Source organism: Natrononativus sp. DTA114 (genome assembly GCF_059736515.1).
In genome coordinates, this window is record NZ_JCASSN010000003.1 from 540,706 (window position 1) to 593,549 (window position 52,844).

Here is a 52,844-nt window from a genome sequence, read left to right on the forward strand (position 1 = left end):
TCGTGTCGAAGCCGACGTTCGCGCCGTGGACCGCCTGACCCCACCCCTCGCTCGCGCCGGCCTCCGCGGCCTCGAGTTCGTCGGGCCGGACGAGGTCGTCGCGGATGTGCCAGAGCAGGCTCGACTCCATGGCGTCGGCGTGGCCGCCGGCCTCCTCGAACAGCTCCGCCGAGAGGTCGGTGACGCTGTCCCACCAGTTCCACGGCGGCGCGAACGCGGTCTCCTCGTCGCGGAGGGTTCGGGCCGCCCGATTCAGCGCCGCCGAGTTGCCACCGTGGCCGTTGACGACGACGGCCTTGCGGACGCCGTGGGCGGCCAGACTCGAGAGCGTCTCCGCGACGTAGGCCTCGAAGGTCTCCTCGCTGACGTACAGCGTGCCGTCGAACTGGCGGTGGTGAACGCTGACGCCGACCGGCACCGTTGGCAGGACGACCGCGTCGTCGCGCTCGGTGGCGGTTTCGGCGAACGCGTGGGCTGCCATATGGTCCATTCCGAGCGGAAGCGCCGGTCCGTGCTGTTCGGTGCTACCTGTCGGGAGAACGGCGACCTCGGCGGCCTCGAGCGCGTCGGCGGCCGCCGTGGTCGTCTGCTCGGCAAGCGGTGTCATGGGTGGCCCTGGGTGGGCCGACTACTTACCAATGGGTGGTTCGTCGTGGCCCGGATACCACGAGGGGCCAGACCCGAACTATTCGAGGAACGATTCGAGGCCGCGGGCGGGATAGCCGACGACCGTGGTCGCGCCGGCCTCCCGCAACGCATCGGCCTGCGTCCGAACCGCGTCGACGGTCCCGACCAGGGCGTAGTCGCCTGCGGCGGCGAGCAACACCTCGCGAGCGCGACCGGCCGCGCTCGAGTCCGTGGCGGCTCCGTCGGGAAGCGCGTTTGCCACGGGCCGTCGCCGGGCGACGTACGCGCCGACGGCCTCGAGGATGGCGTCCTCGTCGGCCGACAGCACCGTCGGCGCGTAGACGGCGATCTCGCCGTCGAAACCGGCGGCACGGATCGCCCGCAGCTCGCGGACGGTCGTCCGCGAGAGCAGGTCGTACTGGGTCGCGCCGGTCGCCATCGCGACCCGTTCGACGCTCTCGGTGCCGACCCAGGCGTCCGGCGCGGACTCGAGGGCCGCCCCCAGTCGGGGTGCGACGGCCCGCGTTCGCTCCTGCTCGGTGAGATAGGCGGGGTGGCCCGCGACGAGCACGCGGCCGACTTCGTCCGGAAGTTCGGCGAGCAGCGAGTCGTCGCCCAGCGGGTCGAAGCCGTCGGCGCGAACCGGCGTCGTCAGCCGCAGGTCGGCGTTCGTCGCGAGCGCGCGCAGCGCGTCGGCGTCGGGGAGGTGGTCGCGTCCCTCGTAGTCGATCGCGATCGTGTCTGTGAGGGTCGTTGGTACGTTCGAGAGGTCACTTTCGGTGGGTTTGAGCGCGAGGGCGTCCAGGCCGGCTCGAGAGACGGCGCTTTCGCTCGCGCGTGAATCGGTTAACATAGCCCACCTCGAGCGACGGAACGGTCGTTAGAATCGGCGCGGAACTCGATCCATCGTCTGCGAGACCATGTGGTGTTCTGTGGGCCGCACACGGGTAAAAAGGTGGCGCTCAGTGCAACCCTCGCGGCGAGTCAGGCCCCGGCGGTTACCCGCTCGCCGTATCCAGCGTCCGGAACGTGCCCACCGTGGTGACGGCCAGCTCGTAGCTACTGACGCTGCGCCCCTCCTCGAAGGAGTCGGTCGCCGACCGCAGGAGCGTGAACCTGACGTCAGATCGCTCCCCCGGCGAGACCGACAGCGCCCGCGATTCCGCGTGGCCGAACGAGTTCCCCTCCCCGTCGGTAGCCGTCGCTTCGACCCAGATCCGCGTCGACTCGAAATCGCTCCGGTTTTCGAGGACGACCGCCGCCTCGACCGTATCGTCCGCGTCGTCTCGACGAGTGATAGACACGTCGTGGTCGACGATCCGGATCTCCTCGTACCGTCGCTGGAGTTCGATGCCGATGGTCGTCTCCTCCTCGACCGAGACCGTTTGCGTCACGGTCTCGAACCCCTCGGCCGTCGCCTCCAGCGTGTGCGTGCCGCTCTCGAGGTCGAAGGAGGCGACCGCCTCGCCGGTCTCGATGCGCTCGCCGGCGACCTCGAGGGTTACCGCCGACGGCCGGTTGTACCCCGGCTCGACCCCGATTTCGACGTCGAGCGTGTGCGTCTCCGGCTCAGGTTCGCCGCCGTCGGTACCCTCGTCGCTGTCGTCGCTGTCATCGGTATCTTCGCCGTTCTCGTCGCTGCCGTCGCTGCCGTCGTCGCCACCATCGCTTTCGTCGCCGGAGTCCTCGTCGCTCTCGTCTGCGCCATCGGACGACTCCGCTCCGCTCTCGTCGTCGGCTTCGTCCGATCCGTCGTCGTCCGCGCTGCTTTCGTCTTCGTCGTCCGATTCGTCGTCGTCTGCCACCGGGGAATCGCCGTTCTCCGCTCCGTTCTCATCGTCGGACGACGAGGAGTCGTCCGCGACTCCGTTGTCGCCGTTTTCGGAATCGCTGGACTCCGAATCGTCACCGCTCGAGAGCGACCCGTTCCCTCCACCGGAGTCCGGATCGTTGTCCTCGCCGAGACAGCCTGCGACCGCCGCGGACGTCGTTGCACCAGCACCAACCAGGAACCGTCGCCGATTCATTGCTGGTTTCTTTCGGTAACACCCACGTAATCATTATTTGCGAACTGAAATAACATACGGGCAGAACGTCGGGGTGAGCGAACGCTCCAGCCCTCATCGCTACCACAATCGTTTCATTTGGTGGTACCACTCGGTACTATATGGTCGATCGAGTCACCCTCTATCGAGCGCCGACGACGGAGGCGGACGCCGACGAGATCGGCGGCTGGCTCCGAGCGCGAATCGCTGCCGACGTCGAGGTCCGCGGTCGATTCCTCGAGGAGCACGCCGCCGAGGAACTGCCCAGACGGTTCGCCGAGGCCCGGGTACGGTCGCCGTACGACCGCGAGACGGGCAACACCATGCTGGGGACGATCCGCTACGAGGAGCGCGTCCTCGAGAACCCCGAGCGCGGCGGGGGCGTGCTCTACGACGGGGCGGCGATCCGGCGGGCGCTGAACGCCGCGATGCCGACAGCGCCGGGGCTCGAGCACCTGCACGTCCTCCTGCTCGACCGGGTGCTCGGAACCTGGGGCGATCACGACGGTCGCTGGCACAAACGCGTGACCGTCCTCGGGCAACCTGCGCTGGTGTCGGTACCTGGACTGTACGAGGCGCCGGCGAAGCCGGAGGCCTACTACAGGGAGAAGCAGCGCCACGCCCTGCTCTAGGGCGATACGCCACCGCGGGAGGTCCTCGAGAACCAGGTCGACGGCGAGTTTCTGATCGAGAACGACCCCCGAACCACCGACGCGCTGAAGGGGTACGTTCTCCAGGCGGTCCACTACTTCGAGACCGGCGAGGCCTTCTGCCCGCAGGAGGGCTGTCGGCTCTACAACGCCCACCGTCACGGTCCGCTCATCGAGAGTCAGCTTCGCTCCCCCGAGTTCTGTGCCGAGCACGCGCCGCTGTATGCACCGGACCGGTAGCCTGAGTCCAGGTCGTTCGCCGCGTGGATCGGAGGGCACTTCTCTCCGGCCCCGCTCCCTCGAGACGATGACCGACGCGCTCACCGTCGACGTTTCCGTTCGCTACCGCGATCTCGACACCCTGAACCACGTCAACAACGGCGTCTACGCCAGCTATCTCGAGGAAGCTCGGTTTGCGTATCTCGAGGAGGTGCTCGATGGCACGCTCGAGGAGTACCCGTTCGTCGTCGCCCACATCGAACTCTCCTTCGAGCGGCCGGTCACCTTTTCGGACGACCTCACGGTCGGCATCCGGACGGCGAACCTGGGCGAGACGAGCTGGACCCAGGCGTACGAGCTCCGCGTCGACGGCGAGACGGTCGCCACCGGCGAGACGACGATGGTGTCGATCGACCCCGCGGAGAAACGGCCGTCCCCGATCCCAGACGACGTCCGCGATCGCGTCGTCGAGTTCGAGGGACTCGAGGGTGATTTCTGAGGATCGTCGTCGGTCGCTAAGGTGCATCGCTTCCATCGTCTGCGGGCACAGTACGGTTTCTTTCAACTGAGGCTCAATGGGTAGTTACGGTCAGTACAGGCGGTGCAGGTAACGCTGCGGAAGAGCACCAAGCGCTGCACCCGCGAGCGACCAGCGGGAGCGAGCGGCCTTTTTAGCGTAGATTTTTGCAAGCGGTTCGAGCGACCGTAGGGAGCGAGGACCCGCAGTAAAAAGGTACGTTTGCAGCGTGTACTTTGCACATCGGTCAGTAACCTCGAGGTTGGCGGATGGCGCCCCGTCACCGTCTTCGGTCACCCGCAGCACCAGCGAGTGAACCCCGGGGTCGTCGGCTTCGAATCCCGCCGCCACCGCGTCCCGGTCGGACCATCTCTGCCCACAAAACGGTCCCTTCCTCCGGACTCCGCTCCTCGAGGCCCTCCGAAGCTGGGTCGTCAGTCCCCACCTACGGAGACCTCGAGGTCCGTTCCCGCTCCCGTCACCGACAGATCGTCCCGAAACGCCTCCGGGCCGACGGTGACGACGACGGTTTCCGCGCCCCGCCGGTCGACCGTCGTCTCCGCGGCGGATTCGTCGGTTCGCTGCTCGAGGCTCGCCGTGAACGCGGTCTCGAACTCGTCGGCGTCGGCCGCGCTGTCCCAGTGGAGCACCCAGACGAACCCGCGGTCGCCCTCGTCGCTCTCGAAGGCGAGCAGGTCGTCGTTCCCCCATCCCGCGGCCGCCTCGGCCGCATCGTCAGACTCGAGTTCGCTCTCGAGGGCCACTCGGACGAACAGCTCCCCGAGGCGGTCGTCGCGGTCGAGACGCCACGGATCGGTTGCCGTGGAATCGACCTCGAGGTCGGTCGCCGGCTCCTCCTCGGAGTCGTAGCCGTGGAGGAGCTGTTCGGTCGTCTCGGGCGGGTTCTCGTAGATCTCCCCGAGTTCGTGGGGGTCGTCGATCCGCTCGTCGACGTAGCCGGTGCCGTAGTGGTAGGGCGCTCGGAAGAAGCGGTCGCCGTCGGGGGCGGTCTCGTACTCTTCGGCGAGCCGTTCGGACTGCAGACGGACGTCCTCGTCCTGGTAGCGCTCGCTGTAGCGGTCGGTGACCCAGACCGCCCCGCCCTCGATCAGCGCGAGTTCGACCTGGCCGTAGTCGGTCGCGGTCTGGGTCTCGAGGTCGATCCCCGAAGAGTTGGGGTACCAGCCCTCCTCGGCCTGAATCGCGTGGAAGTACTCGTGGACCAGCACCTGCTCGACGTCGGCGTCGCTCCCGTCGTTCGGGTCGACGACGACGTGGCTGCCGTAGGAGACGCCGCGGGCGTTCGTCGTATCGATCTCCGTCTCGGTCATGTTCAGCGCCGCCTGAAACTCGTCCTGGCGGGAGTCGTAGACGTCCGCGAGCAGCCCGTCCATGTTCCAGACCTCGACGCGTGGCTTCTCCGCGTCGCTCTCGACCAGTCCCTGGACTCGGTCGTAGGTGCGGTAGACGTCGACCGGAAGCACCTCGTCGGCTTCGGCGGTGGTTTCGGCCCGAGGCGTCTCGGTGCCGTCACCATCGCCACTCGAGTCGGTTTCACCGGGGCCACCGACGTGCGCCCCGCCATCGTCGACGACCGGCCCCTCCGGCTCTCCACCATCGTCGAGAACGCCGGCACAGCCGGCGCAGACGACGAGGAGACAGACGACGAGCACCCACGCCCGATCCCGGTCGATCATCGTCGTTCACTCGAGCAGTGCGAACTAATACCACGGGGGCGGTACCGGCGGTAAATCTCTGATTTCCCCGTCGGACGCTTCTCGTTCGAAGCGGGTCGTGACCCTCGACGGTTGTTCACATCGCTTACCTGATCTCGCCGCCGGTCAATCGCACGAGCCCGAGTGCGTGGTCCTCGTGCGCGATCGCCCTGGAGCGCTCGCGGAGACGGCCGTGGCCCGCGGCGACCCGTTCGTCGAGCCGCCGGTGCGGTTCGGTGTCGTAGCGGAGTTGCAGCGTCGGCGGCGTCGAGAGCACGGTGACGGCCCGGAACAGGGCGTTGACCGGCGGCGCGTACCACCGCTCGCTGCGGGCGGCGTTGACGAGGACGACGTGGCCGCCGGGACCGACCAGATCGCACCAGTCGTCGACCGCTCCGGCGGGGTCGGCGAGCATCCCGACGACGAACGTCGCGAGCATCGCATCCGCGTCCGCGACCGGTGACCGGGTCGCGTCGCCGCGAACCACGTGGACGTTGTCGTACGCCGCGGTCAACTCGCGAGCGCGCTCGAGCACCGGCCCGGTGAAGTCGATCCCGATCACGGTCCCCTCCGGGCCGACCTGATCGCGCAGATAGGGAAGGTTCGCCCCGGTACCACAGCCCATCTCGACGACCGTATCGCCGGCCTCGAGTCGACACGCGGCCGCCGCCCGCGCTCGCAGGGTCGAGATTCCTGGCGTTCGGCGTGCCAGCAGGTCGTAGAGGCGCGCCCAGCGGCCGTAGAAGTCCTGGGCGCTCTCGGAGCCCGTGGTTCCCGTCATTTTCACACGAGCGACCGGATCGTGTCGGCGACCGACTCCGCGTCGGGGCCGAGGACGTAGCTGATCGGCTCGATCCCCTGGCCGCCCGTCTGGTAGAGCACGGTCGCTTCGGGGGAGTCTTCGATCGCCGCGCCGACGCTCGAGGCGACGTCGCCGGTTTCGTCGAATTCGGCGGTCGCGTACCCGCGCTCTTCCAGGGTCGCCAGCAGGTCCGGATCGTAGCGGATGTTCCCCGCCGCGGCGGCCTCGGAGCCGTGGCGACGCGCGGCCAGTAGCACCGTGGCGACGTGCTCGGAGACCCCGAACTCGGGGCTCGCCGGAACCGTCGCCCGCCCCTTGACGTCGAAGATTCGGCCGGGGACGCCGGCGACGTCGTCGACGTCGTCCGCATCAGGCGTACAGGCCACCAGGTTCGATCCCACGGCGGGGATGAGCCCCGCGAAGCCGCTCGTGTTCTCGAGGATTCGAAGCCCGCCGCGCAGCGACGAGAGGACCCGTTCGCTCGTCCGGAGCGTGTTGTCTGGGTCGTGGATTCGGAAGCTCTCGCTGTGGTCTGCGAGTTCCGGAACGGCTTCCTCGTGCAGCCCCGCCAGCAGGTCGCCGCCGTTCTCGAGTTCGCGGATCAGCACCTCCAGTTCGATCAACGCCTGGACGGAGGTCACGTCGCCGGCGGCGAGCCCCTCACTGAGACGCGAGACGAGCGAGGTGACCCGCTCGTCGGCGACGATCCGGTCGTTCGTGGCCACTTCGCCGTGGGCGTACTTCGAGACGGCGCTCTGACTGATGCCGAGCATTTCGGCGACGTCGCTCTGCGTGAGTCCCCGCTCGCGGAGTTCGCCGGCCAGCAGCGACCGAACTGTCGGGAGGAACTCATCGACGACGATCTCTTCGACGAATTTCATTCGTTAGTGTCCGGTAGGAAGGCCCGCGAGATAACTCTGGGGTTGCGCGCCGCGTCGGAGCCGACCGGAACGATCGCCGGGGTCAAAATCCGTGGCCGCCGCTGCCGAGTCGGTCCCCTGGGCGCACTCGAGACACCAGTGTTCCGTGACTCGTGTTCGGCTGATCGGCGGCCACGATATCCCGACATCCCATCGAACGATATCCTGGTTTGTCAGGGCACTCGCGGTTACGCCGCAGCTGTCACAGTTCATTGCACTGAACTACTTCGCTCGGCGACAAAAGCGTTCGGGACGAACACGGGTCGGAGGCCCCCTCGCTACCGCCCGACGCCGACGTGCTCCTCGAGGAAGGCGGCGATGCGCTCGAACGTCTCGAGGCGGTTCTCGAGTTTCGTGATGTGGTGGCCCTCGTCGTCGAAGATCAGCGACTCGACGGGAACGCCCCGCGCGTCGACTTCCTCGACGATCTGGCGGGCCTCGCCGACCGGTACTCGGGGGTCGTTCTCGCCGTGCTGGACGAACAGCGGACAGGCGATCCCGTCGACGGCGTGGATGGGGGAGATTTCCTCGAGGAACTCCCGATCCGCCGCCAGCGAGCCGTACTCGGCCTCGCGGTGGCTGCGCCGCCAGTCGCCGGTGTTCTCGAGGAAGGTGATCCAGTTGGCGATGCCGACGAAGTCGACGGCGGCGGCCCACAGCTCGGGGTACTCGGTGATCGCCGAGAGCACCATGAAGCCGCCGTAGGAGCGCCCGTAGACGACGATCCGGTCGGGGTCGACCGCGGGCTGGTCGTGCAGCCAGTCGACGCCCGCAACGATGTCGCGGACCGAGTCCATCCGCTTTTCGACGTCGTCTGCGGCGGCGTACTCGGCGCCGTAGCCCGACGACCCGCGCACGTTCGGCTCGAAGATGGCGTACCCTGCATCGAGGAAGTACTGGCGGACGGGGCGGAACCACGGACGGCGCTGGTGGTGGGGGCCGCCGTGGATGTCGACGATGACCGGGACCGACGCCTCCTCGTCCGGATCGACGCTCTCAGGGAACGTGACGTAGGCGGGGGTCTCGCGTCCATCGAACGTCTCGTAGCGGATCGTTGCTGGGGACTGGTAGTTCTCCAGCGGAACGCCGCCCGGCGACGGATCGGTCCAGCGCTCGAGTTCGCCCGTCTCGTCGACGACGAACACGGACCGGTTGAGATCCGGCGCGGAGACGCCGACGGCGACCCGCCCGCCGGAGCCGATCGAGAGGTCGCGGACGACGGCGTTCTCGGGCAGGTCGACCGCCGCGGTGTCGATCTCCGTGGGTGCGACGAGTTCGCCGACCTCGAGTTCGGAGTAGCCGTCGACGTTCCAGGAAAGCGCGAGCCGGCCGGACTCTCGATCGAGGACGAAGTGATCGACGCTCCACTCGCCGCCGGCGACCGTCTTTACCTTTCCTTCGAGGTCGATCCTGACAAGCTCGAGGGTATCCGCGTTGGCGTCGCTGAGGCAGTAGACGGCCTCGCCGTCGGGGCCGAACGTCGGGTGGTGGTAGCGGACGGTCCCCTCGTGGGGTGTGACGTGGGTCCGCGCACCCGACTCGACGTCGACGACCGAGAGATCGATGTCCGAACTCGCGTGTGCGGCCCGGACCAGCAGTCGGTCGCCGCTGGGGCTCCAGCCCTCGACGCTGAGGCGACCGCCGCCGTCGCCGGTGTTCTCGGTATCGCCCTCACAGACGAGTCGCGATTCGCCGCTCGTGACGTCCATCACGTGGACGTCGAACGTCGAGGCGTCCCGGCGGTTCGCCCCGAACGCGATCCGCTCGCCGTCGGGGCCCCAGCCGCCCCAGGCGTGGATCGAATCGGGGCGACCGGTCAGCGCCTCGATCTCGCCGCTGTCCGGCTCGAGCCGGAACAGCTGGTCGTGTTCGTCCGCGCCGGCATCCTTGCCGAACGCCAGCGCCTCGCCGGTCGGCGACCAGGAGACGAACGAGACTCGCTCGTCGTAGAAGGTTCGCTGGGTTGGCCACTCCCCGGATTCCTCGAGCGTCCAGACCTGGGTCGTTCCGGTGAGATCCGCGAGAAACGCCAGCCGACCGCCCGGAGAGACGGTGGGCGCACTGGTCGTGCGTGCGCTCAGATAGGGTCGTACGTCGCGTGCCATGGCGGGCGGTCACACCCGACGCGGTTGAATCTGTGGGTCGCGGAAAGCGGTCTGTGTTAGTCGCGGGAGCCGTCGCGCTCGAGCTGGTCGCCGCCGAACTCGTCGTCGCTCTGGATGCGCGAGGCCTGCGGGCCGTCCTGGTCCTGGTACTTCGAGCCGCGGCCGCTCCCGTAAGGCCGCTCGGCGGGGTTCTTCAGCTCCGTGAAGGTGAGCTGGGAGATCCGCATTCCGGGGGTGAGCGCGACGGGTGCAGTACCGAGATTCGAGAGCTCGAGGGTGATCTGACCCCGGTAGCCGGGATCGCAGAGGCCGGCGGTGGCGTGGACGACCACGGCGAGTCGCCCCAGCGAGGACCGGCCCTCGACGTGGGCGATCAGATCTGCCGGAATCTCGACGCGCTCGTAGGTCGTCCCCAGCACGAAGTCGCCGGGGTGGAGGATGAAGTCCTCGCCGTCCGCGACGACCGTCTCGGTGACGTACTCGTCGACCTCCTGTTCGCTGTTCGGGTGAATGCAGGGGATGTTCGTCCGCTGGAACTCGAGGAACTCCGCGCCGAGTCGGAGGTCGACGCTCGCCGGCTGGATCTGCAGTTCGGGGTCGTCGATCGGCTCGATGGCGAGGTCGCCCGCCTCGAGCCGCCGCAGGATGTCCGCGTCCGAGAGGATCATGGTGGATGATTCGAGCGGGGGAGGGTGTAAAGTTCCCGATGCCAGCCAGCGGTATCGTCTCGTCCGACCGGTCGCCGCCCTACCGGAACCCGAGCGTGAGTACGAACACGGTAACGACGACCGCGAGCGCGACCGCGGCCGCACAGCCGACGGCCCGGCCGAACGATAGCCCGTATCGATTCTCGAGGCCGTACGCCCAGAGGACGATCGTCCAGGTGGCGAGGACGGCCAGAACGGCGTCGACCGCGCCGGTGTGGATCAGTTCCCCCACCCCCTGGACGGCGGCAGCGCCGCTCTCGTCGGGCTGGTCGACGCCCGTCTGTCCCAGCGAAATCGCGATGGGGACGACCACCGGGGCGAGGAGCTGTGGCGGTGCGAACGCCCAGCCGCCGATCGACAGCGCCTCGAAGAATCGTCCCTGTCCCCCCATCCAGCACGCGAGAAAGTGCAACGCGACACCGAGGCAGAGCCAGAGGGCGGTGACGCCGTAGACCGCGACGATGATCGACTGGGTGAGGTACATCGAGGCGGCGGACGTCTCGAGGGAGCCGGTCGCGGGCTCGAGCGATTGAACGAACGCCGTCAGCGCGACCACCGAAATCACCCAGAAGCAGACGACGACTGCACCGGCACGAGCCACCGACAGCTGCTCGCGCTCGGCGAAGTACCGCTTCGGATCGAGCAGCGGCGTTCGCACCATACTCGATACGGTCACTCGTCTGATATGAGGCTGTCGACTCGCCCTAAGCGCGGCGGATCAGCGCCACTTTTGCCCCGGAGGTCGATAACCGAGTATGAAACAGGCCATCGTCGCCCGCACGGACATCGGCATGGGGAAGGGAAAGCTCGCCGCGCAGGTCGCACACGCGTCGCTCTCTGCCTACGAGAAAGCGGGCCGTCGAGCCCGGAAGCGCTGGAAAAAGGGCGGCCAGAAGAAGGTCGTCCTGAAGGCGAGCGACGAGCGGACGCTGTACGAACTCTCCGAGATCGCAGACAGGGAGGGCCTGCCGAATGCGGTGATCCGCGACGCCGGTCACACGCAACTCGAGCCGGGAACCGTCACCGCGCTCGCGGTCGGGCCGGCCGACGAGGAGTCAGTCGATCGGGTGACGGGAGAACTCTCGCTGCTCTGAACCGGGAAGAAGCGGTCGTCCCGCTCGCCGGACGAGTTCCGGTTCCGGCCCGGATCGCCGCCGCACGAACCTCTTTTCGGCTGTAGAACGTTTCCTCGAGCATGCCCGACGACCCCCACGGCGATCAGCCGGTCGAAACCGCCGGTGCCGACCTTTCGGACGCCTCGGCCGCGATGATCCTCGTCCACGGGCGGGGCGCACGCGCCCGCGGGATGCTCGACCTCGCCAGCGAAGTTGGCCGCGACGACGTCGCCTTCCTCGCGCCGCAGGCCCAGCGGGGCACCTGGTACCCGCAGTCGTTTCTCGCCCCGACCGAGGCCAACCAGCCCCACCTCGATTCCGCCCTGTCGCTGCTCGAGGACCTGATCGAGCGCGTCGAGAGCGCGGGTGTCCCCCTCGAGCGGACGATCCTGCTGGGATTCTCCCAGGGCGGCTGTCTCTCGACGGAGTTTGCGGCCCGAAACGCCCGCCGCTACGGTGGTGTCGTCGCCCTGAGCGGCGGGCTCATCGGCCCCGAGGGAACCGACTTCGAGTACGAGAGTTCGATGGACGGTACCCCTGTTTTCTTCGGCTGCAGCGACCGAGACCCGCACATTCCCCTCGAACGGGTCCACGAGTCGGCCGACGTCTTCGAGGGGCTCGAGGCCGACGTCACCGAGCGGATCTACGAGGGGATGGGCCACACGGTCAACGAGGACGAACTCGCGTACGTGCGCGACCTGGTGGCGTCAGTCGCTGAGCACAAGTAAACCGGTCTCCGTCAGGCGTGCAGCCAGAGCGCCAGCGCGACCAGGACTGCGGAGAGCGCGATTCCGGCAGTCATCGCGGGTCGTCGCTCGAGCGCCCGCATCTCACTCGTCACCAGCAGCAACACCAGTCCGCCGCCGGCGACCGACGCGAGGAGTCGGCTGAGGGAGAACTGCCCCTCGAGAAGCGCGTCGAAGGCGACGAACAAACCGACCGAGACAGCGATGCCGACGGCCAGATCGATGCGTGACGGGGACGTCATCGGCGTCTACTGCGCTCGAGCCGCGGCATCCGGTTCACTGTTCCGATTCGACCTCGTCTTTCGCCTCCTCGAGCCAGGCCGGTTCCTCGAGGTCGACGGGCGTGACTTCGACGTCCACGCTATGTTCGAAGTGCCACTCCTCCTCGCCGCTGCCCGACCGCACGCCGTCGGCGCGGTAGGATTCGACGACGCCCTCGCGGGTGAGGGTCACGTTGACCAGAGGGTTTCGTAGGGGTCAATTTCCTCGGAGGTGCCCTCGAGGCGGTAGCGGTCGCCCTAGCGCTCGACGGTGTCGACGGCGTCGTAGACGTCGACGAGCGGGACCGGCATCGTCGGCGCTGTGGCGCTGGTCTCTTCTTCCCCGTACGTGACGTTACCGGAACCGTGGACGAGACGGACGTAGGACCGCTCGCCGTCGAACCACCGTTCGTTCGCGGCAAGGTCGAGCGACTCCCCTATCTGTCCGTTGACCTCCGCTTCGACGAGCGCCGGCGCGCCACCCTCCTCGACCGTTTTCGTTACCGACCAGTCCTCGAGCAGATCGCCGGAGCCGTTGGTCGCCGTCGTTCGCTCCGTCTGCCGGTAAGGCTCGTTCTCGAGCGTCTCGACGTGTTCGGCCTGCAGCGCGTAACTGCTGGTCACCTCGTCGTCAGTCAGCCCCGACAGAGCCTCGGGTTCGACCTCCTCGTCGACGCCGAAGGGCTCTCGGTCCTCGGTCGACTCGAGTGCGCCACAGCCTGCCGTCGTGACGAGCAGACAGACGGCCAGAAGCGAGAGCAGGATCCGCATCGTCTCTGTACGTCCGCGACCAAGGTGTTAATACTTTGTAATTTCGTCACCTCGAGACGAAACCGCCCCGGTAGTATTAACCCCCCGACAGTACGAATGAGTGCCATGAACTGGCCCGCCATCCTGATCGGTGCCGCTACCGGTTCGGTTCTCGGCGGGCTCGCGTTCGGGGTCACCGGCTCCGTCGAGTTCGCCGCAGCCGGGCTCTCGCTTTCCGGGCTCGTGATGGCGCTGGTCGGGCGTCACCGGCGGGACCAACTTCTCGAGGGGGCGACCGCCGGTGCGCTCGCCCTGTGTTTCGCCCTCTGTGGCCTGCTCGTCGTCTCGGTCGGCGGTGGCGACGGCGTTCTCGGCGACCACACCCTGCTCGCCGTCGTCGTCGCGTTCGGCTACGCCCTCACGCTGGCTCCGCTGGTCGCCATCGCGAGTGCGATGACTGCGGGCATGGCCCGGCGGATTCCGGTCGAACCGCGACTGTGAGTCCTCGAGCGTAGTCTTACAACCGTGTTACTCTGTAACTCCGAGTCCGCGCGGGACCCGGTATCGCCCCCGTCGCTCGCGGTTTCGACGAACCGGGGCGCATTTGCATCACGGGCCCGGAGTAGCGGACGAATGCGCCCGGCACACCCCACCGAAGCACTCGTCGGCATGGACCACTACGTCTCCGACACCGACGGCGTCGGCGGCCGTCTCCGCGAGCGGGACGACCACTTTCGCGTCCGGGAACTCGAGCGATTTTCGACCGAACCACTCTCTGCGTCGACGGACGCCTATCCGCACCTCGTCTTCCGGGCGACGCTCTCGGGGTGGGACACCAACGACTTCGCGACCCGGATCTCGGACGCCCTGGGGATGTCTCGAGAGCGGGTCAACTGGGCCGGCACGAAGGACAAGTACGCCGTCACCACGCAGCTGTTTTCGGTCTACGGCGCCGACCCAGACGACCTGCCCGACGTGCGGGACGTCGAACTCGAGGTGCTGGGACGGGCCGGTCGCGCTCTCGAGTTCGGCGACCTCGCGGGCAACGCCTTCGAACTCGTCGTCAGCGAACCCGAGACCCCCGAGAACGCGGCCGTGATCACTGACGAACTGGCGGCGTTCGGGGGGCTCGAGGGAACCGAGACGCGCGCTGGCGGCGACACCACCGCTGGCGCGGACGAACGCGCCGACTCCGCGACCCGCACAGTCGGTGTCCCCAACTTCTTTGGCCAGCAGCGCTTCGGCAGTCGGCGGCCGATCACCCACGAGGTCGGCCTCGAGATCGTCCGCGGCAACTGGGAGGGCGCCGTCCTGGCGTACCTCGGCAACCCGTTCGAGAGCGAGCCGGACGCGACCCAGAAGGCCCGGCAGTTCGTCGAGGACGAACTCCGGCGGAGTTCGGACGGTTCGAGCGGGGAGCGACGCGACCCGCGAGACTGGCACGCCGCCCTCGAGCGGTTCCCCGGCGGCCTGCGCTACGAGCGCTCGCTGCTCCACGGGTTGGCCGAGTGCGAGGGTGAACCCGGCCCCGAAGACTTTCGGGAAACGCTCGAGCGCCTTCCCTCGAACCTCCAGCGGCTGTTCGTTCACGCCTCGCAGTCCTACGCGTTCAATCTGATGCTAAGTCGCCGCCTCGGGCGCGGCCTGCCGTTCGAGAAACCCGTTGCGGGGGATGTCGTCTGCTTTTCGGACACGGACGCCCCGGAGGGCCTCGAGCTGCCGGACACCGACCGCGAGCAGCGCGTCGACGAGCGTCGCGTGCGGTCGGTGACCCGCCACTGCGAGCGCGGCCGGGCGTTCGTCACCGCGCCGCTCGTGGGTACCGAAACCGACCTCGCCGACGGCGAGCAGGGCGAGATCGAACGCGCGGTGCTCTCCGAACTCGACCTCGAGCCCGCGGATTTCGACCTCCCCGGTGAGTTCCACTCGACGGGCACCCGGCGGGCGATTCTCGTCCGGACGGGCCTCGAGTACGACCTCGAGCCGCTGACACTGTCGTTTTCGCTGCCGAAGGGCTCCTACGCGACGGTGCTGCTGCGGGAGTATCTGAAAGCGGATCCGGTCGACCTCGGCTGATCCTGGTACCGGCTGACAGCCTTTTGGAGCCTCGAGTCCTACGACTCCCATGCGAAGCGATCGACTACAGCGTGAGATCGACGACCTGGTGGCTCGAGGCTGGCGGATCGAGAAGGAAGACCGCGACCGGGTGGTCATGGTCGACCGGGAGTTCGGCTCCCTGGGATCGCACTTGCTCGTCGCGCTCCTGACGATCTGGTGGACGATGGGGATCGGGAACGTCCTCTGGGGGGCGTACAACTACGCGACGAAGACGCGCCGGCAGGTGCTCTGGGAGGACGGCGTCGGCTGTCCGAACTGCGGAGCCGACGTCGCCGAGGACGCCGACTACTGCTGGTGCTGTGGCACCGAACTCGGGTCGACGACGCCCGCGGATGGAATCGTCTGTCCGGAGTGTGAGGCCGTCCTCCGGGAGGGTGCGCGGTACTGCCGGGCCTGCGGGACGAAGCTGGCGGAGTCCGTCTCGAGCTAATCACCGAAATTCTGACACAGGGTGCTACGATCCGTTCGTTCTTCTCATCTCGAGCGATCTGCCTCCCAGCCACGAACGGTGGGATATCGTGAAAATTAGGGGACTCGCAATGACTCGAGGGCGGAAATAACGGCTTCTGCCGGCTCAACCCTTTTTCCAGCGGACGCTGAAGTCGGGCCATGACGACCCACGTGAGCATCGACCAGGTCCGCTGGTGGCTCGACGAAAACGCCATTCAGGAGATCACGTCTCACTCCGAAGAAGAGACGGAGTTCAACCTGGAGGTGACGCTCTCGAGGCTGCCGATCCACCTCATCAAAGAGGAGAAGCGCGGCCCGATCCGGGTGGTCGGACGCACCGCGTTCGACACCGACCGGGCGAAACGGCTCGTGCGCGACGAGGAATCGCGCACGGAGCTCCTGGCGCAGATGGGGCCGGTACTCGCGGCGACGCCCGGGTTCTACACGTTCCTCGACGAGGAGGACCGGGCCTGCGCCCTCCGGAACGCCGAGACGGTCCAGATGGAGCACCGAATCTACCCCGACGAGGCGAGTCAGCAGGCGGTGATGGACAGCGTGATGGGCGTCGCCACCGGGATGCGATACCTGCAGAACCTGCTGGACACGACCCATCCCGACCCATCGGCGGACGCGAGCGAATCGGACGAGAACGGGAACGCGAACTGAGTGCCGCTCACCCCCGAAACCAAGTCCGCCCCCTGAGCCGATACGTTCATTTAGCTGTCGGGAGGAGCGCCGAGCATGATCGGAGAGACCCTCACCCGGGAGATCGTCGACTGGGAGAAACTCGAGGCGGGCGACGAGCCGGTGTACGAGATCGAGTACAGCGAGCCGGTCTCGAAACCCGTCGTCCGTCGCCCGCCGCTGTTCGGCCCGAGCGGCGGCGGCACGGTGCCCTCCGACGAACTGACCGTGACCCTGCCCGACGGCAAAAGCGTCCCCGCCGCGGAGTTGTTCTTCGAGTACGACGGAACGACGCTGCGGGTTCGCCACGGCGATCCATCCCTTTTCACCCGGCTCCGCCGGCGGTGGCTCTCGCGGTCCTGGTGAGCCGAAAACACGGTCGTTTTACGCCAGGATCGACAACCGCGTCCATGGAGTGTCGTCACTGCGCCTCGCCCCTCGAGAAGCCGGGGGACTTCTGTCTGGTCTGTCGCGAGGCTAACGCCGACACGATCGTCCTCGAGGCGGCCCGCGATCGGGCGACGATGACGATCCTCGAGGGCGAGGCGATCGTCGGCGAGACGACGGTGACGACCACCCCCGAGGAGGGCGAGAGCGAGGTGGTCGAACTGCGGAACTTCGCGGGGCTGCTCGCCGACGACATCCGGCGCAAGCGCCCCGAAGAGGTGTACGCCGCAGGCGAGCGTGCGGTGATCCGCGCGGTGCGGTCGGAGCTTCACCACCAGTTCTACCGCGTCGACGGCGACGACCCGGTCGAGTCGGTGCTCGAGCGCCAGGGCGAACCGGCGCTCGACGTGGTCGAAACCCCGCCCGCCGAGAAGATCGGCGGCAGCCACACCACCCTGATCGGCGGCCGGACGGGGATGCGGGCGATCCACACCGTGGCGGATCACCCCCACGTCAAGAAGGTCATCCCGGGACCGATCGACGCCGGCGGGACGGGGTCACAGTCGGGGCTTCGGGCGAAGGTGACCCGGGCCGACGACGGCGGCAACGTCCGGATGCTCCTGCGCGACGGCTCGAGCGTCCAGGAGAACCGAGTGGTGACGACGGCTCGAGATCGGGAGATGGGCGAGCGGGTTCGGGACGATCTGAACGAGGTGCTCTCGGACGAGGAATTTCGCTAGCGGATTTCGACTCGATGGGGGCAGCAGTCCGTCGCTCGATGAAGTGACAGTACCTGCTGGTTCTCGGACCCTTTTCCGACCGGGTGTAATGAGATATAATTAGGTATGCTCGAGCGCGCTGACGCGTTCCTCGCGACGGTGCCGTTGCTCGCGGCGAGCGGCCTCCTCCTTCGGACCGCGATCGCCGCGACCGGTATCGGGACGGGACTGCTCGCGACGCCGCTCGCTCCCGCCGGCTACATCGCGGCGTTCGTGCTCGTCGTCAGGGAGATGCTCACCGGTCCGGTCGCAGAACGGGCGGCGGCGGAACGGTCGTAACTCAACAGGTTTATGCGTCCGCTGGGGATAGTTAGCGGTACTATGGCCGAACAAGGAAAGCGAACGGTCGGTAGCGCGGGTCGGTTTGGCGCACGCTACGGCCGCGTCGCACGACGCCGCGTCAGCGAGATCGAAGACGACATGCGAAACTCCCAGGTCGACGGTGACGACGTCAAACGCGTCGGCACGGGTATCTGGAAGAACGAGGAAACCGGCGAGGTCTTCACCGGCGGTGCCTACCGCCCCGAGACGCCCGCCGGACGCACCGTCCGCCGCTCGATTCGCGCCGCACTGGGCGACGACGACAACTAATCCCGACACTACTTCGACATGAGTTACAAGTGCTCCCGCTGTAAACGAGACGTGCAACTCGACGAGTACGGCGGCGTCCGCTGTCCGTACTGCGGACACCGCGTGCTCCTGAAAGAGCGCAGCCGGGACGTCAAGGAAGTCGACGTCAACTAACCGCGTGTTTTCTCACGACGCGACCCTCGAGTTCGACTACGAGACGCCGTCTCGAGCCCGCGTCGTCGCCGATAGCGTCCGCCGAGAGATCGGCGAGATAGACGACGAGCGGTCGCGAACCACGATCTCGCGTGAGGACCGGACGGTGACGATCGAGGTCGACGCGCGGGACGTCACTGCGCTCCGGGCGGCGCTCAACACCTGGTTTACGCTGGTCGACGTCGCGGAGCGAGCCGCAGATGTCGGCCGACGGACGCGAGCCGATGGGTGAGGACGCGCGGGGGAGCGACGGCAACCCGCAGTCGGCTGTTTTCAGGAAGGAAACGCCGGAGGGAGTGCTCGAGTGGCAGCTCACCCCGTCGAACGCCGGGCTGCTCCGGGCGCTGCTGTACGCCTCGTGGACGCTTTCCGGCGGGTTCGCCGCGCTGTGTCTCGGGGTAGTGATCGGGGCGGCCCTCTACTCGCTGGGGCTTCCCGTGGATCTCCCCGAAATCGTCGCCATCGCGGTTCTGGGAACGCTGCCGATGGCCTGGCTGCTGCTCTCGTGGCTCGAGTCCTCGCGCCACGGGCTGACCTTCTTGCGGCTTCGGACGCCGGAGCCGAGCGATCCCACCCGATCGGTCGTCGAACACGCTCCGACCGCCGTCCTCGCCGCGCTTGCGGCCGGCGGGGCGCTCGTCCACGTCGCCTTCCTCGCGCTCGTCGTGAGCCGCGACCTCTCGTCGTTCGCGTATATCCTCCCGGCGGGGGTCCTCTACGGCGCGCTGGTCTCCGTCCGCTGGTGGCTGCCGACGGCGGGCGGGCTCGACGAGTCGGGCGACCGGCTCGTCCTCATCTCGTTTCCCCGCGACGAGAGCGAGGGCGGTCGACAGTGGCACGGGCGTCTCGAGACGACCGTCGACGCACGACTCGAGGACGTGACCGCCCGTCGCTCGCTGTCGGTCGCGGACGCGACCGTGGTCGTCCTGTCGACGCCCACTCGAGCGCCCGTTGTCGCCGTCGTCCCCCGCGAAATCGCCGATCGACTCGACGCTCCGCGCGCTCGGTGACAAAGCTTGGCTTTATCAGTCCGGAGGGCTTCGGTCGAGGTATGCAAGGTAATCTGCCACCGGAGGCACAGGAGAAACTCGAGGAACTGCAGGGGCTTCAGGAGACGGCACAGAACGTCGCCGTCCAGAAACAGGAGACCGAGTCCTCGCTTTCCGACGCCGAGGCTGCTCTCGACGAACTCGAGAACCTCGAGGAGGACACCACAATGTACCGCCAGGTCGGCGAACTGCTCGTCGAAACCGAGTTCGACGAGGCCGAAGACGACCTCGATGACAAGGTCAACACGCTCGAGATCCGCCTCGAAACCCTCGAGAAACAGGAAGATCGCGTTCAGGATCAGTTCGAGTCGCTTCAGGAGGAACTCCAGAACCTCCTCGGCGGCGGCGGTGCGATGGGCGGTCCCGCAGGCCCAGGCGGCCCCGGCGCCGGCGGCGCGTAGATGTCGACCGAGGAACCGACCGACGAGGCCGTCGTCCAGACGGCCTCGGACGCCGCCGAGGGGGTCATCTTCTCGCGGTACAAGCAGTCAGCGGTGAAAGACTACGACGTCACCGTCGTGTTCGAGGAGGGCGTTCTCGAGGTGGACGTCTACCTCAACGCGCCCGACGACGAACACGACCCCGAGCGGGTCGCCGACGACGCCGCGCTCGCCGCACGCGAGGCGGTCGACGACCTGTTCGGCGAGTAAACGACTCCCGTTTTCGTGTCCCCGACGGCACGCCGTCGCCGTCGGCTCTCGGTAGTGTGTGGACGGATCTCACACCGCCGGTACTGCTTTCACTCTCGGCGGTGATCTCGACTCGAGAATGGAGACCCGCTCGTTTTCCTGATCGGACTCGGCCACCGCCCGTTGTCGACGGACTCTCAGCGCCGCGAGTGTCGTCGATAGCACCGGTCGCCTCGAGTCCGTGTTCTCGCCCCGATAGTCCCGACGCCGCTCGGGAGACAGCCACCGACCCATGAGCAACAGATCACAGATCCAATGTCACGACCACGTACACACGCACGAACTGCCGTCGTCGCCGCCCGCGGGCCGACCACCCCCGTCGAGACGGCCGAGATCCGCGGCCTCGCCGAAGCCGGGGGCTACGACGTCGCCGCCGAGCTGACCCAGTCGGGAGCCGAGGACACCGGAACGTATCTCGGCACCGGGAAAGTCGACGAACTCGCCGACGCCGTCGCGGACACCGGCGCCGGCGTCGTCCTCGTCGATAGCGGACTCACGCCGGGGCAACACCACGCCCTCGAGTCTGCGATGCCGCCCGATACCGTCGTCTACGACCGCTACCGGCTGGTGCTCGAGATCTTCGAGAGCCAGGCGGGAACCCGCCGCGCGCGGTTGCAGGTCGAACTCGCCCAGTTGCGCTACGACCTGCCGCGGATGATCGAGGCTGCCGACGAAGGGATGTTAAACCGAGTTACCGAGAGCGGGACGCCCGTCTACGACGCCCGCGACCGGATCGCCAGGCTGGAGCGGAAACTCGCTGAACTCCCCGATCCAGCCGAGCAGTTCCGCGCTCGGAGACGCGAGCAGGGGTTCGATCTCCTCACGGTCGCCGGCTACACCAACGCGGGGAAATCGACGCTGTTGCACCGCCTCGCCGACGACATGTCGCTTGAGAACGCCGACCCCGAGAGGGTCGCTAGCGTCGACGGCGGCTCCGACAAGCACGCCACCGCCGCGGTCGAAGATCAGTTGTTCAAGACCCTCGAGACGACGACCCGGCGGGCGACCATCGACGGGCGACCCGTCCTCGCCACCGACACAGTGGGGTTCGTGGACGACCTCCCCCACGACCTCGTCACCTCGTTCAGTTCGACGCTGTCTGAGGCCGCGGCGGCCGACGTCGTCGTGCTCGTCGCGGACGGGAGCGACGGCCTCGAGCGGTTCCGCGAGCGCCTCGAGGTTTCGCTCGACGTGCTCGCCGAGCAGGGCGTCGACGACGACGGGCTTCTGCTGGCCGTGAACAAGGTCGACCTGCTCTCGGCGAACGAACTCGAGGAGCGGCTCGCGGTCGCCCGCGAGCGGGTTCCCGCGGTCGTTCCGGTGAGCGTTACCGAGGGGACCAACCTCGATGCGCTCCTCGGGGCGGTACGCGACCGGCTGCCGACGGAGCGAGCGGTCCTCGAGATGCCGAACGGCGACGAGGCGATGGCGCTCGTCTCGCGGGCGTACGATCGAACGACCGTCGAGTCGGTCGACTACGACGGGGAGCACGTGAGAATCGAGTGTCGCGGCCGACCCGGCGTTATCGAGCGACTTCGGGGCCGAGCGGCCGGGATCGAGTGACCGGAGGCGCCGTAGCCGAACTCAGTCCATCGCCTTGACCCAGCCCGGCACCGCGGCCATCCCGTCTTTGTCCTCCCAGCCGTGTGCGCGAAGGTAGCCCTCGAGGTCCGTAAACTCGAACCCGAACCGGTCCTCGAGCGCCGGGATATCGGCGCTGTAGCCGACCTCGTTGAACCACTCGCACATCACGGTGAACTCCTCGCCGAAGCTCTCGTAGGCGTCCTCGATAGGGACGTGGTACGCCTCGACGCCGACGCCGGTCACGTCCGAGAGAACGTCGGCGGTCTCCTCGAGGGTCAATTCATCGCCCGCGAGTTCGACCCGCTCGCCGACGAACGTCTCGGGATCGGCGAGCGCGACCGTCGCGGCGCGGCCGACGTCGTCGACGTCGATCATCTGGAGGGAGACGCCCTCCTCGAGCGGGAGCGCGAGCGTTCCGTCCCCGACGATGTCCTCGGCGAAGGCCTCGAGATTCTGGAAGAAGAACACGGGCTGGAGAACGGTCATGGGGAGGTCGAGCTCCTGGGCGTACTGTTCGATCTCCCAGGCCGAATCGAAGTGGGGTACACCCGTCTCGCGCTCGTGGCTGCCGACGCCGCTGAAGACGAACTGGTCGACGTCCTCCTCGGCCGCAGCGTCTGCGATGTTCTTGCCCTGCTGGACCTGCGTTTCGTAGCCCTGCGTCCAGAAGTTCGTCACCGCGAAGACGGCGTCGACAGCCGCAACGTGCGGGCGCAGCGAGTCGGTGTCGTCCAGGTCGCCCTCGACCATCTCGACCCCGCGGCCGGCGAGTTCCCGCGCCCGTTCGCCGCTCGCATCGCGGGTCAGCCCGTAGATCTCGAAGTCGGTCTCTGACTCGAGGAGGTGGTCGACGACCGCGCCGCCCTGATTACCGGTCGCACCGGTGACGAGAACGCTCGTCATCGGCTGTTCACCTCGCCGTTGCCTGCGCGTTCAGTCGGCGAGACGGGCGGCGTCGACACCGTGCCGGTTGCTGGTTGCATTACGTTACCTGATTCGATCTGAAACCTATATACGCGTTTGGCGACACGTCGTTTACCACGTAACATCAGTGTCACCGCTTGCATCGATCGGGAGGGGGCGCGCACCCGCCGTCGTCGGTGCTGTCGGCCGGGTGGTACTGCGGTTAGTTTAACCTGCGGTCGCACCTGTGACGGCTTCGGCTGGTCATCAGGCGAGTACTTTGAGGAAAAACGGGATCATGACGGCCAGACCGACCAGTGCGAGCCACCACGGGAAGAACAGCAACAGGAACACGGTCATCAGTAGGCCGGTGCCAGCGAGCACGATTTTTCCGCCGAACGTCGGTGCCATACGTCGTCGTCGCGAGAGGGGTAGTAAAAAGTGTTGGAAATACGTCCAGAAAAGATGTTACGACGACTCGCAGATCTCGAGGAAGTTCTCGAAGACCTCCTCGCCACGCTCGGTGTGGGCGACTTCGGGGTGCCACTGGACGCCGTACAGATCCCGATCGGTGTCGCTCATCGCTTCGACGCCACAAACGTCACTTTTCGCGGTGAGTTCGAACCCGATGGGAAGCTCCTTCACCTCGTCGGCGTGGCTCGCCCAGACGCGCGTCTCGGGGTGAAGCGAGCCGATCAGCGGATCGGCCTCCTCGACGATCTCGACGGTAACGTCCGCGTAGCCGCCGTACTCGCCGCCGCCGACGCGCCCGTCGAGTTCGGCGGCCATGATCTGCATGCCGAGACAGATACCCAGAACGGGAACGTCGCCCTCGAGGTAGTCGGGAGAGCGGCCGATGCGGTCCATGTCGGGGCCGCCCGAGAGCACGACGCCGTCGGCGTCGACGTCTTCGGGCGGGGTGTCGTTGTCGATCAGTTCGGTGTCGATGCCGAGGTCGCGCAGCGCCCGCTGTTCCAGGTGGGTGAACTGTCCGTGGTTGTCCACCACGACGATTTTGGTCATTGACGAGTCGTAGCGACTCGGATGGTAAAAGCGGCCCGAAAGTCGGGTTCGATCCGGACGGGTCCACCGAGTCCCGGTACGTTTATGCGCTCGTCCGGACAGCGTCTGTGTATGGCAGTCGATCTCGAAAAGTACGACCACCCCTCCTGGATGACGGCGGCGGGAACCGGCGTTGGCTATCTGTTGATTCTCACGCTGCTGTTCGTCGCGCTGTTCGTCGTGCCGTGGCTGCTGTTTATGCAGCTGTAACTCGCGTCAAAACGAATCGACAGGACAGGAGAATCGCGGTCGGCCTGAGCCGTTTCAGGCGAACGTCTTCGAGACCTCGTCGGTCTCGTCGCTTTCTGCTTGCACCTTCTCCCAGGCGTTGCGGAAGTCCTCCATCCGGATCTCCGTGCGGTCGTCGCGGATGGCGAACATCCCGGCCTCGGTACAGACCGCCTTGACGTCGGCGCCGGAGGCCTCCGTCGCTTCGGCGGCGAGTTCGGCGAAGTCGACGTCGTCGGCGACGTTCATGTTGCGGGTGTGGATCTGGAAGATGATCTCGCGACCCTCCTCGTTGGGTTTTGGTACCTCGATGAGGCGGTCGAATCGGCCTGGTCGGAGGATGGCCCGATCGAGCATGTCGAAGCGGTTCGTGGCGGCGATGATCCGGATCTCGCCACGGTCCTCGAAGCCGTCCATCTCCGAGAGGAGTTGCATCATCGTTCGCTGGACCTCGGCGTCGCCGGAGGTCTTCGATTCGGTCCGCTTGGCGGCGATGGCGTCGATTTCGTCGATGAAGATCACCGCGGGCTCGTGCTCGCGGGCGACGTCGAACAGGTCGCGCACCAGTTTCGCCCCCTCGCCGATGAACTTGTGAACCAGCTCGGAGCCGGCCATCTTGATGAAGGTGGCGTCGGTCTGGTTAGCGACGGCCTTGGCGAGCATCGTCTTGCCGGTGCCCGGCGGGCCGTAGAGCAGCACGCCGCTCGGCGGGTCGATGCCGACGTCCTCGAACATCTCCGGCTTCTCGAGGGGCATCTCGACGGTTTCGCGCACCTCGTTCATCTGCTCTTCGAGGCCGCCGATGTCCTCGTAGCTCACGTCCGGACTCTCGGTGACTTCCATTACGCGAGCGCGCACGTCCGTCTCGTTCGAGAGGGTCTTGACGATAGAGAGAGAGTTGTTGACGGCGACGCGCGCGTCCGGATCGAGGTCGCTGCGCATCTCTTCTGTGACCTCGGTGAGTGCCTCCTGGTTGTTGCCGTGCTGTTTGATGATGACGCCCTCGTCGGTCATCTCCTGGACCGTGGCGACGAACAGCGGCGACTGCTTTAGCTTCTTGTTCTCGTGTGTGAGTCGCTCGAGTTTCTGCTGGTACTTGTTGTTCTCGGCGTTCGCATCGAGGAGCTTGTCCCGCATCTCCTCGTTTTGCGACTCGAGGACCTCAAGGCGATCTTCGAGTGACCGTATTTTCTCCTGTTGGGACGCCTCGTCCTCGTCATACGGGAGGTCGACGTCGTCCACAGTGTCGCTCATCACGTGCTGGTAGGTCATTGCTTCATAAGAGGTTTCGGGTAGGTGCATCGAGACAGAATAATTACTGCAGAGAATAGAACTAAACAGGAAATATTATTAGGCCGTATGCGCAACTGTGGTTCACAATGAGCGCATCAGAGCAATTGCGACAGGACTCCGACCCGACCGGCACGTGGGAGGACGTCCGCGATCTCCCACCGAGTGCGAAACTCGTCGCGAAGGTGTTAGAGTACAACGAGACGATGACCCAGCAACAGATCGCCGACGAGACGCTGCTTCCGGCCCGGACCGTCCGCTACGCCCTGAACCGGCTCGACGAAGAGAACGTCATCCAGTCCCGCTTTTCCTTCTCCGACGCCAGAAAGCGTCTCTACACCCTCGAGATCGACTCCTAGCTCGACTCGCTCTCGACCCCCTCTACTTTCGCCCCGGTCACGGAATCCATTTAGGGCCACCGCTCCAAACGGTGATAGATGACACGGGTGATACATACGGGCGACACCCACATCGGGTACCAGCAGTACAACGCGCCCGAGCGACGACGGGACTTTCTCGAGGCCTTCCGGAACGTGGCCGAGGACGCGGTCGCGACGGACGTCGACGCCGTGATCCACGCGGGCGACCTCTTTCACGACCGCCGGCCGGGGCTGGTCGACCTCCAGGGGACCGTCGAGGTGCTCCGGACGCTTTCCGACGCCGAAATTCCGTTTCTCGCGGTCGTCGGCAACCACGAGGGGAAACGCGACGCTCAGTGGCTCGATCTCTTTGCAGACCTCGGGCTGGCGACCCGGCTTGGAGCCTCGCCCGAAATCGTGGAAAACACCGCCTTCTACGGGCTCGACTTCGTCCCCCGCTCGCGCCGCGAGGACCTCGAGTACGAGTTCGACAGCCCGCCCGCGGGAGCCGACCACGCGGCGCTTGTGAGCCACGGCCTGTTCGAGCCGTTCGCCCACGCCGACTGGGAGACAGAGACAGTACTCGAGGAGTCGAACGTCGCGTTCGACGCCGTCCTCCTGGCTGACAACCACGAACCCGGCATCGCCGAGGTTCGCGATAGCTGGGTCACCTACTGCGGGTCGACCGAGCGCGCGAGCGCCAGCGAGCGCGAGGACCGGGGGTACAACATCGTCGAGTTCGAAGCCGGTGAGCAGCCGGCGATCAGCCGCCGCGGGCTCGAGGTCGCCCGCGAGTTCGTCTTCGTCGACGTCGACCTCGCCGAGGGCGAGGGAACCGACCGCGTCCAGGAGCGCGTGCGCGAGTACGACCTCGAGGACGCGGTCGTGGTCGTCACCGTCGAGGGCGAGGGCCGCCCGATCACGCCGGCGACGATCGAGACGTTCGCGGCCGACCGGGGCGCGCTCGTCGCCCGCGTCAACGACCGCCGGGAGATCGCCGACGCCGACGAGGAGGTCACCGTGAGCTTCGCGGACCCCGACGACGCGGTCCGCGAGCGGGTCCGCGAACTGGGGCTTTCCGACGCCGCCCTCGAGATCGATCGAACGGTGCGCGACGGCGAAGTCGTCGACGCCAACCTCCGCGAAACCGTCGAACGGCGGGTGCGGGACCTGCTCGAGGACGACCGCGGCGCGTTCGAGTCCGCGCCCGACCGCGACCCCGCCGAGGTGACGACGGTCGCCGACGCGCTCTCGAGCGACGGCGGCGCGGACGACGAACCGGCGGCGGACGTGACTGCCGATCACGACGAGAGCGTCGGTGACAAGGACGAGGGACGATCAGAGGACGGCGGCATCGAGTCCGCCGACGGCAGCGACGAGAGGCGGGTGGACGACGAAGACCGGGAGGCCGAGGGCGACACCGATGAGCAGCCAACCGAAGCCGACGGAGACACCGGTGACCAGCCAACCGAGACCGACGACGCAGAGCCGCCAGCCGACGACGGCCAGGTTTCGATGGGTGATTTCACGTGAGAGTCGATCGCGTCCGCCTCGAGAACTTCAAGTGCTACGGCGAGACCGACCTCCGGCTGAATCAGGGTGTCACCGTCGTCCACGGCGTCAACGGCAGCGGCAAGTCGACGCTGCTCGAGGCCGTCTTCTTCGCGCTCTACGGCTCGAAGGCGCTGGACGACCGGACCTTAGACGACGTGATCACGACCGGCGAAGAGGAGGCGGCGGTCGAGTTCTGGTTCACCCACGGCGGCACCGAGTATCACATCGAGCGTCGCCTGAAACTCCGCGGGGATCGGGCGACGACCACGACCTGCGTCCTCGAGGGCGACGGCGAGCCGATCGAAGGTGCCCGCGACGTCCGCCGGGCGGTCACCGAACTCCTGCGGATGGACGCCGACGCGTTCGTCAACTGCGCCTACGTTCGTCAGGGCGAGGTGAACAAGCTGATCCACGCCTCGCCGCGCGAGCGCCAGGACATGATAGACGACCTGCTCCAGCTGGGTGCCCTGGAGGAGTACCGCGAACGCGCCGCCGACGCCCGCCTCGGCGTCAAGGACGTTCTCGGCGAGATCCGCGGCAAAGCGGAGGGGATCGCCGAGAGCATCGAGGCCAAGGAAGAGAAGAATCTCCACGCGCGGCTGAACGACCTCGAGTCCCGCCACGCGAGCCGCCGCGAGGAGATCGACCGGTTCGAGGGCAACCAGCGCGAGGCCGAGAGCACGCTCGAGCAGGCCGAATCGATCCTCGAGCGCCACGAGGAAACGCGCGAGGAGATCGACCGGCTCGCCGACGAGATCGACGACCTCCGGAAGACGATCTCCGAGACGGCAAGCGAGCGAGAGTCGCTCAAGGCGGAGATCGACGAACTTCGCGAGGAACGAGAGGAGGCCGAAGAAGAGCGAGCGACGCTGCTCGCGGAGGTCGACCTCGGTGAGGCGTCCCCGGCCGAGCGCATCGAGGCGCTCGAGGCCGAGGACGAGGAGCTTCGGGACCGTCTCGAGGAGCTCCGCGTCGAAATTTCCCAGCGAAGCGACGAGGAAACGCGGCTACGTGAGCGCGCCGACGAGCTCGAGGCGGAAGCCGAGGCGGCCCGCGAAACGGCCGCTGAGCTCGCGGAGCGCCTCGAAACCGACGAGGAGACGATCACAGAGCGCGAGGGGACGCTGTCGGAACTGGACGACGAGATCGAGGTCGAGCGTGGCCGATTCGAGGATGCGCCGGTCGCGTTCGGCGAGGCCGCCGACCATCGGACGGCGCTCGCCGACGAGCGCGAGGAGCTTCGATCGGCGCGTTCGGAAGTACAGGCGAAGATCGAAGCCGCGACGGCCGCCATCGAAGAGGGTGAGGAACTGCTCGCGGCCGGCAAGTGCCCCGAGTGCGGTCAGCCCGTCGAGGACTCCCCACACGTCGACGTCCTCGAGGACCGCCGGGAGGAACTCGAAGCCCACGAGGGCGAGCGCGCTGAACTCGACGACGATCTCGAGGCCGTCGAGGAGCGCCTCGAGCGCGCCGAGGAGCTCCGGGAGGTCGAACGGCGGGTCGACACCCTCGAGGGAAACCGCGAGAACGTCGAACAGCTGCTCGCGGAGAAGCGCGAGACGCTGTCGGATCGTCGGGAGCAACGCGACGACCGCCTGGAGCGGGCCGAGGACCTCGAGGAGACGGCCGCCGGCAAACGAGAGCGAGCGGACGACCTCGAGGCCGAAATCGATGAGCTGCGGGCGGATCTCGGCGAGATCAACCGCAAGCGAAGCGAGTGTAAGTCGACCCTTGAGTCGCTGCGCGAGGCAGAGACGTTGGCCGATCGGATCGAGAGCCTCGACTCCGAGATCGAGGGTTGTCGCGAGCGCCGCCGGAGCAAACACGAACTCAACGAGGAGCGTCGGACTCGCCTGTCGGAGAAGCGCGAGCGCAAACGGGAACTCGAGGACGAGTTCGACGACGACCGGATCGAGGAGGCTCGACAGGAGAAGGCGAACGCGGAGTCCTACCTCGGTCAGGTCGAGACGAAACTGGCCGAGCTTCGGGCGGAGCGCGACGAGCTCCAGACCGAGATCGGCGCCGTCGAGAACGAACTCGGGGAACTCGAGGAGCTCCGGGAGCGGCTCGAGGCGGTCGAGGCCCGGTGTCAGGACCTCGAGTCGCTGTACGAGGAAGCGGAGACCTTACAGACGACCTACGGCGAGTTACGCACCGAGTTACGCCAGCGCAACGTCGAGACCCTCGAGCGATTGTTGAACGAGACGTTCGAACTAGTCTACCAGAACGACTCCTACGCGGCGATCGATCTCGACGGCGAGTACCGACTGACGGTGTACCAGAAGGACGGCGAACCGCTCGAGCCCGAGCAGCTGTCCGGCGGCGAGCGGGCGCTGTTCAACCTGAGTCTACGGTGTGCGATCTACCGGCTGCTGGCCGAAGGGGTCGAGGGGGCGGCGCCGATGCCGCCGCTGATCCTGGACGAACCGACCGTCTTCCTCGATTCGGGCCACGTCACGCAGCTGGTGTCGCTGATCGAATCGATGCGGAAGCTGGGTGTCGAACAGATCGTCGTCGTCAGCCACGACGAGGAACTCGTCGGCGCGGCCGACGAACTCGTCCGCGTCGAGAAGGACGCGACCACGAATCGGTCGCGCCTCGAGCGCGAGGAGCCGCCGGACGTCTCGCTGTTGGCGTCGGACTGAGCGGCCGCTGGTGCAGCTTCGTGGAGTCGGCCGGGCGTGCGTCGACAGTCGCACGAGCGACGCTCTTTCCCCCTCGAGTGGGTCCCGGAAACGCCTAAGTAATACATCGACGTAGATTCTGTGCCGTTCGGTACCACTGCTCACGCGGCCGGGTACGATCGCCGAATGGGATGGGAGAGGATCGACTATGACACAAGCACACAAACTCGATTGCGAGTCGGTATCGGAGGAGTGCCGCTTTATCGTCCAATCGGAGAACGAAGACGAGGCACTCGAACTGGCGAAAAACCACATGCGGGAGGTGCACGGGCAGGAGGTAACGGACGACGAACTCCGGAACGATCACCTGCAGGTCGTCTGAGGGCAGGGCGACGGTCGATCGGTTGGCCCCCGGGCCGACAGTGTGGATGCTGCCAGCCGAGTCGAGCGAGCGTCCTCACCGCTCGGTTTTCGAGCGTTCGAGGTCCGGTTTTTCGTCTGCTCGAACCGTCTCGATCGCCGTCTCGCAGCGGTCGGTGATCCGATACCCGCGCTCGCCGGCGACGTCGGTTTCCTCGAGTAGCCCCGCCGCGGTGAGTTCCGCGAGGATGCCGTGGAGATCGCTCTCACAGAGATCGTAGGTGCCGAGCAGCGTTCGAACGCCCATCGGGCCGCGCTCGCCGAGTTCGATCAGGAGGCCCAGCGTCCGCTCGTCGTGGACGGCGGTGAGGAGCTGGCGAACCGTCGGTTTGACGCCGCTGGCGGCCGTTTCGAGCGGCGATGACCCCTCGGCGAGTTCGAGTCGGTCGTTCTGTACGTAACACTCGTTGCCGGTCGCCGGATCGCGGACGAGGCTCGCCGTTCCGGACTGTTTGATCAGGAGGTACGGTCTACCGTCGTCGTCTCGTACGGTTTTCATGGTCAGTCGTGGTCGGTTGGCTGGGAGGAATCGGCGTCCGTCGGGTCCTCGACGTCATCGGGTCGCTCGTCAGACGGTGCGGTCGCCGGCTCGCTCGAGTCGTCGTCGGCCGCGGGCGGATCGGCCTCGTCTTCGGCAGCGCCAGAGTCGTCGTCGCTCGAGCGGCGAAACGATCGGTAGCGGTAGACCGCAAACCCGAACAGTACGATCCCGCCGCCCAGAAGCGGCCCGCCGACGGAGAGATCCGACTCGAAGACGAGAAACAACACGCCGAGCGAGAACGCGAGAACGGCAGCGTTGACGACGAGCACGATCGCCCAGAACGTCTTGAGGAGCTCCGGCGGAACGTCGGTTTCGTCGGTCGAAACCTTCGGAATCGTCAGTGAATCCGACTCCGGGTCCGTCAACTCCGCCTCGGGGTCGTACTCTTCCGGCTCGTTCTCGGTCCGCTCGAATACCACATGTGCGGAAACACCCGGTCGTTAGAAAAGCGTTGGCGTTCGCCGGCCCGCGCTCAGGCGACGTCCCGAAGCGGAAACGAGCGCGTCGTTTCTACCCACGCAAGTGGGTTCTCCGCGTCGTAAAAGACGACGCCGTCGTCGGTTTCGTAGGACTCGATCGTGGCGGTTCCCGTCTGCTCGTCGCTCGGTTCACCGTCGTCCGTCGTACCATCGTTGTTCACACGGGGGGACACGTCTATCGCCTCTTTCTATGATGTGTGTTACCATATTAAATGCTTTGTGACTCCTGCAGGAGGGGCAACCCGATGAGCGCACCGCGTCGGTGGATTGCAGGGGTTTTTATCCGGCGGCTGCAAATCCGAGTAGCAATGAGTGACGCGGGGCAAACGGGGCTCGAGGCGTTCGCGAGCGACGCCGAGGGGCGACCCGACGAGGAGGCGGTCGCCGTCGCGGGCAACGGCGGCTCTCGGGCGGCCGAGGTTATCGACGTCGTCGAGGAGACGCTGCCCGAACCGACCGACGAACTCGAGCTCGCCGTGATGCAGGTCGATTACACGATCGCCGGCTACGGCGACGACGAGCAGCCGATCATGCACGTGTTCGGACGCACTCCGGAGGGCGAACTCGAGCACGTCCAGGTCGTCGGCTTCCGGCCCTACTTCTACGCGCCGACGGCGACGCTCGAGCGCCCGCCCGAGGAACAGTACGACCGGCTGACCGGCAGCCGCGAGGTCGGCGAGGACGGCGAACCGTACGAGAGCATCCGCGGGGAGAAACTGACGAAGATATTCGGCCAAACTCCGCGGGACGTCGGGAAGGTCCGGGACGATTTCGAGCACTACGAGGCCGACATCCTCTTCCCGAACCGGTTTCTGATCGACAAGGACGTCCGGAGCGGCATCCGGATTCCGGAGCGGCGGGCTGACGACGACTCGCTGGTCGTCCCCCACGTGGAGGTCGAGGCGGCCCCCGTCGACGCCGAACCGCGCGTGCTGACGTTCGACATCGAAGTCGACGACCGCTCGGGCTTCCCAGAGGAGGGTGAGGAGCCGATCATCTGTCTCACGAGCCACGACTCCTACCGCGACGAGTACATCATGTGGCTGTACGAGGCGCCCGTCGGTGACGGGGAAACGCCGGCCGAAATCGAGGGCTACGAACCGATCGAAGGGGCGATCGACCACGAGGTTCGCAGCTTCGAGCAGGAGGAGGCGATGCTCGAGGCGTTCGTCGACTACGTCCGCGAGACCGACGCGGACGTCCTCACCGGCTGGAACTTCGACGACTTCGACGCGCCGTACTTCCTCGACCGCCTCGAGGAACTGCAGGGTCCCCACCACGACTACAACCTCGAAGTCGACCGGCTCTCGCGGGTCGACGAGGTCTGGCGGAGCAACTGGGGCGGCCCCGACATCAAGGGACGGGTCGTTTTCGACCTGCTCTACGGCTACCAGCGGATGGTCTTCTCCGAACTCGACTCCTATCGACTCGACGCCGTCGGCGAGGCTGAACTCGGTGTCGGAAAAGAGCGGTACGCCGGTAAGATCGGCGACCTCTGGGAGGACGACCCCACCCAGCTGCTCGAGTACAACCTCCGGGACGTCGAACTCTGTGTCGAACTCGACCGCCAGCAGCAGATCGTCGCCTTCTGGAACGAGGTGCGTTCGTTCGTCGGGTGTAAACTCGAGGACGCGCCGACGCCCGGCGACGCGGTCGACATGTACGTGCTCCACGAGGCGTACGGCCAGTTCGCGCTCCCCTCGAAGGGTCAGCAGGAAGCCGGCGAGGAGTACGAGGGCGGGGCGGTCTTCGACCCCATCACGGGTGTCAAGGAGAACGTCACGGTGCTCGACCTGAAGAGTCTGTACCCGATGTGCATGGTGACGATCAACGCCTCGCCGGAGACGAAAGTCGACCCCGAGCGCTACGACGGGGAGACCCACGTCGCCCCCTCGGGGACCCACTTCCGCCAGGAACCAGACGGCGTCATGCGAGAGATGATCAACGAACTGCTCGCGGAACGCGAGGAGAAGAAATCGCTGCGCAATGAGCACGAGCCCGGCACGCCGGCGTACGAGCAGTACGACCGCCAGCAGGGGGCGGTGAAGGTCATTATGAACTCGCTGTACGGCGTGTCGGGGTGGGATCGGTTCCGCCTGTACGACAAGGAGGCGGCCGCGGCGATCACCGCGACCGGCCGGGAGGTCATCGAGTTCACCGAAACCGCGGCGAAGGAGATCGGCTACGACGTCGCCTACGGCGACACCGACTCGGTCATGCTCGAGCTCGGCCCCGAGGTCTCGAAGGAAGAGGCCATCGAGCAGTCCTTCGAGATCGAGGAGTACGTCAACGGCCGCTACGACGACTTCGCGCTCGAGGACCTGAACGCCACTGAACACCGCTTCCAGATCGAGTTCGAGAAGCTCTATCGGCGCTTTTTCCAGGCCGGCACGAAGAAACGCTACGCCGGCCACATCATCTGGAAGGAAGGCCAGGACGTCGACGACGTCGACATCACCGGCTTCGAGTACAAGCGCTCGGACATCGCGCCGATCACCAAGGAGGTGCAACACCGGGTGATCGAGATGGTCGTCAAGGAGGGTGATATCGAGGGCGTCAAGGAGTACGTCAACGGCGTCATCGAGGAGTTCCTCGAGGGGGAGGTCAGCTTAGAGGAGATCGCCATTCCGGGCGGGATCGGCAAGAAACTCGGAAACTACGACACCGATACCGCCCAGGTCCGCGGTGCGAAGTACGCAAACCGCTTGTTAGGGACGAACTTCCAGCGCGGAAGCAAGCCCAAGCGGCTCTACCTGGATCGAGTCGATCCAGCCTTTTTCCGACGAATGGAGAGCGAGGAAGGGTTCGACCCCCAGACGGACCCGGTGTACGGCGCATTCAAGCGCGACCCCGACGTGATCTGCTTCGAGTACGAGGATCAGATCCCCCACGAGTTCGAAATCGACTACGACACGATGCTCGAGAAGACGCTCGAGGGACCGATCGAGCGCATTCTCGAGGCGTTGGGCGTAAGCTGGGAGGAGGTCAAGAGCGGCCAGGAGCAGACGGGCCTGGACAGTTTCATGTGACACGGCTCGACGTCCGCAAACCGGACACGGCGTCGCCTCCCGCCGTCGACGGCCGACCGCCAGCCGCTTTCCGATTCAAAAAATTATCTTCCACATTCGACAGCGTATGCAGTCAGACACGAAACCGTTATGAGTCCCACGACCCACCGTCCGAACGACAGAGGTAATCCGCATATGGCACGACTCCAACTCAAAAACTTGCACGCGGAAGTGGCGGAGGGCGACGAGAAAATCCTGCGCGGCGTCGACCTCGAGGTCGAATCGGGCGAGATCCACGCACTGATGGGACCGAACGGCTCCGGGAAGTCGACGACGGCGAAGGTCGTCGCCGGCCACCCGGCCTACGAGGTCACCGAGGGCGAGGTTCTCATCCACCTCGAGGAAGACGAGTTCGGCGAGGACTTCGAGATTCCGGAGGACAAGCGCACCTGGAACCTGCTCGAGCTCGAGCCCAACGAGCGCGCCGCACTCGGCGTCTTCCTGGGCTTCCAGTACCCCGCAGAGATCGACGGTGTCACGATGACGAACTTCCTCCGCACGGCGCTCAACGCCAAGATCGAGGAGCGCGAGGAGCTGTTCGAGGACGAGGAGGAAGCCGCCGACGAGGACGACGAAGAAGACGAGACGCCCGCGACCTCGCCGATGGAAGGCCCAGCCGACGAGGGCGAGGTCGGCGTCGCCGAGTTCCAGGAGATCCTCTCCGAGAAGATGGCCCAGCTTGACATGGACGAGAAGTTCGCCCAGCGGTACCTCAACGCGGGCTTCTCCGGCGGCGAGAAGAAGCAGAACGAGGTGCTCCAGGCTGCGATCCTCGAGCCCTCGGTCGCCGTGCTCGACGAGATTGACTCCGGGCTGGACATCGACCGCCTCCAGGACGTTTCTGCGGGGATCAACAAGCTTCGCGACGAGCAGGGAACCGGCATCCTTCAGATCACCCACTACCAGCGGATCCTCGACTACGTCGAACCCGACCGCGTCCACATCATGCTCGACGGGAAGGTCGTCAAGAGCGGCGACGCCTCCCTGGCCGAGGAGCTCGAGGACAAGGGGTACGACTGGGTCCGCGAGGAAGTCTACGAAACCGCGTAACCGGATTCGACTAGAAGAACCGGTATAACCCTAGAGCCGCAACCATCACTAGATACACACCATGAGTTCCGATCAAGATCACCTCAAAGAGACGGACACCGAGGCGCGCTTCGACTTCAAACAGGAGCAAAACGCCGCGGTCACGTCCGAGAAAGGCCTGACAGAGGAGGTCATCCGCATGATCTCCGACGACAAGGACGAGCCGGAGTGGATGCTCGAGCGACGCCTCCGCGCGCTCAAGCAGTACCACGCGATGCCGATGCCGACCGACTGGCCCGGCCAGCCCGACCTCACCGAACTGGACGTCGAAGAGATCGTCCCCTACATCCGCCCGGACGTCGACAAGCGCGAGGGCGTCGACGACTGGGACGAACTCCCGGACGACATCAAAGACACCTTCGAGAAGCTCGGCATCCCGGAAGCCGAGCGGAAGGCGCTCTCGGGCGTCGGCGCGCAGTACGAGTCCGAGATCGTCTACCAGAACATGCAGGAGCAGTGGGAGGAGAAGGGCGTCGTCTTCATGAACATGGACCAGGCGGTGAAGGAGCACCCCGACATCGTCAAGGAGCACTTCATGACGACCTGCGTCCCGCCGAGCGACAACAAGTTCGCCGCGCTCCACGGCGCGGTCTGGTCCGGCGGCTCGTTCGTCTACGTCCCCGAGGACGTCACCGTCGAGATGCCCGTCCAGGCGTACTTCCGGATGAACTCGGAAGGGATGGGCCAGTTCGAGCACACCCTCATCGTCGCCGAACCCGGGAGCGAAGTCCACTACATTGAGGGCTGTTCCGCGCCGAAGTACGGCAAACACAACCTCCACAGCGGGGGCGTCGAGGTCTTCGTCAAGGAGGACGCCCACGTCCAGTACTCCACCGTGCAGAACTGGTCGAAGAACACGTTCAACCTCAACACCAAGCGCGCCATCGTCGAGGCAAACGGGACGATGGAGTGGGTCTCGGGCAGCATGGGTTCGAAAGCGACCATGCTCTACCCGTGCTCGATCCTCAAGGGTCGCGGCGCGACCGACACTCACATCACTATCGCCTTCGCGGGCGAGGGTCAGGACATCGACACCGGCGCGAAGGTCTACCACAACGCGCCGAACACGAAGTCGACCATCGAGTCGAAGTCGATCTCGAAGGACGGCGGCCGCACCAACTACCGCGGCCTCGTTCACATCGCCGACGGCGCCGAGAACTCGAGCACCGCCGTCGAGTGCGACGCGCTGATGTTCGACAACGAGTCGACCTCCGACACCATGCCGTACATGGAGATCGAGGAGTCGAAGGTCGACGTCGCCCACGAGGCCACAGTTGGAAAGATCGGCGACGAGGACATCTTCTACCTCCAGTCGCGCGGACTGGACGACGACGACGCAAAGAAGATGATCGTCGCCGGCTTCATCGAGCCGATCACGGAGGAACTGCCGATCGAGTACGCGGTCGAACTCAACCGCCTCATCGAACTCGAGATGGAGGGGAGCCTCGGATAACATGAGCACGACGCAGGTACACGCCAATCTAACCGAAGAACAGGTACGCGAGATCAGCGGCGATCTCGACGAGCCCGAGTGGCTCCTCGAGACGCGTCTCGAGGCGCTCGAGGCGCTCGACGAACTCGACATGCCGAAGGTCATCCGGACCCCCGGGCGGGACTGGACGAACCTCCACGACCTCGACTTCGAGTCGTTCGTCGATCCGCTGAACTGGGCCGAGAAGAAGGATCAGGTCGGCCCCGACGAGGTCGACGTACTCACGTGGGCCGAGGCGGTCGACGAGCACGAGGCGCTCTTGAGGGAGCACTTCGGCTCGACGGTCGACCCCCAGGAGAACTACCTGACTGCGCTGTCGACGGCGCTGTTCAGTACCGGTACCGTGATCTACGTCCCAGAGGGCGTCGACGCCGAGGACGTGACGATCCGGACCGAGATGAACTCCCAGTCGCTGTTCAACTACACGCTCGTCGTCACCGAGGAGTCGAGTTCGGTGACGATCTTAGAGCGCCAGTCGACCGGCGACGAGGGCGAGGTCCGCGACGGCGAGGAGCGAGCCAGCGGCTACGTCCCCCGCGAGGGCGGCGAGCGCTACTACAGCGGGATCGTCGAGATCGTCGCGGGCGAGAACAGCTACGTCCAGTACGGCAGCCTCCAGAACCTCTCTGAGGAGTCGTACAACTTCACGTGCAAGCGCGGCGTTACCGACACCTACGCCACCATCGACTGGATCGAGGGCAACATCGGTACGAAGCTCACGAAGACCGAAGTGTCGACGGAGCTCGCCGGCGACTCCTCGGAGACGCAGATCGTCGGCGCCTTCTACGGCCACAACGACCAGCACTTCGACCTCGACGTCAAAGTCTGGCACCGCGCCGAGCACACGACGGCTGACCTCGTCACCCGCGGCGTCACCGACGACGTCGCCCGCTCGGTGTACGAGGGCGTCCAGGACGTCGGCCGCGACGCCTGGGACACGAGCTCCTACCAGCGCGAGAACACCCTCATGCTGAGCGACGAGTCCGAGGCCGACGCCTCGCCGAAGCTCATCATCAACAACCACGACACCGAGGCCAGCCACTCCGCGACGGTCGGCCAGATCGACGAGGAGGACCTGCTGTACATGACCTCCCGCGGCGTCAACCCGCGAGCCGCTCGCAACATGCTCGTGGAGGGCTTCTTCGTGCCCGTACTCGAGGAGATCGCCGTCGAGGAGCTTCGCGACGACCTCGAAGAGCTCGTCCAGCAGCGTCTGCGCGAGTAACGCGTTCCGCAGACACAGTCGTTTTCTCGGTTCGGAAGACGGACGACACCAGCACCGTCTCTTCTATCCCTGCCTCTGCTCTCGCTTCTAGCGATACCACACCGGTTGGGTGATATGGTGAGCATCGGGGGATCGAGCCCGCTCGAGCACCGTCTCGATTTATTATGGCCGCTGTCGTCACTCACCTCGAGTCAACGATGCACAGAAAACGTCACAGAAGGGGGTGAACGCACCGGTGTCTGAGGTATCGATCCGAGCGGCGTCGGCCGAGGCCGCCGACCTGCTGGCCGATCTCGGGGCTCGAACGTTCCGCGAGACGTATCGCTCCGATATCGATCCCGATACGCTGGATGCGTACCTCGCGTCGACGTTCTCACCCGAGCGGATGGAGGCGGAGCTCGCCGATCCCGACTCCGAGTTCCTGCTGGCGGTTTCCGAGGACGAGCCGATCGGATACGCACACCTTCGAGCGGGTGGTTCGGCGGCGGTCGAAACCGAGCGTCCCGTCGAGCTGGTTCGGCTCTACCTCGAGCGATCCGCGATCGGGACGGGGGTCGGAACCGCGCTGATGGCGGCCTGTCTCGACCGGGCCGCTGAGCGCGGCTACGAAACCGTCTGGCTCGGCGTCTGGGAGCGAAACGAACGCGCCCGGGAGTTCTACCGAAAGTGGGACTTTCGGGAGGCGGGCTCACAGCCGTTCGAACTCGGTGGCGACACCCACACCGACGTCGTGATGGTCCGTGAGGTGAGCCGAGAGTAGGCCTTTTCAAAGACGGGTTCCAGGGACCGACGCCTCCCTCGAGCGACGACTGGGTCGTCGACCGACCGAGGGCTGCTGCGAGAGTAGGAAGCGTTACGTATCACCGGCCCGGACCGATGGGTATGAGTCTGGGACAGCGCGTCTCGAGCGATCACCAGCTCACCCGACTGCTACAGATCGGGGTGGTGCTCGAGGAGGTCGTCGAATCCCGCGCCGCCCACCACCTCGAGTCGCTGCCCGCGGAAGAACGGGACGCGATCGACGAGGAGGTCCGAGAGCTGCTCGCGGAGGCGGCCGAAGAGTCCGCCGAACACCGCGAGCGCCTCGAGGCGCTGATCGCCGACCTCGACGCCGACACCGTTGCCTACGAGGAGATCAACGCCCTGGTCGACGCCCGGTATGGACCCCCTGAAGACACCGACGGCGTTCTCTACGACCAGCTGTGTAACGAGGAGACGGCCTACAAGTTCTACGACGACCTGATTGAGGCGATCGAGGCCTCCGACGGCGAGTTCGCCGTCGACAGGGGGCGAGTGCTCGAGACGCTGTACGAGATCCGCGAAGAGGAAAAGGAAGGCGTCGAGGACGTCACCGACATCATGGAGCGACGGGCATGATCGGTACGGCGTCAGTTGCGGGCGGCGGGTTCCGACGGACGAACACACGGACTGACGAGGGCCACACATGAATACGGCAGATCAGTACCTGAAGGCGGTCTATCTCGCACAGCGAATCGAGGACGGGCCGGCCTCGACGGGCACCCTCGCGGAGATGCTCGAGGTGAGCCCGGCCAGCGTCAACGAGATGATCGGCAAGCTCGAGTCCCGCGGATTAGTCGAACACGAGAAGTACAAAGGGGCGCAGCTGACCGACGACGGGCTGACCCGCGCTCACGACGCCCTGCAGACGTACTGCATCATCGAGCGCTTCCTTGCGAACGTCCTCGAGGTCGAGGAGTTCCGCGAGGAGGCCCGCGCACTCGAGAGCGTGATCGACGACACCGTCGCGGAGCGACTGGATACGATCATCGACCGACGGAGCGAGTGTCCGGACTGCTTCGACGCCGAGGCGGACTGCTGTGAATACCTCGAACTCGAGGCGGGGAGTCAGGCGGATTGATCGGGGGCGAGGAGGTCGTCGTAGCTCGCCCGTTCGACCAAATACGATCCACAGTGCGTACACGATTGTCTGTTTAGATCGAATCGCTCACCACAACTCCCACATTCGTATGGTCCCCCTGGCCGCTCGTCACCGAACAGCCGTCTGACCCGATGCGTAATCGTCATGGTTTCCGTTCTACCCGAATAATCCAGGGATATAGAGTTAGTTATCATCCACATACTCCGCTCTGAGAGAGGGGGGAGCCCGTGAACAAAATGGGTGGCCGTCAGGTTACAGTCGGTCCCGCTGGTTGCGATTAAGCGCCGCCAAAACCGCTTCGCCGGCAACGGTGACCCGTCGGATGCAGCCCTGGATAATCGCTTCGATCCCTTCGTAACCGCTTCCACGGCGAGTTCGCTGGTTCGAACCGACGCGGCGACTCGAGCGTGCGGTCGACGACCGCTTCGAATCGGTCGACTCCCGATTGCGAAGCACGGCGATACCGAGTGAGAGCGAGATGCAGACAACGATCAGCGTGGAGAGATAGTACGCGATGGTGACCGCTCGTGGAACCGAGAGCACCGCGGCGGTGGCACCGCTCGTAAACATGATCCCGCCCGACGTGAGAAGTGCGACAGTGATCGGCGAGGGTCCTGTTTCCGAGGATGTTGACTGCGATCGATACGGGGCGTGCGACATACCGTACACCACAGACTGGACCCTAATGAAAGTCAGTCAGACATATGTCGAGATCCGTCACTCTTGATGGTGAAAGAGTATCCTGCGGGATGTATTGTCTTGCTGTGGCGTCGGTCGCTCGCTCGAGCGGAACAACAACCCATAAGCCACTACACGCACAACCGAGGGGTGTACTGCAGTCCCGTGGTGTAGTGGCCAATCATAGCGGCCTTTGGAGCCGCTGACGGCGGTTCGAATCCGCCCGGGACTACTTCTGCTGCGAACAATCCGTGAGCAGCAGGTATCCCCGGCGGTTCGAACCCAGAGAACGAGCGGGAGCGAGTTCTCGCGGTTCGAATCCGCCATCGACTGCCGTCTCCTCCGGAAGCGGTACGCGTTGTCCGGGTTCCGGCAAGGTATGGCTGAGCGGGCTTTCGACACTCGAGACGGCGTCATCGAACGCGCTTCTCGTAGATCTCGGTCGGATACGCCGTCTCGCCGACCTCGAACGTTCCCGTCCCGACTCGCTCGAATCCGCGGCGTTCGTAGAACCGTTTGCCACGTCGGTTCGCCGAGAGGACGCCGAGTCGGACTCGAGACACCGATCGCGGAAGCCGCGACACTCCCTCCTCGAGAAGCCGGCTTCCGATCCCCTGGTGCCAGTGGTCGGGGTGGACGTACAGGGATTTGAGATACGCGTCGCCGTCGACGTGCTCCGGGAGACGATCTCCCCACAGCAGTTGCTCGAATCCGACGAGGCGCTCGTCGTGGACGGAGACGAGGTAGCAGACGGCGTCGTCGGCTGCGGTTTCTCTGAGCCACGTCCGGATGTCGTCAACTCGAGACGGCTGTTCGACCAGGTCGAGAAGCGCGTGCTCCTCGAGGACGTCGGCGTAGGCGGCGCGACAGGAGGCCGCGGAGATCCGGTGGATCTCGCTGGCATCAGCCGGTTTCGCGTGGCGAACGGGCATGTGCCGTTTTAGATGGGGTCTGAGCATAGTTCTGTTGACGGGTTCAGGACCGTCACCCCCCTCGACCGAAACTCGCCGCGTTGCGAACGGGCTTCGAGAGAACGCGGCGTCCGCGAGTCGGACGCACCACCGGCGACTACATATGAGCCCGCCGAAAACACCCGCCCGAATGAACTCACTCGAGGCGGCAGATACCGACGCGATCCTGTCGGGACGGAGCGACTGGATCGGTCCGGACGTCGCAGAGCGGCTCTCACGTCACCCGCTGGAGGCGGTCGATACCGAGTTTCCACACCACGTGGGGGCGGTCGACGGCCCGGGCGGCGTCGACCGACCGAGAGAGACCCATCCGGTGTTTTACGGCTGTTACGACTGGCACTCCGCGGTCCATAGCCACTGGGCGCTCGTTCGCCTGCTTCGGCTGTTCGACGACCACCCGGCGGAGTCGGACATCGTCGCGAGTATCGACGCCCGCCTGACGTCCGAGAACGTCGACCGTGAGGTCGCGTACTTCGAGGCGAACCGGTTCTTCGAGAAACCGTACGGCTGGGCGTGGCTCTTGCACCTCGCGGCGGAACTCTCCCGCTGGGATGACGGGCGAGCAACGGAGTGGGGAGCGGCTCTCGAGCCGTTAGAGCGGACGATCGTCTCCCTCGTCGAATCCGAGATCCTGTCCCAGGACCGGCCGTTCAGGGTCGGCACTCACCACAACTCGGCGTTCGCCTTGCACTGTTTCCTGGACTACGCGAGGTCGACCGGGAATCGGTCGCTCGCGTCAGAAGTGACGGCGACGGCGCTCGAGTGGTTCGCGGACGACCGCGAGTACCCCGTCGAGTACGAACCTCTCGGGTGGGATTTTCTCTCGCCGTCGCTCACCGAAGCCGATCTAATGCGCCGCGTCTCTGGCCGAACGACGTTCGGGGCGTGGGTAGATCGGTTCCTGCCCGACGTCACCGCCTCGCCGTACGAAACCGTCCTCGAGCCGGTTTCCGTCGACGCAGACCCGGGCGAGGGGGTCGCCCTACACTTCGTCGGGTTGAACGTCGCGAAGGCGTGGTGTCTGGCCGGTGTCGCGGACGCCCTCGAGGGCCACCGGTACGCGCCCGCGTTCGAACGGAGCGCGGCGAGACACGCCGAACGCGGAGTCGAGCAGGCGTTCACCGAGAACTACGCCGGGTCGCACTGGCTCTCCTCGTTCGTCCTCTATCTCCTCACGAGAAACGAGGGCGGGATCGCGCCCGCGTAACCGCCGGGCGGGATCGGACCGGTGGACCGTCGGTGATCGAACGAAGAAGGGCGATGGCCCGTTCGCGGAAGTCCACGAGCTCCTCGAGCGGTCTCCTCCGATACCGTTTTGCGTCCGGCGGTGAAATGAGGGGGTATGACGTGGAGTGACTCCGCTCCGGATCGAGTTCTTCTCGAGCAGTGACGACTCGGTAACGATCGAAACCGACGGCGACGGCACGTTTTCTGTAACAGTCGGCGAAACGACTCGCCAACTCTCCCACGGCGACGCGCGGGCGCTCAGAGAGGCGATCGACGACGCGCTGACCCACCGCCGGGAGTTCGTGCATACCGCCTGTACACGCCGCGAAGATGGCTCGTACGTCGTCTCGAGGCGTAGCGCCGACTCGTCGGGGAACGCGAAGGTGTTCGACTCCGTTACCGAGGTTCGGCGACTGTTCGACCGACTTCCCGACCGGTTCGGCGCTGAGGACGTGGGTCGAACCGGAATCACCGGCTCGAGACGCCATCTGCTCGTCAGATACTTCGCAGAGCATCCGGACGTGCCCTGTCGGATCGTCCGTCGAAGCCCGTTGACCGCGGAGAAGGACGTTGAATCGATCAGTTGATCGTTGTGTGTTCGGACTCCTCGTTCAGTGCGAGGTTGGCCGCAATCTCTGCGTTCCGCATGGCGTACTGGGCGGTCTGCTGGAGGCTCACGAGCACCTCCCGGACCTGGAGCAGCTCGTCGTTCTGCATCTCCGGCAGCGAGGTGAGGATCTCGCGTTCGCGATCGGAGATGCCGTGGAAGCGCTCTCTGACTTGGATCGTCTTGTCGTAGTCGCGCTCGACGGCCGACTCGACGGCGAGGGCGGTGATCGCGTCGACCTCCTCGGTCAGCTCGCGAATTTCACGGATCACCGAGTTGTCGACGTCGAGCGTGTGGCCGTTGCTCTCCATGACGATGTCGGCGATATCCTCGGCGTTGTCCGCCGTTAGCTCGAGGTTCTTCGCGATCGACCGGTAGCCGATCAGCGGGAAGCCGTCCTCGAGGCCGACCGCCCGCGCCAGGTTCGGGTTCTGGTAGGCGGTGAAGATCAGCCGCAAGAGGAGCACGAAGATCTTGTTCGCCTGGCGCTCCCGGTTCAGCGCGCGCTGAGCGAGGTCGGGGTTACCATGGGCGAGCGCCTTGATCGCCTCTCCGCGCATCGTTCGGCCGGTTCGCTCGAGGCGCTCCAGGAGGTTGTCCAGGGTGAAGTCCTCCGGATCGACCGAACACCGAATCGAGATGCTCTCGGGGGTCTCCTCGATGACGCCGAGGCCCATGAGCTGGGTTTCGGCCTTGTAGACGGCGTTGATGTGATCCGACTCGAGGGCGCCGTCGGAGCGTTCGATGCGGATGACTCGCCGCCCGAGGACGTACTGGGCGACGATCGCTCGTTCGACGGCCGTCGCATCTAGATTGTCCGCACGAATAATCGCCTCCGTCTCTTCAGAGCTGGCGGATTCCGAGAGTACGGTCAGGGTCCCCTTGCCGCCCACCCGGAGCGAGACCTCGTCACCTTTCTCGACACCGTGCTTCGAAGTCCACTCCGCAGGAAGTGTCATCGCCAGCGTCGAGGGACCGAGTCGCTGTACTTTCCGCGTTTCCATGACGGTGCGTACGCATCAGTAGATCTTAATCCTGGTCATATGCTCATTATATGCTCTGTAAGATGATTATACAACGACCGCTTCACGCCCGTCGGGTTCGATCCGATCAGTGGCACGTGGTACCGCAACCGACGGGCGGACGGTCAAAACGGAAGCAGGGGAGTGTGTCGCGGGATGGTTGTATGCCGATTCGTTGCCACGGGATAGCGCCGGAACGGGAGACGCGGGGGGAGGGACGGTCTGTCTGGGGAGAGAGATGCCGTCGTGCGTCGTGTGTTCCGGGCCAACTCCCGTTATTCATCAGTATCGGTGTGTTTACAATCAGCGTACGTGTTCATCTGTACAGCTCTTAACACCCGTACCGTAAGAGTCTGTAAATCTGTACAACCGTCCGCCTCGAGGCCCACACTGTCGATACTACAACCCAGGGGACGGAGCCGCCTCCGTTCCGGGCACTACAGCACCTTGATCAGGCGGGTCGTAAATCGCCCCGTTCGCACTTGCATCCACCCTCGTAGCTCCTCGTCGAGATCCGCATCGTCGGTATCCACCCGCAGCGTTCCGATTCCGTCGAGCTTCTCGCCCGAAGCGACGACCTCGATGTCGCTCGCCCGCTCGATAACCGCGGGCGAAATCTGGTGGTTCCCGCGGCCGAAAATGAACCCCTGACCGCCGATCGGCGAGACGACGATCACTGCCGGCTCCGCGATCGCCTCGAGGATTTCGTCCTCGGTTCCGTCGCGGACCAGCACCTCGTCGTCGTGCCAGACGTCGACGCCCAGCGGCGAGCCGTCGATGCCGAGTTCGGCTTCGATCGCGCCGACCGTGCTTCCCGGACCGAACACGTAGGTCGTTTCCGGGTCGACCCCGCGGGCGAAGCCGGCGGCGAGCGTGTCGACGCTGCCGCTCGAGAGCTGCTTGCTCGACTGGATCTCCTGAGCGACGGGAACGGGGACGACGGCTCTGAGTTCCGCCCGGACCTCGCCCTCGCGGTAGGCGTCCTCGTCGATGTCGTTGACCTCCCGTCGCTCGGTCCGGCCGAAATCGGCGGCGATCCGGCCGGCGTCAGCCGGCGTCACGCCGAACACCGAGGAGTAGATCTTGACGCCAGCGGGAACGCCGAGCATCGGCGTCTCACCGTCCTCGAGCACCTCGGCGACGTCGACGGCGGTGCCGTCGCCGCCGACGAAGAGGACGAGATCGACGCCGTGCTCGAGCAACGCACGGACCGTCTCGCGGGTGTCGGTCGCGTCCGTCTCCGCCGTCTCCGGCTCGTAGACGATCTCCGGATCGTATCCCGCGGCCCGTACCGCGGCTTCTCCCATGGGATCGGCGGCGGTGTACACTGTCACGTCCTCGCCCGCACGGCGCGCGAATGCGGTCATGGCCTCTTCCGCCCGGCCGGGGGCACGCGGTTCGCCGCCGCGACGACGCGCCTCCTCGAGTTTCCCGTCGGTTCCCTTGAGGCCGACACGGCCACCCATCCCGGCGATGGGGTTGACGACGACGCCGAGTGTCTCCATGGCCTCCCGTTGGCGGGCCGAGCAAAAAGCAATATGGCTTCCGCGCCAACCCGGTATGGCTTCCGCGCCAACCCGGTTTCTGAAACGTTAAGAGGGCCGGCAACAGATCGGCGAACATGAACGAACTTCCGTCCGTGATCCTCGAGACCGATCCCGCGCTACCGATGGAACTCGTCGGCTGGGGCGTCCTGGTCGTGAGCCTCGTGATTACCGTCGTCTGGCTGCTGTACCTCTACCGGTAGTCCGACGCGGCGCTCATTCTGTCGTCTCGACCCGCTCGCGCAGCCACGCCGCCGCCTCGGTCGTCGTCGCCTCGTCCGTGCTCTCGACTGAGATTCGGACCGACTCGCCGGGATAGCTCCCGACGGAGACGTCGAAGACTTCCTGAACCCGCTCGAGGCGGTCGAGGAGCGCACTCTCGGGCTCGTCGGCGATCACGGTCTCCCGGTAGCGCCGGGTCCCGGAAAACTCCTCGGCGACGGCCTCGAACATCGCTTTCATCTCGGCGGGGACCCCGGGAAGGACGTAGATCCCCTCGAGAACGGCCCCCGGCGCGACGCCGACTGTGTTGTGCAAGGGCCGTGCTCCCCGCGGGAGGTCGGCCGTCCCCTGCGTGAGATCCTCGCGGGCGTACCCACCCGCGTCGGTGAGCCACTCGAGCGCCTCGTCGTGTTCCTCGAGCGGTTTTCCGACGGCGGCGCCGACGGCGTCCATCGTCAGGTCGTCGTGGGTCGGTCCCAGTCCGCCGGTGACGAGCACCGCGTCGTACGCCGCGCGGTACTCGTTGACGACTTGAGCGATGTCGCCGACTCGGTCGGGAACCGTCGTTACGCGTTCGACGGAGACGCCGCGGTCGGCGAGGCGCTCACAGAGCCACGTGGCGTTCGTATTCGTCGTTCGTCCGGCGAGCAACTCGTCTCCGACCGTCACGATCGCGACGTTCATACCCGCCGTTGGCGATGGACGGTCAAATGCGTCCCGCCGCTCGCCGAGCGATCGGTGTCCATATAAATAGACCCTTCTGATAACCACAAGGTTCAATTTTGATAATTGGAAAACAGACTATATCGATGAGATATGGTGGCTGGACTCAGGACGCGGAACCGACGACGCTCCTTTCCGCTCTCGGGAGCAAATACAGCGTGGAGATCCTCTGTGCGGCCGATACCCCCAAATCCGCACAGGCGCTGAGCGAAGACATCGAAATCCCCATCGCGACCTGCTATCGGCGTATCGAGGAACTCGTCGACGCGGGGTTGCTCGAGTGTGAGGGACGGAAACTCTCCGAGGAGGGTCGGCGGACCAACATCTACCGGCGCACCCTCGACGAACTCGAGGTCGACTTCTCGGACGGCGGTCCCCAGTTCTCGCGCAAGCGCCGAACGGAGGCGAAAAATCGGCTTCAGGACCAGATACAGCGCTGAGACGCCAGTCCGCTCAACCGCGACCTCCCCGGCGCCGTGTCGGCGCGTTCGAGCAGGGTTAAGTATTCCTGTGAGAATACTCGAGTATGCTTGAGAGAACCGGGCCGTCGATCGAGTCGGGACCGACCGTCGGCGAAACCGACGCCGCTCGCGTCCTCCACGTCGGTCGCGATCGGCCGCTCAGAATCAGCGCCGGACACCGCCTCTTGCACCACGACGGCAAGTGTGCCCGCCCCCACGGGCACAACTACGAGATCACCGTTACCGTCGTCGGCGATCTGACCGAGGAGGGATGGGTCGTCGACAAAGGAGAGATTTCCGCCGTTCTCGAGGAGTGGGATCACATGTTCCTCCTCGAGGCGGGCGATCCCCTGATCGACGCCTTCGAAGAGACGGGCGACGACGACGCGCTGGTCGTCCTCGATGCGCCGCCGACGGCGGAAGTGATGAGCCTGGTTCTCGAGGAGAAACTCGCGGCGGCGCTCGGCGACAACGTCCGCGAAATCGCCGTCGAGGTCGCCGAAACGAGCGAACTCTGCGGGGGAGGGCTGCTGTAGATGCCCGTCACCGACGCGATCGGCGAGGACCCCTCCGAGGACCGACCGGCGGACGCCCTCCCGATCAACGAACTGTTTTACTCGCTGCAGGGCGAGGGATCTCTCGCCGGCGTCCCCTCCGTCTTCGTCCGCACGAGCGGCTGTAACCTCCGCTGCTGGTTCTGCGATTCGTACCACACCTCCTGGGAGCCGACCCACGCCTGGCTGGGACTCGAGGAGGTCATCGCCGAGATTGAGTCCTACGAACAGGCCGATCACGTCGTGCTCACCGGCGGCGAGCCGTTGTTGCACGACCGTAGCGTCGCCCTCCTCGAGCGCCTTTCTACAGCGGGCTATCACACCACCGTCGAGACCAACGGGACGATCCACCGGGATGCGCCGATCGACCTCGTTTCGATCAGCCCGAAACTCGTCTCGAGCACGCCGACGACCGAACGGTCGCCGGCCAGCGGGAGCGACGCGGGCCAGAGGTCGCCAGCGGTCGACGACTGGACTGAACGCCACGAGCGCGACCGGATCAACCTCGAGGCGCTCGCTGAACTCGTCGAATCCAACGAGTTCCAGCTCAAGTTCGTCGTCACCGACGAGGGGGATCTCGAGGAAATCCTCGCGCTGCTCGCCGGTCTCCGAGACGTCACGTCGGTTCCGATCCCCGACGATCGCGTCCTGTTAATGCCCGAGGGGGCGACCAGGGCGCGACTCGAGAAGTCCCGCGAGCAAGTCGCCGAACTGGCGATGGAACACGGCTTCCGCTACACGCCGCGGCTGCACGTCGACCTGTGGAACGACGCCCCCGAAACCTGAGTATACACCATGAGTGACGATACGAATCCCGACCCTCGACCCGACGAATCGGCCTCGAAACGCGCCGTCGTCCTCCTCTCGGGCGGCATGGACAGCGCCACCGCCGCGTACGAGGCCGCGGCCCGCGGCTACGACCTGTACGCGCTGCACACCTCCTACGGCCAGCGAACCGAGAGCCGAGAGCTCGAGTGTGCCCGCCGACTCGCCGACGAACTCGCGGTCGCCGACTTCCTGGCCCTCGAGACCGACCACCTCTCAAAGGTCGGGGGTTCGAGCCTCACCGACCAGGAACTCGAAGTTGCGGACGCCGATACCGAGAGCGAGGAGATCCCCGACACCTACGTCCCGTTCCGCAACGCCAACCTGCTCGCGATGGCGGTCTCCTACGCCGAGGCGAACGGCTGCGAGGCGGTGTTCATCGGCGCCCACAGCGAGGACTTTTCGGGGTATCCCGACTGTCGGCCCGCCTTCTTCGAGGCGTTCGAGCGGCTGGTCGAGGTCGGGACGAAGCCGGAGACGGAGATCGCGGTCGAAGCGCCGTTCGTCGACTGGTCGAAGACCGACATCGCCCGCCGCGGGGTCGAACTCGAGGTCCCCTTCGACCACACCTGGTCGTGCTACCGAGCGGACGAGCCGGCCTGTGGCACCTGTGACTCGTGTGCGTACAGACTCGAGGCGTTTCAGAACGTGGGCGCTCGAGACCCGATCACCTACGCCGAGCGACCGGAGTACGGATAGCTAACGGGGTAGGACCGGCCACCTCGATCGGAGTTCAATCGACGCTTCTGTGGGCTCTTCAGCCGCCTGCAAACGCGATCTCGACGGCCGCCGCGGCTTCGTCGGGAATCGAGTCGTAACCGATGACGTAGGTCGATCCCGTTTCCGACTCCCAACTCGAGGGGCCGTCCCACGCCGGAACGTCGAGGTCGCGGTCGGACAGTATCCGAACGATCGTTCGATCGTCCGCGAATGCCACTTCGAACGGGAGTCCGCGTGTCGTCGCATCCTGATTGAGCGAAACGCGGGTCTGGAACACGACGAGGTCGTACCCCTTCTCGAGCAGTTCGCGCAGTCCCGACTCCATTCCCGCCCAGAGCTGCTCCCAGGCGAATAGGTCGTCGTCCGCATCGTCGTTCAGGAGCACGTGTGCGTCGAACGGCCGGCGCTCGTCGATCAGCGAGTCGTCAAGCAGTGGGTACGGGGCGTCACGGAGGCTGCCTCGAGAGTCGGGCTCCGGTGGCCCGTCGTCACTGCCCGCACAGCCCGCGAGGACGCTAGTCGAGAGCCCGAGGGCGCTGCACGCGAGAATCCGTCGTCGGGAAATCATTACTGTCGGTATCTCAACCACTACCAAATATTTTATGGTGGCTGACAAGCCGCTCCGCGACGACCACCGCACCGTGGCGTTCGGCGGTCACGCGGGTCCCCCGCCGTCAGTTCGCCGCTCTCGCTCCACGGTCGTCACGTAGATCCCCGCGAGGACGACCAGCCCCCCGATCACCGTGATCGCGTCTGGCACCTCCGCGAGCAACGCGAGCGCGAGAATCGTCGAGCCGACCGGTTCGCCCAGCCAGGCGACGCTGACGACGACCGACTCGAGGTACTCGAGCACCCAGTTCGTGATCGTGTGACCGAGGATGCCGGGGCCGACGGCCATCGCGAGAAAGAGCAGCCACTCGCGCGGTGGGTACTCGAGGTAGCCGTGACCCTGGGCGCCCACGAGCGCGAACAGGGTGATCGCGCAGGCGGTGTAGACGACGGTGACGTAGGGAAACAGCGAGACGCGCTGGCGGATCGATCGCCCGGCGAGGAGATAGGCGGAAACGGTGATCGCGCCGAGCAGGGCGAGGGAGTTGCCGTACAGCGTCGCGTCGGAGATCGGTGCCTCGCCGGCGTCGCCGAAGGACATCGCCGTCGCGCCGACGATCGCGACGAGGATACCCAGAACCGTCATCCGGTTGATCCGCTCTTTGAGCAGGAGTGCGGCGCCGATCGCGACGAAGATCGGCTGGGTCTGGACCAGGGTGACGCTCGCGGCGACGCTCGTGTGATTCAGACTCTCGAACCAGGCCGCGAAGTGGACCGCCAGCGCGACGCCCGCAACGACCGCAAACCCCAGGTCCCGGCGGGAGAGGCGGCCGAACTCGCCGCGATAGCGAAGCAGGGCAACGGGGGCGACCAGCAGCGTGGTAAACAGCACCCGATACAGGGCCGCGACCGAACTGGGCGCGTAGCTCCACCGGACCAGGATCGCGCTGGTGCTCGAGGCGAAGATCGCAACGGCCAGCGCGGCCGCCGGCGTCACCTCGAGGTCGGCTCTCGGGTACACGTCGCTCACATGACGGGGGCGGGCTAAAGCAGTAGCGACTGGCCCGCCGGAACAGGGGCGGGCTAAAGCAGTAGCGACCACCGACCGACTTGCCGGGACGTTTTTGTCATCCCGCCTCGGCCGTAATACATGGACGAGGATACCGTCGGCGTCGCGCTCGTGCTCGTCTCCGCAGCGGGGTTCGGGACGCTCGGGATCCTCGGGGTTCTCGCGGCCGATGCAGGACTCTCGATTCCGACGGTGCTCGCGCTTCGGTTCGGTATCGCGGCGGTGCTGCTCTGGGGAGTCCTCCGGGCTCGCGGTCGGCTCCGACTGCTTCGCGGGCGCTCGCTGCTCGTCGCACTCGGCCTCGGTGGGCTGGGCTACGCCACGATGAGCGGGCTCTACTTTCTCGGCCTCGAGTACATGACGGCGGGACTGGTCGCCATCGTCCTCTACACGTATCCGGCGTTCGTCGTCTGCTTCGTCGTCGCGACTGCGCCTGGCCAGGTGACGAGACGGGTCCTCCTCGCGCTGGGCTTCTCGATCGGCGGCGTCGCCCTCATCACCGGGGCGGACCCCGCAGGCGTCGATCCGCGCGGGGTCCTCATCGTCCTGGGCTCGGCGCTCGCCTACGCCACCTACATCGTCGTGAGCCAGCGCGCGCTCGCGACTGTCGATCCCCTGTCGCTGAGTGTGTTCGTTCTTCCCGCAGCGGCCGTGAGTTTCGTCGCGCTCGGGCTCGTAACGGACTCGTTAGCACCGCCCGCAGGTCCGTCGGCGTGGGGGATCGCTCTCGCCCTCGGCGTGCTCGCGACGGCGATCCCGGTGCTTGCGTTTTTTGCGGGCCTCTCGAGAATCGGCGCGAGCCGTGCGAGCATTCTCAGTACGGTCGAGCCGGCGGTAACGGTCGCACTCGGGGCGATGATCCTCGCAGAGCCGGTGACGGCCATCACGGTCGCTGGCGGGACGCTCGTAGTCTGTGGCGTTATCCTGATCCACCGGGGCGAGGTATGAGGCCGCGCTACTCGGCGTCGTCGGGAGTGTCGAAGTCGTGGAACTTCTCACCCTTCTCCTTGCTCAGAACGTCGAGTGCGGCCGCCGCCCCGTCGCCCGCGGAGATAATCGCCTGCCACTTCTCGGCGCGGGCGGTCGCGCCCACCGCGTAGGCGTCGTCGACGCTGGTTTCCATGTCGATGCTCACGTCGATCGTCCCCTCGTCGGTCGTCTCACAGCCTAACCCCTCGGGGAGGCTACGGTTCGTTCCCGTCGCGAAGACGACGTACTCCGCGTCGTAGGTCTCCGACTCGTCGTCGCTCTCGGTGGTGACGGTGAAGCCGCCGTCCCCGTTCGTCTCGACCCCTGTCACCTGCTCGCCCTGGATTCGCTCGACGCCGAACTCTTCGACCTGCTCGCGGCTATCCTCCAGAAACTGCGAGCCGTCGCGACTCTCGATTCCCAGGTAGTTGAACAGGTGAGCCTTGTGCATCCAGGTCTTGTCGGTGTCGAAGACGGTCGTCTCGAGTCCGTTCTTCGCAGTGAACAGGCCGGCGCTCAGTCCCGCAGGGCCGCCGCCAACGATGATAACGTGTGCCATATGCTGGGTGACAACGACCCGGCGGATAAACGTGTGGCCGACGTTCAGCGGTCGACGGCTCCCTCGAGTAACTCCTTCGTCGTCTGATGGCGGCCGCGGAACATCGGCTCGAAGCCGACCAGGGAGAGTGGATCGAGCGGCCCGAGACCACCGAGGGGCAGTTCGTACTCGATCCGGTCGCGGAGGAGGGTGTCGTCGCCGTCGGCGTA

The 52,844-nt window shown here is 66.0% G+C and carries 65 protein-coding genes, 1 tRNA gene and 1 pseudogene (2 of these 67 only partly in view); 39 read left to right on the plus strand and 28 right to left on the minus strand.

Going from position 1 to position 52,844, the window contains the following annotated elements; genetic code table 11:
- From AC6I6S_RS12820 to AC6I6S_RS12830, 3 genes are all read right to left on the minus strand, one after another.
- Positions 1-607, minus strand: the 5' portion of a protein-coding gene (locus tag AC6I6S_RS12820) for a creatininase family protein (RefSeq protein ID WP_497950615.1). Its footprint begins 158 nt before the window's first position; 607 of the gene's 765 nt are visible here — the first part of the coding sequence; the start codon lies at positions 605-607; its stop codon lies beyond the left edge, outside the window.
- Between the two features lie 78 nt (positions 608-685).
- On the minus strand, positions 686-1,480 hold the full coding sequence (locus tag AC6I6S_RS12825) for a DUF7388 family protein (RefSeq protein ID WP_497950616.1): 795 nt from the start codon (positions 1,478-1,480) through the stop codon (positions 686-688).
- Positions 1,481-1,625: 145 nt separating this feature from the next.
- On the minus strand, positions 1,626-2,654 hold the full coding sequence (locus tag AC6I6S_RS12830; protein WP_497950617.1) for a PEGA domain-containing protein: 1,029 nt from the start codon (positions 2,652-2,654) through the stop codon (positions 1,626-1,628).
- 140 nt (positions 2,655-2,794) lie between these two features.
- Between AC6I6S_RS12830 and AC6I6S_RS12835 the strand changes: the two are divergent.
- A pseudogene (locus tag AC6I6S_RS12835) lies at positions 2,795-3,562 on the plus strand (DUF7001 family protein).
- A gap of 67 nt (positions 3,563-3,629) precedes the next feature.
- On the plus strand, positions 3,630-4,040 hold the full coding sequence (locus AC6I6S_RS12840) for an acyl-CoA thioesterase (protein ID WP_497950618.1): 411 nt from the start codon (positions 3,630-3,632) through the stop codon (positions 4,038-4,040).
- 452 nt (positions 4,041-4,492) lie between these two features.
- Here the strand turns inward: AC6I6S_RS12840 and AC6I6S_RS12845 are convergent, their stop codons facing one another.
- The 6 genes from AC6I6S_RS12845 to AC6I6S_RS12870 form a co-directional block, all read right to left on the minus strand.
- The gene (locus AC6I6S_RS12845; RefSeq protein WP_497950620.1) at positions 4,493-5,755 is read right to left on the minus strand and encodes a hypothetical protein; all 1,263 of its coding nucleotides are present in this window, start codon (positions 5,753-5,755) and stop codon (positions 4,493-4,495) included.
- Positions 5,756-5,879: 124 nt separating this feature from the next.
- Complete coding sequence (locus AC6I6S_RS12850; RefSeq protein ID WP_497950622.1) at positions 5,880-6,554, minus strand: class I SAM-dependent methyltransferase; 675 nt, start codon at positions 6,552-6,554, stop codon at positions 5,880-5,882.
- Positions 6,555-6,556: 2 nt separating this feature from the next.
- Complete coding sequence (locus tag AC6I6S_RS12855; protein ID WP_497950623.1) at positions 6,557-7,456, minus strand: thiamine-phosphate synthase family protein; 900 nt, start codon at positions 7,454-7,456, stop codon at positions 6,557-6,559.
- Between the two features lie 317 nt (positions 7,457-7,773).
- Positions 7,774-9,600 (minus strand): S9 family peptidase, encoded by a 1,827-nt coding sequence (locus tag AC6I6S_RS12860; RefSeq protein WP_497950624.1) that lies wholly within the window; start codon positions 9,598-9,600, stop codon positions 7,774-7,776.
- Between the two features lie 56 nt (positions 9,601-9,656).
- The gene (dcd, locus tag AC6I6S_RS12865; protein WP_497950626.1) at positions 9,657-10,268 is read right to left on the minus strand and encodes a dCTP deaminase; all 612 of its coding nucleotides are present in this window, start codon (positions 10,266-10,268) and stop codon (positions 9,657-9,659) included.
- Between the two features lie 79 nt (positions 10,269-10,347).
- Positions 10,348-10,968 (minus strand): Yip1 family protein, encoded by a 621-nt coding sequence (locus AC6I6S_RS12870; RefSeq protein WP_497950627.1) that lies wholly within the window; start codon positions 10,966-10,968, stop codon positions 10,348-10,350.
- A 94-nt stretch (positions 10,969-11,062) separates the two neighbouring features.
- Between AC6I6S_RS12870 and pth2 the strand changes: the two genes are divergently transcribed.
- Both pth2 and AC6I6S_RS12880 read left to right on the plus strand, forming a co-directional pair.
- Positions 11,063-11,401, plus strand: a complete 339-nt coding sequence (gene pth2, locus AC6I6S_RS12875) for a peptidyl-tRNA hydrolase Pth2 (RefSeq protein WP_497950628.1) — start codon at positions 11,063-11,065, stop codon at positions 11,399-11,401.
- Between the two features lie 101 nt (positions 11,402-11,502).
- Positions 11,503-12,150 carry an alpha/beta hydrolase gene (locus tag AC6I6S_RS12880; protein ID WP_497950630.1) on the plus strand — a complete coding sequence of 216 codons (648 nt, stop codon included), beginning with the start codon at positions 11,503-11,505 and terminating at the stop codon, positions 12,148-12,150.
- 11 nt (positions 12,151-12,161) lie between these two features.
- Here AC6I6S_RS12880 and AC6I6S_RS12885 read toward each other — a convergent pair whose 3' ends face one another.
- From AC6I6S_RS12885 to AC6I6S_RS12895, 3 genes are all read right to left on the minus strand, one after another.
- Positions 12,162-12,410, minus strand: coding sequence for a hypothetical protein (locus tag AC6I6S_RS12885; RefSeq protein WP_497950631.1), 249 nt, complete (start codon positions 12,408-12,410; stop codon positions 12,162-12,164).
- 34 nt (positions 12,411-12,444) lie between these two features.
- Entirely contained in the window at positions 12,445-12,621 is a 177-nt protein-coding gene (locus AC6I6S_RS12890; RefSeq protein ID WP_497950633.1) for a hypothetical protein, read from the minus strand.
- Between the two features lie 65 nt (positions 12,622-12,686).
- Complete coding sequence (locus tag AC6I6S_RS12895; protein WP_497950634.1) at positions 12,687-13,199, minus strand: hypothetical protein; 513 nt, start codon at positions 13,197-13,199, stop codon at positions 12,687-12,689.
- Between the two features lie 105 nt (positions 13,200-13,304).
- Between AC6I6S_RS12895 and AC6I6S_RS12900 the strand changes: the two genes are divergently transcribed.
- The 14 genes from AC6I6S_RS12900 to hflX all read left to right on the plus strand — a co-directional run bounded on the left by AC6I6S_RS12900 (position 13,305) and on the right by hflX (position 21,680).
- Positions 13,305-13,679 carry a hypothetical protein gene (locus AC6I6S_RS12900; RefSeq protein WP_497950635.1) on the plus strand — a complete coding sequence of 125 codons (375 nt, stop codon included), beginning with the start codon at positions 13,305-13,307 and terminating at the stop codon, positions 13,677-13,679.
- A gap of 132 nt (positions 13,680-13,811) precedes the next feature.
- Positions 13,812-15,254 carry a tRNA pseudouridine(13) synthase TruD gene (gene truD / locus AC6I6S_RS12905; RefSeq protein WP_497950637.1) on the plus strand — a complete coding sequence of 481 codons (1,443 nt, stop codon included), beginning with the start codon at positions 13,812-13,814 and terminating at the stop codon, positions 15,252-15,254.
- Positions 15,255-15,303: 49 nt separating this feature from the next.
- On the plus strand, positions 15,304-15,726 hold the full coding sequence (locus AC6I6S_RS12910; RefSeq protein ID WP_497950638.1) for a zinc ribbon domain-containing protein: 423 nt from the start codon (positions 15,304-15,306) through the stop codon (positions 15,724-15,726).
- A 179-nt stretch (positions 15,727-15,905) separates the two neighbouring features.
- Positions 15,906-16,412, plus strand: coding sequence for a DUF2299 family protein (locus tag AC6I6S_RS12915; protein ID WP_497950640.1), 507 nt, complete (start codon positions 15,906-15,908; stop codon positions 16,410-16,412).
- 75 nt (positions 16,413-16,487) lie between these two features.
- Positions 16,488-16,796, plus strand: coding sequence for a hypothetical protein (locus AC6I6S_RS12920; RefSeq protein ID WP_497950641.1), 309 nt, complete (start codon positions 16,488-16,490; stop codon positions 16,794-16,796).
- Between the two features lie 44 nt (positions 16,797-16,840).
- On the plus strand, positions 16,841-17,557 hold the full coding sequence (locus AC6I6S_RS12925; protein WP_497950642.1) for a DUF2103 domain-containing protein: 717 nt from the start codon (positions 16,841-16,843) through the stop codon (positions 17,555-17,557).
- A gap of 105 nt (positions 17,558-17,662) precedes the next feature.
- Positions 17,663-17,875, plus strand: a complete 213-nt coding sequence (locus AC6I6S_RS12930; RefSeq protein WP_497950644.1) for a hypothetical protein — start codon at positions 17,663-17,665, stop codon at positions 17,873-17,875.
- A 42-nt stretch (positions 17,876-17,917) separates the two neighbouring features.
- Positions 17,918-18,187 carry an eL43 family ribosomal protein gene (locus AC6I6S_RS12935; protein ID WP_497950645.1) on the plus strand — a complete coding sequence of 90 codons (270 nt, stop codon included), beginning with the start codon at positions 17,918-17,920 and terminating at the stop codon, positions 18,185-18,187.
- A gap of 18 nt (positions 18,188-18,205) precedes the next feature.
- Positions 18,206-18,340: a DNA-directed RNA polymerase subunit P gene (locus tag AC6I6S_RS12940; protein WP_004215399.1), complete on the plus strand. Its 135-nt coding sequence runs from the start codon at positions 18,206-18,208 to the stop codon at positions 18,338-18,340.
- A 4-nt stretch (positions 18,341-18,344) separates the two neighbouring features.
- Complete coding sequence (locus AC6I6S_RS12945; RefSeq protein WP_497950647.1) at positions 18,345-18,611, plus strand: KEOPS complex subunit Pcc1; 267 nt, start codon at positions 18,345-18,347, stop codon at positions 18,609-18,611.
- The gene (locus AC6I6S_RS12950) at positions 18,580-19,389 is read left to right on the plus strand and encodes a hypothetical protein (protein WP_497950648.1); all 810 of its coding nucleotides are present in this window, start codon (positions 18,580-18,582) and stop codon (positions 19,387-19,389) included. The genes AC6I6S_RS12945 and AC6I6S_RS12950 overlap by 32 nt, the downstream gene beginning before the upstream one ends.
- Before the next feature lie 41 nt (positions 19,390-19,430).
- The gene (locus tag AC6I6S_RS12955; RefSeq protein ID WP_497950650.1) at positions 19,431-19,829 is read left to right on the plus strand and encodes a prefoldin subunit beta; all 399 of its coding nucleotides are present in this window, start codon (positions 19,431-19,433) and stop codon (positions 19,827-19,829) included.
- On the plus strand, positions 19,830-20,078 hold the full coding sequence (locus AC6I6S_RS12960) for a DUF3194 domain-containing protein (protein WP_497950651.1): 249 nt from the start codon (positions 19,830-19,832) through the stop codon (positions 20,076-20,078).
- A 294-nt stretch (positions 20,079-20,372) separates the two neighbouring features.
- Complete coding sequence (gene hflX, locus AC6I6S_RS12965) at positions 20,373-21,680, plus strand: GTPase HflX (protein ID WP_497950652.1); 1,308 nt, start codon at positions 20,373-20,375, stop codon at positions 21,678-21,680.
- Between the two features lie 21 nt (positions 21,681-21,701).
- On the opposite strand, the gene AC6I6S_RS12970 is transcribed toward hflX, so the two are convergent.
- From AC6I6S_RS12970 to AC6I6S_RS12980, 3 genes are all read right to left on the minus strand, one after another.
- The gene (locus AC6I6S_RS12970; RefSeq protein WP_497950654.1) at positions 21,702-22,604 is read right to left on the minus strand and encodes an NmrA/HSCARG family protein; all 903 of its coding nucleotides are present in this window, start codon (positions 22,602-22,604) and stop codon (positions 21,702-21,704) included.
- Between the two features lie 267 nt (positions 22,605-22,871).
- Positions 22,872-23,015 (minus strand): hypothetical protein, encoded by a 144-nt coding sequence (locus AC6I6S_RS12975; protein ID WP_497950656.1) that lies wholly within the window; start codon positions 23,013-23,015, stop codon positions 22,872-22,874.
- Positions 23,016-23,072: 57 nt separating this feature from the next.
- On the minus strand, positions 23,073-23,627 hold the full coding sequence (locus tag AC6I6S_RS12980; RefSeq protein WP_497950657.1) for a GMP synthase subunit A: 555 nt from the start codon (positions 23,625-23,627) through the stop codon (positions 23,073-23,075).
- Between the two features lie 111 nt (positions 23,628-23,738).
- Between AC6I6S_RS12980 and AC6I6S_RS12985 the strand changes: the two genes are divergently transcribed.
- The gene (locus tag AC6I6S_RS12985; RefSeq protein WP_497950658.1) at positions 23,739-23,876 is read left to right on the plus strand and encodes a hypothetical protein; all 138 of its coding nucleotides are present in this window, start codon (positions 23,739-23,741) and stop codon (positions 23,874-23,876) included.
- A gap of 54 nt (positions 23,877-23,930) precedes the next feature.
- Here the strand turns inward: AC6I6S_RS12985 and pan1 are convergent, their stop codons facing one another.
- Positions 23,931-25,148 (minus strand): proteasome-activating nucleotidase Pan1, encoded by a 1,218-nt coding sequence (gene pan1, locus AC6I6S_RS12990; RefSeq protein WP_497950660.1) that lies wholly within the window; start codon positions 25,146-25,148, stop codon positions 23,931-23,933.
- A gap of 125 nt (positions 25,149-25,273) precedes the next feature.
- Here pan1 and AC6I6S_RS12995 point away from each other — a divergent pair, with 125 nt between their 5' ends.
- From AC6I6S_RS12995 to AC6I6S_RS13010, 4 genes are all read left to right on the plus strand, one after another.
- Positions 25,274-25,543, plus strand: coding sequence for a MarR family transcriptional regulator (locus AC6I6S_RS12995; RefSeq protein WP_497950661.1), 270 nt, complete (start codon positions 25,274-25,276; stop codon positions 25,541-25,543).
- A 78-nt stretch (positions 25,544-25,621) separates the two neighbouring features.
- Positions 25,622-27,076, plus strand: coding sequence for a DNA double-strand break repair protein Mre11 (mre11, locus tag AC6I6S_RS13000; protein ID WP_497950662.1), 1,455 nt, complete (start codon positions 25,622-25,624; stop codon positions 27,074-27,076).
- Positions 27,073-29,742, plus strand: a complete 2,670-nt coding sequence (rad50, locus tag AC6I6S_RS13005; RefSeq protein WP_497950664.1) for a DNA double-strand break repair ATPase Rad50 — start codon at positions 27,073-27,075, stop codon at positions 29,740-29,742. The genes mre11 and rad50 overlap by 4 nt, the downstream gene beginning before the upstream one ends.
- 187 nt (positions 29,743-29,929) lie before the next feature.
- Positions 29,930-30,103 (plus strand): DUF1059 domain-containing protein, encoded by a 174-nt coding sequence (locus AC6I6S_RS13010; RefSeq protein WP_497950666.1) that lies wholly within the window; start codon positions 29,930-29,932, stop codon positions 30,101-30,103.
- Positions 30,104-30,178: 75 nt separating this feature from the next.
- Here AC6I6S_RS13010 and AC6I6S_RS13015 read toward each other — a convergent pair whose 3' ends face one another.
- From AC6I6S_RS13015 to AC6I6S_RS13025, 3 genes are read right to left on the minus strand one after another with little or no spacing between them, the layout of a single operon-like run.
- The gene (locus tag AC6I6S_RS13015; RefSeq protein WP_497950667.1) at positions 30,179-30,640 is read right to left on the minus strand and encodes a DUF7346 family protein; all 462 of its coding nucleotides are present in this window, start codon (positions 30,638-30,640) and stop codon (positions 30,179-30,181) included.
- Positions 30,641-30,642: 2 nt separating this feature from the next.
- A complete protein-coding gene (locus AC6I6S_RS13020; protein ID WP_497950669.1) occupies positions 30,643-31,101 on the minus strand; it encodes a DUF7322 domain-containing protein in 459 nt (152 codons plus the stop codon).
- 53 nt (positions 31,102-31,154) lie between these two features.
- Positions 31,155-31,322, minus strand: a complete 168-nt coding sequence (locus tag AC6I6S_RS13025; protein ID WP_497950670.1) for a DUF7331 family protein — start codon at positions 31,320-31,322, stop codon at positions 31,155-31,157.
- A gap of 147 nt (positions 31,323-31,469) precedes the next feature.
- On the opposite strand from AC6I6S_RS13025, the gene AC6I6S_RS13030 reads away from it, so the two are divergent.
- The 7 genes from AC6I6S_RS13030 (at position 31,470) to AC6I6S_RS13060 (ending at position 39,914) form a co-directional block, all read left to right on the plus strand.
- Positions 31,470-34,190 carry a DNA-directed DNA polymerase gene (locus AC6I6S_RS13030; RefSeq protein ID WP_497950672.1) on the plus strand — a complete coding sequence of 907 codons (2,721 nt, stop codon included), beginning with the start codon at positions 31,470-31,472 and terminating at the stop codon, positions 34,188-34,190.
- A gap of 174 nt (positions 34,191-34,364) precedes the next feature.
- Entirely contained in the window at positions 34,365-35,279 is a 915-nt protein-coding gene (locus tag AC6I6S_RS13035; RefSeq protein WP_497950673.1) for an ABC transporter ATP-binding protein, read from the plus strand.
- Between the two features lie 61 nt (positions 35,280-35,340).
- Positions 35,341-36,771: a Fe-S cluster assembly protein SufB gene (gene sufB, locus AC6I6S_RS13040; RefSeq protein WP_497950675.1), complete on the plus strand. Its 1,431-nt coding sequence runs from the start codon at positions 35,341-35,343 to the stop codon at positions 36,769-36,771.
- Position 36,772: 1 nt separating this feature from the next.
- Positions 36,773-38,035, plus strand: coding sequence for a Fe-S cluster assembly protein SufD (gene sufD / locus AC6I6S_RS13045; protein ID WP_497950676.1), 1,263 nt, complete (start codon positions 36,773-36,775; stop codon positions 38,033-38,035).
- A 235-nt stretch (positions 38,036-38,270) separates the two neighbouring features.
- Complete coding sequence (locus AC6I6S_RS13050; RefSeq protein ID WP_497950678.1) at positions 38,271-38,795, plus strand: GNAT family N-acetyltransferase; 525 nt, start codon at positions 38,271-38,273, stop codon at positions 38,793-38,795.
- 122 nt (positions 38,796-38,917) lie between these two features.
- Positions 38,918-39,412: a ferritin-like domain-containing protein gene (locus AC6I6S_RS13055; RefSeq protein ID WP_497950679.1), complete on the plus strand. Its 495-nt coding sequence runs from the start codon at positions 38,918-38,920 to the stop codon at positions 39,410-39,412.
- A 67-nt stretch (positions 39,413-39,479) separates the two neighbouring features.
- On the plus strand, positions 39,480-39,914 hold the full coding sequence (locus AC6I6S_RS13060; RefSeq protein WP_497950681.1) for a metal-dependent transcriptional regulator: 435 nt from the start codon (positions 39,480-39,482) through the stop codon (positions 39,912-39,914).
- Positions 39,915-40,187: 273 nt separating this feature from the next.
- Here the strand turns inward: AC6I6S_RS13060 and AC6I6S_RS13065 are convergent, their stop codons facing one another.
- On the minus strand, positions 40,188-40,505 hold the full coding sequence (locus AC6I6S_RS13065; protein ID WP_497950683.1) for a hypothetical protein: 318 nt from the start codon (positions 40,503-40,505) through the stop codon (positions 40,188-40,190).
- A 267-nt stretch (positions 40,506-40,772) separates the two neighbouring features.
- Here AC6I6S_RS13065 and AC6I6S_RS13070 point away from each other — a divergent pair.
- Positions 40,773-40,845, plus strand: a tRNA-Gln gene (locus tag AC6I6S_RS13070).
- Between the two features lie 181 nt (positions 40,846-41,026).
- Here the strand turns inward: AC6I6S_RS13070 and AC6I6S_RS13075 are convergent.
- Positions 41,027-41,545: a GNAT family N-acetyltransferase gene (locus AC6I6S_RS13075; protein WP_497950685.1), complete on the minus strand. Its 519-nt coding sequence runs from the start codon at positions 41,543-41,545 to the stop codon at positions 41,027-41,029.
- A 169-nt stretch (positions 41,546-41,714) separates the two neighbouring features.
- Here AC6I6S_RS13075 and AC6I6S_RS13080 point away from each other — a divergent pair, with 169 nt between their 5' ends.
- Positions 41,715-42,791: a DUF2891 domain-containing protein gene (locus AC6I6S_RS13080; protein WP_497950687.1), complete on the plus strand. Its 1,077-nt coding sequence runs from the start codon at positions 41,715-41,717 to the stop codon at positions 42,789-42,791.
- 196 nt (positions 42,792-42,987) lie between these two features.
- Positions 42,988-43,398, plus strand: coding sequence for a DUF7528 family protein (locus tag AC6I6S_RS13085; protein ID WP_497951481.1), 411 nt, complete (start codon positions 42,988-42,990; stop codon positions 43,396-43,398).
- Here AC6I6S_RS13085 and AC6I6S_RS13090 read toward each other — a convergent pair.
- Positions 43,391-44,422, minus strand: coding sequence for a PhoU domain-containing protein (locus tag AC6I6S_RS13090; protein WP_497950688.1), 1,032 nt, complete (start codon positions 44,420-44,422; stop codon positions 43,391-43,393). The genes AC6I6S_RS13085 and AC6I6S_RS13090 overlap by 8 nt on opposite strands.
- A gap of 455 nt (positions 44,423-44,877) precedes the next feature.
- Positions 44,878-45,945, minus strand: a complete 1,068-nt coding sequence (locus AC6I6S_RS13095) for an ATP-NAD kinase family protein (protein ID WP_497950689.1) — start codon at positions 45,943-45,945, stop codon at positions 44,878-44,880.
- A 116-nt stretch (positions 45,946-46,061) separates the two neighbouring features.
- Here AC6I6S_RS13095 and AC6I6S_RS13100 point away from each other — a divergent pair, with 116 nt between their 5' ends.
- Positions 46,062-46,187 carry a hypothetical protein gene (locus AC6I6S_RS13100; protein ID WP_497950690.1) on the plus strand — a complete coding sequence of 42 codons (126 nt, stop codon included), beginning with the start codon at positions 46,062-46,064 and terminating at the stop codon, positions 46,185-46,187.
- 13 nt (positions 46,188-46,200) lie between these two features.
- Here the strand turns inward: AC6I6S_RS13100 and AC6I6S_RS13105 are convergent, their stop codons facing one another.
- On the minus strand, positions 46,201-46,890 hold the full coding sequence (locus AC6I6S_RS13105) for a competence/damage-inducible protein A (protein ID WP_497950692.1): 690 nt from the start codon (positions 46,888-46,890) through the stop codon (positions 46,201-46,203).
- 125 nt (positions 46,891-47,015) lie between these two features.
- Here AC6I6S_RS13105 and AC6I6S_RS13110 point away from each other — a divergent pair, with 125 nt between their 5' ends.
- The 4 genes from AC6I6S_RS13110 (at position 47,016) to queC (ending at position 49,468) form a co-directional block, all read left to right on the plus strand.
- Positions 47,016-47,369 (plus strand): winged helix-turn-helix domain-containing protein, encoded by a 354-nt coding sequence (locus AC6I6S_RS13110; protein WP_497950693.1) that lies wholly within the window; start codon positions 47,016-47,018, stop codon positions 47,367-47,369.
- A gap of 86 nt (positions 47,370-47,455) precedes the next feature.
- Positions 47,456-47,926, plus strand: a complete 471-nt coding sequence (locus AC6I6S_RS13115; RefSeq protein WP_497950694.1) for a 6-pyruvoyl trahydropterin synthase family protein — start codon at positions 47,456-47,458, stop codon at positions 47,924-47,926.
- Positions 47,927-48,730, plus strand: coding sequence for a 7-carboxy-7-deazaguanine synthase QueE (locus AC6I6S_RS13120; protein ID WP_497950695.1), 804 nt, complete (start codon positions 47,927-47,929; stop codon positions 48,728-48,730).
- Positions 48,731-48,739: 9 nt separating this feature from the next.
- On the plus strand, positions 48,740-49,468 hold the full coding sequence (queC, locus tag AC6I6S_RS13125) for a 7-cyano-7-deazaguanine synthase QueC (RefSeq protein ID WP_497950697.1): 729 nt from the start codon (positions 48,740-48,742) through the stop codon (positions 49,466-49,468).
- 58 nt (positions 49,469-49,526) lie between these two features.
- Here the strand turns inward: queC and AC6I6S_RS13130 are convergent, their stop codons facing one another.
- Together AC6I6S_RS13130 and AC6I6S_RS13135 are read right to left on the minus strand one after the other, a co-directional pair.
- On the minus strand, positions 49,527-50,057 hold the full coding sequence (locus AC6I6S_RS13130; RefSeq protein ID WP_497950698.1) for a hypothetical protein: 531 nt from the start codon (positions 50,055-50,057) through the stop codon (positions 49,527-49,529).
- Between the two features lie 87 nt (positions 50,058-50,144).
- Positions 50,145-51,068, minus strand: a complete 924-nt coding sequence (locus AC6I6S_RS13135; protein WP_497950699.1) for a DMT family transporter — start codon at positions 51,066-51,068, stop codon at positions 50,145-50,147.
- Positions 51,069-51,188: 120 nt separating this feature from the next.
- Here AC6I6S_RS13135 and AC6I6S_RS13140 point away from each other — a divergent pair, with 120 nt between their 5' ends.
- Positions 51,189-52,055, plus strand: coding sequence for an EamA family transporter (locus AC6I6S_RS13140; protein ID WP_497950701.1), 867 nt, complete (start codon positions 51,189-51,191; stop codon positions 52,053-52,055).
- A 7-nt stretch (positions 52,056-52,062) separates the two neighbouring features.
- Here the strand turns inward: AC6I6S_RS13140 and AC6I6S_RS13145 are convergent, their stop codons facing one another.
- Positions 52,063-52,635, minus strand: a complete 573-nt coding sequence (locus AC6I6S_RS13145; protein WP_497950702.1) for an FAD-dependent oxidoreductase — start codon at positions 52,633-52,635, stop codon at positions 52,063-52,065.
- A 44-nt stretch (positions 52,636-52,679) separates the two neighbouring features.
- A protein-coding gene (locus AC6I6S_RS13150; RefSeq protein ID WP_497950704.1) for an SRPBCC family protein crosses the window boundary here: on the minus strand, positions 52,680-52,844 show its 3' end. The gene runs 327 nt beyond the window's last position; 165 of the gene's 492 nt are visible here — the last part of the coding sequence; the start codon falls outside the window, past its right edge; the stop codon is at positions 52,680-52,682.

Coding starts and splice junctions, on each gene's coding strand:
- AC6I6S_RS12825 (WP_497950616.1), bottom strand. CDS start 1,480: ATGTTAACCGATTCACGCGCGAGCGAAAGCGCCGTCTCTCGAGCCGGC.
- AC6I6S_RS12830 (WP_497950617.1), bottom strand. CDS start 2,654: ATGAATCGGCGACGGTTCCTGGTTGGTGCTGGTGCAACGACGTCCGCG.
- AC6I6S_RS12840 (WP_497950618.1), top strand. CDS start 3,630: ATGACCGACGCGCTCACCGTCGACGTTTCCGTTCGCTACCGCGATCTC.
- AC6I6S_RS12845 (WP_497950620.1), bottom strand. CDS start 5,755: ATGATCGACCGGGATCGGGCGTGGGTGCTCGTCGTCTGTCTCCTCGTC.
- AC6I6S_RS12850 (WP_497950622.1), bottom strand. CDS start 6,554: ATGACGGGAACCACGGGCTCCGAGAGCGCCCAGGACTTCTACGGCCGC.
- AC6I6S_RS12855 (WP_497950623.1), bottom strand. CDS start 7,456: ATGAAATTCGTCGAAGAGATCGTCGTCGATGAGTTCCTCCCGACAGTT.
- AC6I6S_RS12860 (WP_497950624.1), bottom strand. CDS start 9,600: ATGGCACGCGACGTACGACCCTATCTGAGCGCACGCACGACCAGTGCG.
- dcd (WP_497950626.1), bottom strand. CDS start 10,268: ATGATCCTCTCGGACGCGGACATCCTGCGGCGGCTCGAGGCGGGCGAC.
- AC6I6S_RS12870 (WP_497950627.1), bottom strand. CDS start 10,968: ATGGTGCGAACGCCGCTGCTCGATCCGAAGCGGTACTTCGCCGAGCGC.
- pth2 (WP_497950628.1), top strand. CDS start 11,063: ATGAAACAGGCCATCGTCGCCCGCACGGACATCGGCATGGGGAAGGGA.
- AC6I6S_RS12880 (WP_497950630.1), top strand. CDS start 11,503: ATGCCCGACGACCCCCACGGCGATCAGCCGGTCGAAACCGCCGGTGCC.
- AC6I6S_RS12885 (WP_497950631.1), bottom strand. CDS start 12,410: ATGACGTCCCCGTCACGCATCGATCTGGCCGTCGGCATCGCTGTCTCG.
- AC6I6S_RS12895 (WP_497950634.1), bottom strand. CDS start 13,199: ATGCGGATCCTGCTCTCGCTTCTGGCCGTCTGTCTGCTCGTCACGACG.
- AC6I6S_RS12900 (WP_497950635.1), top strand. CDS start 13,305: ATGAACTGGCCCGCCATCCTGATCGGTGCCGCTACCGGTTCGGTTCTC.
- truD (WP_497950637.1), top strand. CDS start 13,812: ATGCGCCCGGCACACCCCACCGAAGCACTCGTCGGCATGGACCACTAC.
- AC6I6S_RS12910 (WP_497950638.1), top strand. CDS start 15,304: ATGCGAAGCGATCGACTACAGCGTGAGATCGACGACCTGGTGGCTCGA.
- AC6I6S_RS12915 (WP_497950640.1), top strand. CDS start 15,906: ATGACGACCCACGTGAGCATCGACCAGGTCCGCTGGTGGCTCGACGAA.
- AC6I6S_RS12920 (WP_497950641.1), top strand. CDS start 16,488: ATGATCGGAGAGACCCTCACCCGGGAGATCGTCGACTGGGAGAAACTC.
- AC6I6S_RS12925 (WP_497950642.1), top strand. CDS start 16,841: ATGGAGTGTCGTCACTGCGCCTCGCCCCTCGAGAAGCCGGGGGACTTC.
- AC6I6S_RS12930 (WP_497950644.1), top strand. CDS start 17,663: ATGCTCGAGCGCGCTGACGCGTTCCTCGCGACGGTGCCGTTGCTCGCG.
- AC6I6S_RS12935 (WP_497950645.1), top strand. CDS start 17,918: ATGGCCGAACAAGGAAAGCGAACGGTCGGTAGCGCGGGTCGGTTTGGC.
- AC6I6S_RS12940 (WP_004215399.1), top strand. CDS start 18,206: ATGAGTTACAAGTGCTCCCGCTGTAAACGAGACGTGCAACTCGACGAG.
- AC6I6S_RS12950 (WP_497950648.1), top strand. CDS start 18,580: ATGTCGGCCGACGGACGCGAGCCGATGGGTGAGGACGCGCGGGGGAGC.
- AC6I6S_RS12955 (WP_497950650.1), top strand. CDS start 19,431: ATGCAAGGTAATCTGCCACCGGAGGCACAGGAGAAACTCGAGGAACTG.
- AC6I6S_RS12960 (WP_497950651.1), top strand. CDS start 19,830: ATGTCGACCGAGGAACCGACCGACGAGGCCGTCGTCCAGACGGCCTCG.
- hflX (WP_497950652.1), top strand. CDS start 20,373: ATGTCACGACCACGTACACACGCACGAACTGCCGTCGTCGCCGCCCGC.
- AC6I6S_RS12970 (WP_497950654.1), bottom strand. CDS start 22,604: ATGACGAGCGTTCTCGTCACCGGTGCGACCGGTAATCAGGGCGGCGCG.
- AC6I6S_RS12975 (WP_497950656.1), bottom strand. CDS start 23,015: ATGGCACCGACGTTCGGCGGAAAAATCGTGCTCGCTGGCACCGGCCTA.
- AC6I6S_RS12980 (WP_497950657.1), bottom strand. CDS start 23,627: ATGACCAAAATCGTCGTGGTGGACAACCACGGACAGTTCACCCACCTG.
- AC6I6S_RS12985 (WP_497950658.1), top strand. CDS start 23,739: ATGGCAGTCGATCTCGAAAAGTACGACCACCCCTCCTGGATGACGGCG.
- pan1 (WP_497950660.1), bottom strand. CDS start 25,148: ATGAGCGACACTGTGGACGACGTCGACCTCCCGTATGACGAGGACGAG.
- AC6I6S_RS12995 (WP_497950661.1), top strand. CDS start 25,274: ATGAGCGCATCAGAGCAATTGCGACAGGACTCCGACCCGACCGGCACG.
- mre11 (WP_497950662.1), top strand. CDS start 25,622: ATGACACGGGTGATACATACGGGCGACACCCACATCGGGTACCAGCAG.
- AC6I6S_RS13010 (WP_497950666.1), top strand. CDS start 29,930: ATGACACAAGCACACAAACTCGATTGCGAGTCGGTATCGGAGGAGTGC.
- AC6I6S_RS13015 (WP_497950667.1), bottom strand. CDS start 30,640: ATGAAAACCGTACGAGACGACGACGGTAGACCGTACCTCCTGATCAAA.
- AC6I6S_RS13030 (WP_497950672.1), top strand. CDS start 31,470: ATGAGTGACGCGGGGCAAACGGGGCTCGAGGCGTTCGCGAGCGACGCC.
- AC6I6S_RS13035 (WP_497950673.1), top strand. CDS start 34,365: ATGGCACGACTCCAACTCAAAAACTTGCACGCGGAAGTGGCGGAGGGC.
- sufB (WP_497950675.1), top strand. CDS start 35,341: ATGAGTTCCGATCAAGATCACCTCAAAGAGACGGACACCGAGGCGCGC.
- sufD (WP_497950676.1), top strand. CDS start 36,773: ATGAGCACGACGCAGGTACACGCCAATCTAACCGAAGAACAGGTACGC.
- AC6I6S_RS13055 (WP_497950679.1), top strand. CDS start 38,918: ATGAGTCTGGGACAGCGCGTCTCGAGCGATCACCAGCTCACCCGACTG.
- AC6I6S_RS13060 (WP_497950681.1), top strand. CDS start 39,480: ATGAATACGGCAGATCAGTACCTGAAGGCGGTCTATCTCGCACAGCGA.
- AC6I6S_RS13065 (WP_497950683.1), bottom strand. CDS start 40,505: ATGTTTACGAGCGGTGCCACCGCCGCGGTGCTCTCGGTTCCACGAGCG.
- AC6I6S_RS13075 (WP_497950685.1), bottom strand. CDS start 41,545: ATGCCCGTTCGCCACGCGAAACCGGCTGATGCCAGCGAGATCCACCGG.
- AC6I6S_RS13080 (WP_497950687.1), top strand. CDS start 41,715: ATGAACTCACTCGAGGCGGCAGATACCGACGCGATCCTGTCGGGACGG.
- AC6I6S_RS13090 (WP_497950688.1), bottom strand. CDS start 44,422: ATGGAAACGCGGAAAGTACAGCGACTCGGTCCCTCGACGCTGGCGATG.
- AC6I6S_RS13095 (WP_497950689.1), bottom strand. CDS start 45,945: ATGGAGACACTCGGCGTCGTCGTCAACCCCATCGCCGGGATGGGTGGC.
- AC6I6S_RS13100 (WP_497950690.1), top strand. CDS start 46,062: ATGAACGAACTTCCGTCCGTGATCCTCGAGACCGATCCCGCGCTACCG.
- AC6I6S_RS13105 (WP_497950692.1), bottom strand. CDS start 46,890: ATGAACGTCGCGATCGTGACGGTCGGAGACGAGTTGCTCGCCGGACGA.
- AC6I6S_RS13110 (WP_497950693.1), top strand. CDS start 47,016: ATGAGATATGGTGGCTGGACTCAGGACGCGGAACCGACGACGCTCCTT.
- AC6I6S_RS13115 (WP_497950694.1), top strand. CDS start 47,456: ATGCTTGAGAGAACCGGGCCGTCGATCGAGTCGGGACCGACCGTCGGC.
- AC6I6S_RS13120 (WP_497950695.1), top strand. CDS start 47,927: ATGCCCGTCACCGACGCGATCGGCGAGGACCCCTCCGAGGACCGACCG.
- queC (WP_497950697.1), top strand. CDS start 48,740: ATGAGTGACGATACGAATCCCGACCCTCGACCCGACGAATCGGCCTCG.
- AC6I6S_RS13130 (WP_497950698.1), bottom strand. CDS start 50,057: ATGATTTCCCGACGACGGATTCTCGCGTGCAGCGCCCTCGGGCTCTCG.
- AC6I6S_RS13140 (WP_497950701.1), top strand. CDS start 51,189: ATGGACGAGGATACCGTCGGCGTCGCGCTCGTGCTCGTCTCCGCAGCG.
- AC6I6S_RS13145 (WP_497950702.1), bottom strand. CDS start 52,635: ATGGCACACGTTATCATCGTTGGCGGCGGCCCTGCGGGACTGAGCGCC.